Here is a 57,237-nt window from a genome sequence, read left to right on the forward strand (position 1 = left end):
CTTCGCGCCGTGGCGGCAGCCGGTCATGCATTCACCGCAGTGCGTGCAGGTCGAGCGCGACGGGCCGACTCCGCCGAAGTACGGGTCGGCGACCTCCTGGCCCGGCCGGGTATCGCCGTCCGCGAACAACACGCCCACCGGGGTGCGGCGATAGGTGTGGCCGATGCCCATGTCCTCCGCGACCTCGCGCAGGATCCGGTCCGCCGGAGTGGTCGCCGGGTTCTCGGTGACGCCGAGCATTCGTTTCGCCTGGTCGTAGAACGGCGCCAGCTCCGCGCGCCAATCGGTGATGTGCGCCCACTGCTTGTCGCGGTAGAACTTCTCCGGCGGCTCGTAGAGCGTGTTGGCGTAGACCAGCGACCCGCCGCCGACCCCGGTCCCGCTCATGATGAAGGTGTCGTTGAGCAGCGTCAGCCGCTGGATGCCGTAGCAGCCGAGTTTCGGCGCCCACAGGTACTCGCGCAGGTGCCAGGAATTCTTCGCGTACTCGTCGTCGGCGAACCGACGGCCCGCCTCGAGCACGCCGACCCGGTATCCCTTCTCGGTCAACCGCAGCGCGGCAACGCTGCCGCCGAAGCCGGATCCGATGACGAGCACGTCGTAGTGGCTGTCCATGTACTCGAGCGTATGGCGGTAAACGCGCAGGCCGGACGAGAGATAAGGACGTGATATCGAGATTTCCGGCCATCTTCGCCCGCGGTCGCCACCGCGGCGAGCAACCGGCCGGGAAACTCCGGCGGCCACTCGTATGCTCACTGCGTCGCGTCCAGCGAGAGGGAGAACCGGTGACGGATCGCGAAGTACTGACCTGGGAGTCGTTCGGTTCCGCCAGCCGGGAGCTGGCGACGACCATCGCCGCCGACGGTTTCGAACCCGACCTGATCCTGTCCATCGCCCGCGGCGGGCTGTTCGTGGCGGGCGCGCTCGGCTACGCGCTGGAGGTGAAGAACCTGCACGTGATGAACGTGGAGTTCTATACCGGCGTCGACCAGCGCCTGGATCTGCCCGTGATGCTGCCACCGGTGCCGCAGGCGGTGGATCTGGCCGGCGCCACCGTGCTCGTCGCGGACGACGTCGCCGACACCGGCGCCACCCTGAAGCTGGTCCGCGACTTCTGCTCCGGCAAGGTCGCCGAGGTGCGCTGCGCGGTGATCTACCAGAAGCCGTGGTCGGAGGTGGACAGCGAGTACGTCTGGCGGCGCACCGACCGGTGGATCAACTTTCCGTGGTCCACCGAGCCACCGGTGATGCAGCGCCGCCCGCGCGTGCTCGACGCGTAAACCGACGGCACGGCCGCCGGAATCGCTGAGCGGCCGGAGCCGCTCGTAGACAGCGAGGCCGGCGGGCAGTTTGCGCTTCAGCCACTCCGCCGCTCGGACAGCACCGCCTCCAGGCGTTCACCGAGCGCGTTGACCTGGTCGCGCAGCGCAATGACCGCGTCCACGGGACAGCCGACCTCGCCCAGCACCGAAACGATCATCGACCTGGCTTCCCGTTGCAGCGCGTCACCCGCCTCCGTGGATCGCAGCTCGACCGAGCGGCGGTCGTGCGTGCACCGGACGCTCTCGACCAGTCCGCGCGACTGGAGACGCTGGATCAGCGGCGAGACGGTGCCGTAGTCCAGGCGTAGCTGCTCGCCCAGCTCCTTCATGGTCATCCCCGGCCGCTCCCAGAGCGCGAGCAGAGCGATGTACTGCGGGTAGGTGACCTCCATCGCGTCCAGGAACGGCCGATACGCCGCGGTCATCGCGCGCGAGGTGGAGTAAAGAGCGAAGCACAGCTGATCTGCGAGCGCGAGCAGATCGGGCTCTGCCGCTCTCGCGGTGGCGGGCGCCCCGGCCGGGTCGACACGCACCGCTGGAGAAGGATGCGCTACATCGGGCATCAGGACACCTTACTGGAGCGAAACCGCCCCATAAATGTGTTGTTACCGCATCAGCGTGCGGGTCCGGCCTGCGATGCGGAGCTCGACCGCCACCGGGGCGGCAGCGAGGTCGGGCGCCGTACGCAGCTGGGCGACGGCGTATCCGAGGATCCACTGTCGCAGGTCGGTTGAGCACGAGCCTGGCGGCCCAGCCCTGGCCAGAGGCGAGAAAGATCACCCGATGAGTACGAACCGCCCAGCACAGGCTATTGTCGATCAAGTGCGTGACCCGTCACGCCAAGCGTCGTAGATCGCATTCGCTTCGCAACCAGCGCTTGCCGCATCCGCTCTTATTACGGCGATCGATTTTGCCCATCGGCAATCTCGCCATTTCGTGCCCCCGGCGCGGACCCCGAAGGTCCGCAGACGGCCCGGGCACCACCTGATGCCCGAAAGGCACCGAAACACCTATGAGTTCTGCTGACATCTCTTTTGCCGCGCTCGGCGTGAGCGCACCGCTGGTGAAGGCGTTGACTCGCGCCGGGATCACCGAACCTTTTCCGATCCAGACCGACACCCTGCCCGATTCGCTGGCCGGACGCGACGTACTGGGCCGTGGCCGGACCGGCAGCGGCAAGACACTGGCCTTCGCCATTCCGATGGTCAACCGTCTCGGCGGCGGTCTCGCCGGTAGGCGCGCGCCGAGCCGCCCGACCGGCCTGGTGCTGGCGCCGACTCGGGAACTGGCCACCCAGATCGCGGCCGCGCTGGAACCCCTCGCCGCGGCCTATCGCATGACGGTCACCACGATTTTCGGTGGGGTATCGCAGAACCGGCAGGTCCGGGCCCTGCGCGCCGGTGTCGACATTGTCGTCGCCTGCCCCGGCCGGCTCGAGGATCTGATGAACCAACGTCTGATCTCCCTGGATGCCGTACAGGTCACCGTGATCGATGAGGCCGACCACATGGCCGACCTCGGGTTCCTGCCAGGCGTGACCCGCATCCTCGCGGCCACCCCGAACGACGGTCAGCGCCTGCTGTTCTCGGCCACCCTGGACAACGGCGTCAACAAGCTGGTCAGCCGCTTCCTGCCGGATGCCGAGCTGCATTCCGTCGATGAGGCGAACTCTCCGGTCGCCGCCATGACCCATCACGTTTTCGAAACCGCGAGCGTCGAAGCCAAGCGCGAGGTCGTACACCGGCTCGCCTCGGGCTCGGGTCGGCGAATCCTGTTCATGCGCACCAAACATCAGGCTCGCAAACTGGCCAAGCAGCTGACCCTCGCCGGAATCCCGGCCGTCGATCTGCACGGCAACCTCTCGCAGGGTGCCCGCGACCGCAACCTCGCGGTCTTCGCCGCCGGTGATGCCCTGGTGCTGGTGGCCACCGATGTGGCCGCGCGCGGCGTGCACGTCGACGGTGTCGAGCTGGTCGTGCACGTCGATCCGCCCGCCGAGCACAAGGCCTACCTGCACCGTTCCGGCCGTACCGCGCGGGCCGGCAACTCCGGTGAAGTGATCACCCTGGTGCTGCCCGGCGAACGACGCGACCTGGCCGACCTCATGCGCAAGGCCAAGATCACTGTGACCCCGCAACGGGTCACCGCCGATTCGCCCGTGGTGGCCGAGTTGGTCGGCACGATCGCCCCATTCGTCGCGCCCTCCTACAGCGAGCGTGCGGCACGTGAAGACGACCGCCGCAGCAGCGGCGGACCGTACCGTAGCAGCGGCGGACCGCGCCAAGGCAATGGCGGATCGCGCAGTGGCGGACCGCGCAGCAGCGGATCGCGCGGTAGCGGATCGCGCGGTAGCGGATCGCGCCAAGGCAACGGCCATCGCAACGGCAATGCGGCGCAAGGGCAGTCGCGTGCCAAGCCGCGCGCTCACTCCGCGCGCGGAACGGCCGCATAGGGCCCGTTTCGGTCGCCCCAGACAGGCTATGCCGAGATCGCCGAGGCGCTGAGCATCCCCGGCGAACGTCAGGACACCTTGCTGGGGCGAACCAGTTGCCGGGCTTGCCGAACAAGCGGTTCCGCAGCTGATGCCGGCCGCGAAGCGGGCGCCGGGATTCAGGCGCCGTTGATCACGGGGCGGGTGGTTGTTCGTAGCTGTAGGTCCAGGTGTTCTGGCCGCCGGGTGTGATGACGGTGCAAGGGATTGCCGCGCTGGCGGGATGCGGTGGGGCGGTGGTGGTGATCGCGGTGTCGGAGATGACAGCGAAGCTTGCCGGGATGCCGTCGAAGGTCACGGTGTCGGTGTGGGTGAGGTCGCTGCCGGTGATGGTCACGAGGGTGCCGCCGGTAGTCGATCCGGTGGTGGGGTCGACGTCGGTGATGGTGGGGCTGGGCAGGTAGGTGTAGGTCAGACCACTGGCGGTCCCGCCCGGGGTGGTCACGATGACCGGAAAGGTGCCGGTGCTTTGTCCAAAGAGGGCGCCGACGGTGAGCTGGGTGGCCGTGGCGGGCTGGATGGTGACGGCACCGCACGGGATGTGCCGTGGCACAACGCCGATTCCCGGGACGCGCCCCGGGTCCCCGCATGCGGACTCGACGCGCTGTGCGCCGAACTGGCGGCGGCGTGGCCAGGCTGAGGTGCACCTCAGACCGACACCGAAGGCCAACGTACCCGGCCGTCGGCGTCTGACGGCGAATACATCAGGGGCGGATGTGGTTTGGGCGCGCCGCTACAGTCCCGTCATGACCGGCGCGCCTGATACATCGCGAGTTCCCCCCGTCGGGCAGCCCGCCACCACCGCTGTCCGGAATCGATGCCACGCCGGATCCTGCGCACCGTGGGTACCTGTGTGAGCAGGTGCAGCTGATATCGCCACGGCATTTGCAGCCCGTGCCGAGCCGCCATCGCATAGGCGAACTGCACGGCGCTGCGGTCGAGATACCGATCAGCGTGTTCGAACCAGATCATGCTGCTACGCGCGGCGGCCTGTATCGGACGCAGTGCAGCGCGCCGCTGCGCGTCGTAGTTCTCCAGCGCGTCGGCGACTTCGGCATGCTCGTACAGGTTCTGTGCGAGCACGACGGCGTCGATGATTGCCAACCGGGTGCCCGAACCGATGGTGAAGTGCGTCGTGTGCGCCGCGTCGCCGAGCAGCACCACATTGTCGTGATACCAGGTCTTGTTGGTTACCTCGGGAAAGCGGCTCCACCTTGCGAACTCGCCTCGTGTCTTGCTGATCAACGAGTGACCGTCGAGAAGGCGCGCGAATATGTTCTCCAGAACACGCAAGTTCTCCAGGTTGTCCAGGGAATCGAAGCCCAGCCCGTGCCAAGTCTGCGGTTGGCACTCAACGATGCAGGTGCTGATCTTTTCGGCAACCGACGGGTAGGCATGGAACCAGATCCAACCGGCCGAGGTGTGTTCGAAGGCGAAGGTGAATCTGGTGAAGATCTTGTCCGTACCGAGCCAGAGATATCGATTCTCGCCGAGTGTGACGGACGTGCCGAAACGATGGTCGCCCAGCTGCCGTACCCGGCTGTTCGCGCCGTCGGAGGCGACGATCAGATCGGCGTCGTCGAAGCCGGACAGATCGTGGACCTCTCGCCCGTGCTGGACATCGACGCCCAGGTCGCTCGCCCGTCGGGAAAATACGTCGAGCAATGCCGCGCGCCCCATGCTGAACCCGTAACCCCCGAAATGCGCGGTCTGGTCGTCGCGCACATGGATTGCCTGTTCACGCCAGAGGACCGACCCGGCACGCACCGCCTGGGCGCTGTCGGGGTCGTTCCGATACAGAATGTCGAGCAGGTCGTCCCAATAGACGACGCCCCAGCCATAGGTGGACCCGGGGGGATCGCGGTCGATCACCGTGATGTCATGGGCTGGGTCGCGCCGCTTCATCGAAATAGCGAAGTACAAGCCGGCCGGCCCGCCACCGATACACACGATCTTCATCTGGTCACCAGCTTCAGCCCGGTTGGTCGAACCCGGTCTCACCTGATCGGTACTCGATGCGATCGAGCCCGGCACGCTTGTGCGTGTCGGGCTCGGTCACCGGCGCTAGAAGCTGCCCCAGCCGCCCCAGCCACCCCAACCGGGTGGGTTCCACCAATTCCCCCAGCCGGGATTCCATCCCCAACCGGGGCCATTACCCCAACCGCGGCCATTACCCCAACCGCCGCCGCGACCCCAGCCGTCTCCCCGACCCCAACCGTCACCGCGACCCCAACCGGGGCTGTCGACGAGTTGGGTTGTAGACGTGGGCGTCGTTGCTTGCGCGGCAGGCGCGTGCGCCGCGGCTGCGACGACCGGAATCGCGGCAACAGCGGCTATACCGGCGGCAGCGGCCAACCGGGCGAACTTCGTGTGTGAATTCTTTCTCTCGAACATGATAGGGCTCCAGATCAGTCCCGACCTGCTCGAATCCTACGCGGTTTATCCGAACTGTAAAAGTCGCCGCGTTGAGAAATCGGCGCGGAAACAGGTGGTGGGGCTGCCGACTGGTCTCCGAGGGAGGCGGCCCGATGCCGAATGCTGTCGGGAACGGTGTAGCCGGTGTTTTGTTCCCGGCACTTTCTTCGATGTCGCCTTCACCGACATACGCGCGTTTCTGAACGGATCCGACCGGAATCAACAGCGTGCAGCCGCCACCGGTCGGTCGAATTCCGCGGCGGCGGCGCCACAGCAGGTCAGAGGGTGTCGGCGATCCGCGAGCCGCGGCGTGTCGCCTCGACCACCGGCCACGTCCGGCCGCTCGACGCACCGATCGCGCGCGTGCTGATCGAAACCGCCTGCGGAAGAGCCAGTTTGCGCCTCCGCCACCCGACAGGTCCTGCGGGAGATAGTCCTGCGGAAACCGGATGCCGGGCAGCATCTCTCGTGAATGATACTTTCAGGGACGTAGCCGCCGGTGCATCCGTGTTCAGCAGCCAGCACAGCACCGCTGGGTCGGCGACCCGCCGTGCGCGGAGTCGCGTCCGAATCGGGTGGGGCAGAACGAGGATGACAATGACAGATACGGCGGCATCTGCCCGCACCGCATCCGAGCAGGCTGTCACGGCCGCGGGCCAGGTCGAGCTGCGCCAGCTGCTGGCCGGGTTGACGGCCGTGCGCGACGGTGATTTCGGCACCCGCTTACCGACCGACGCCGACGGGCTGCTCGGCGAGATCGCGACGGTGTTCAACGGCATGGTGGACCAGCTGTCGCTGTTCACCTCCGAGGTCACCCGGGTCGCGCGCGAGGTCGGTACGGACGGGCGGCTCGGCGGTCAAGCCGAGGTGCCCGGCGTGTCCGGTACCTGGAAGGACCTCACCGATTCGGTGAACGCGATGGCGGGCAACCTGACCAGCCAGGTGCGCGATATCGCCCAGGTCGCGACGGCCGTGGCGCGGGGCGACCTGTCCCAGAAGATCGACGTGGACGCCCGCGGCGAGATCTTGGAGTTGAAGAACACCGTCAACACGATGGTCGACCAGCTGTCCGCGTTCGCGGACGAGGTCACCCGGGTGGCGCGCGAAGTGGGTTCGGAAGGCCGGCTGGGCGGTCAGGCGGAGGTGCCCGGCGTCGGCGGCGTATGGCGCGACCTCACCGCCTCGGTGAACTTCATGGCGGGCAACCTGACCGACCAGGTCCGCAACATCGCCCAGGTGACGACCGCGGTGGCGCGGGGCGACCTGAGCCAGAAGATCACGGTGAGCGCCCGCGGCGAGATTCTGGAGTTGAAGAACACCATCAACACGATGGTCGACCAGCTCTCGTCCTTCGCCGACGAGGTCACCCGGGTCTCGCGCGAGGTGGGCACGGAGGGCATCCTCGGTGGCCAGGCGGACGTCAAGGGGGTCTCCGGTACGTGGCGGGACCTCACCGACTCGGTGAACTTCATGGCAGGCAACCTGACCGCGCAGGTGCGGTCGATCGCCCAGGTGGCGACCGCGGTGGCGCAGGGCGATCTGTCCCAGAAGATCCGGGTGGACGCGCGTGGCGAGATTCTGGAGCTGAAGAACACCATCAACACGATGGTCGACCAGCTCTCGGCGTTCGCCGACGAGGTCACCCGCGTCGCCCGCGAAGTGGGCACCGAAGGGAGGCTGGGCGGTCAGGCGGACGTCAAGGGCGTCTCCGGCACCTGGAAGGACCTCACCGAGTCGGTCAACGTCATGGCCGACAACCTCACCGCGCAGGTGCGTTCGATCGCGCAGGTCACCACCGCGGTGGCCCGGGGCGATCTGAGCCAGAAGATCAGGGTGGACGCGCGCGGTGAGATCTTGGAGCTCAAGGAGACCATCAACACGATGGTCGATCAGCTCTCGGCGTTCGCCGACGAGGTCACCCGCGTCGCCAGGGAGGTCGGCACCGAGGGCAACCTCGGCGGCCAGGCGACGGTGCGGGGCGTGTCGGGCACCTGGAAGGACCTGACCGACAACGTCAATGTCATGGCTTCCAACCTGACCGGCCAGGTGCGGTCGATCGCACAGGTCGCCACGGCGGTGGCGCGCGGCGATCTGAGCCAGAAGATCACCGTGGAGGCGAAGGGCGAGGTCGCGGCGCTCGCCGGGGTGATCAACACGATGGTCGACACGCTGTCCGCGTTCGCCGACGAGGTCACCCGCGTCGCCAGGGAGGTCGGCACCGAGGGGATGCTCGGCGGCCAGGCCCGCGTGCCGAATGTGGCGGGCACGTGGAAGGACCTGACCGACAACGTCAACTCCATGGCGAACAACCTGACCAACCAGGTCCGCAACATCGCTCAGGTCACCACCGCGGTGGCACAGGGCGATCTGACCCGCAAGATCGACGTGGACGCCCGCGGCGAGATCCTCGAGTTGAAGACCACGATCAACACGATGGTCGACCAGCTTTCCGCGTTCGCGGCCGAGGTGACCCGGGTCGCCCGCGAGGTGGGGTCGGAGGGCCGGCTGGGCGGGCAGGCCGAGGTCGAGGGCGTCTCGGGCACGTGGAAGCGGCTGACCGAGAACGTCAACGAGCTGGCGGGCAACCTGACCCGCCAGGTTCGCGCGATCGCCGCGGTCACCAGCGCCGTGGCCGAGGGCGATCTGACCCGCTCCATCACCGTGGAGGCCTCCGGCGAGGTCGCGGAGCTGAAGGACAACATCAACGCGATGGTGGAGTCGCTGCGTGAGACCACCATGGCCAACCAGGATCAGGATTGGCTGAAGACCAATCTGGCCCGCATCTCCGGTCTCATGCAGGGGCAGCGAGACCTGCATGTGGTGGCCGGGCTGATCATGGACGAGCTGGCGCCGTTGGTTTCCGCGCAGTTCGGCGCGTTCTATCTCGCCGACGACAGCGACGAGCGGCCGGAGCTGCGGCTGATCAGCTCCTACGGCAGCCCGGAGGAACCCGGCCGCCCGTCGCGGTTCGCCTTCGGCCAGTCCCTGGTGGGCCAGGCCGCGCGCAGCCGTCGCACGATCGCGGTGGACGACGTGCCCGGCGACTACCTCACCATCTCCTCCGGGCTGGGGCAGACCGCGCCGGTCAACCTGCTCATGCTGCCGATCGTGGTGGAGGATCAGGTCCTCGGTGTGATCGAGCTGGCCACGCTGCACCGTTTCACCCGCATCCACCGGGACTTCCTCGACCAGCTGATGGAGACGGTGGGTGTCAACGTCAACACCATCATCGCCAACGCCCGCACCGACGAGCTGCTGGTCGAGTCCCAGCGCCTGACCACCGAACTGCAAGCCCGTTCGGAGGAGTTGCAGGTGCAGCAGGAGGAGCTGCAACGATCCAACGCCGAACTGGAGGACAAGGCGGCGCTGCTGGCCATGCAGAACCGCGACATCGAGGCCAAGAACCTCCAGATCGAGCAGGCCAGGCAGGAACTGGAGACTCGCGCCCAGCAGCTCGCGCTCGCGTCGAAGTACAAGTCGGAATTCCTGGCCAATATGAGCCACGAGCTGCGCACACCGCTGAACAGTCTGCTGATCCTGGCGCAGCTGCTGGCCCAGAACCCGAGCCGCAACCTCACGCCCAAGCAGGTCGAGTACGCGGGCATCATTCACTCGGCGGGCTCGGATTTGCTGCAGCTGATCAACGACATCCTCGACCTGTCCAAAGTGGAGGCGGGCAAGATGGACCTCACGCCCGAGCGTGTGTCGTTGCGTCAGCTGCTGGACTACGTCGAGGCCACCTTCCGGCCGATGACCACCCAGAAGAGCCTTCGCTTCCGCGTCACGACCGCGCCGGGCCTGCCGTTGGACCTGCTCACCGACGACTCGCGGCTGCGGCAGGTGCTGCGGAATCTGCTGTCCAACGCGGTGAAGTTCACCGAGACCGGCTCGGTGCAGCTGCGGATCGAGCCGGCGGAGGCGAGCGAGCTGCCCGCCGCTGTGCGCCAGCACGGCCCGGCCGTCGCGTTCCGGGTGATCGACAGCGGTATCGGCATCGCCGAACACCAGCTCGAGTCGATTTTCGGCGCGTTCCAGCAGGCCGACGGCACGACCAGCCGCAAGTACGGCGGCACCGGCCTCGGCCTGTCGATCAGCCGGGAGATCGCCTACCTGCTCGGCGGCGCCATCACCGCCGAAAGCGCGCTCGGCCGGGGCAGCACGTTCACTCTGTATCTCCCGGTGGCCCGGCCGGACTTCCAGGAGGCGCCGCCCCGCGAGCGGGAGGACGCGCAGCAGGCCGACAGCCGCCCGGAGCACACTCCCGCTCCCACCACGCCACAGCAGCACCGGAGACTGCTCGTCGTGGAGGAACGCCCGCAAGGCCTGTTGTCGCTGGTCGCGCAGAGCGCCGTCGCCGAACTCGCGGACAGCAACGACCCGCGTGGCCCGGTCCAGGTGGTCACCACGGTCGGGGTGGAAGAGGCGGCCGCGGCGATGGCTGCCGAAGCGTTCCACTGCGTGGTGCTCGAGCTGGACATGCCCGACAGCGCCGCGCTGCGCTTCCTGGAGACGATGGACGGGGACGCCGCGTTGCGCAGCGTCCCGGTACTCGTCCACAACCGCCGGCTCGACGCCGAGCAGGAACGCCTACTGCTACAACGCAGCACGCGTCAGCCGCTCGAGTTGCTGTCCAGCCTGGACGATCTGCGGGAACGGATCGCGCTGCACGTCACCGCCGAGGCGCCGGGCGACATGCTGCCCCTGGTACGTCGCGAGGACCCACCCGCCGCCGCACCGCAGCGGCTGGATGGCAAGCTCGCCGGCCGCACCGTGCTCATCATCGACGACGACGCGCGTAACCTCTTCGCGCTCAGCAGCATCCTCGAACTGCACGGCGTGAGCGTGCTGCACGCGGAGGACGGGCGCGAGGGCATCGACAAGCTCCTCGCTCACCCGGAGACGGACCTGGTCCTGATGGACGTGATGATGCCCGAGATGGACGGTTACACCGCGACGGCGACGATCCGCGAGATGCCGCAGTACGAGAGCCTGCCGATCATCGCGGTGACGGCCAAGGCGATGCTGGGCGACCGCGAGAAGAGCCTCGCGGCGGGCGCCAACGACTACGTCACCAAACCGGTCGACGCGGACGCGTTGCTCGCGTGCATCCAGCACTGGCTGGCCGTCTGATGACCGATCTGGACAGCCCCGGCACCGAGACCGGGACGATATCGGACGGTCGCCCGGCCGCGGGGCCGGCCGTCCACCGCCTCGCGGCCACCGTGGAGCGGTTGCGCACGCAGATCCAGCAGGCCCAGGCCACCGCCGACGGGCGCGCGCTGATCGAGATGGCCAAGGGCGTACTGGTCGAACGGCTGCACTGCGGGCCGGCGCAAGCTGCGCGGCAGCTCGGCGCCCTCGCCGAGCAAGCGGGTATCACGCCCTTGGAATTGGCCGCCGAGCTGGTCAACCAAGCGGCCCAGGACGAGGTCAGCGCGGTGGTAGGGGAATTTCTGCAGCGCACCGCCACGCGGGGGGAGCCATCGGCGGCGGTGCGGTTGCGCACCGCCGAAAGCGGGCTGCTCGCAGCCGGCGACACGCAACGCGTGGCCGAGTCGCTCCTGGAACACGCTGTGACGCCGCTGGGCGCCACGGCAGTGGCGATCTGGGCCGCAGGCGCCGACGCGTCGCTGACCCTGGCGGGTTTCGCCGGCATCAGCCCGCCCGAGGCCGAGCGATGGCGGTACGTGCCGCCCGGCGTGGCGACCCCGGCCCGGCAGGCGCTGGTAGAGCGCAACGCGGTGTGGATCGAAGACCTGGGCCGCTCCGGGCTGCCGTCGATCGGTGACCGCGACGGCGGCCGTGCGGCGATTCCGGCGGGCGCCGGGGGCAAGCTGCTCGGTGTGCTGGAAGTGTGCTGGCCGCGGCCGCTCGAGACGCAGCCGTCCCAGGTGCACCGGCAATTCGAGGCGCTGGCCGAGCTGTGCGCGCACACCCTGGAGTCGGACCTGGCCGCGGTGCGGACACCGGACCGGCCCGATATCGCGGATCTCGTGCGGCTCGCGGACGGCCTTTTCGACCCAGCGCTCGTGCTGCTGCCCCAGCTCGACGACGGTGGCGTGCTCGTCGACTTCTGCATCCACCACGTCAACAGTTGCTTCATCGATCCAGCGGGCCGCCCCCGCGGCCTGGTCAACGGTGCGCTGCTGCTCGAGGCGTACCCGCTGGCCGCGGGCGATGGGCAACTGTTCGAGCGGATCGAGCACGTCTACGCCACCGGCGAGACCTACCGCACCGACCGAGTGATGCTGACCGAATTGGTCGATCAGGTGCCGCTGACCGTCTCGACCGCGCTCAGCATCAGCCGCCACGGTGACACCGTCCTGGTGGTATGGCGGGTGGAGGACGAGACGGCCAGGCTGGCGGCGCTGCTGCAACACGCGCAGCGCTTGGGCCGCGTCGGCGGGTTCGAGGAGAACGCGGCCACCGGCGAGATCACCTGGAGCAACCAACTGTTCGCCCTCTACGGGCTGGCGCCGACCGAGGACCCGATTCCGCTCGCGCAGCTGCCCGCGCACGTCCACGACGACGACGCCGACGCGGTGGGGCGGTTCCTGCGGACCCTGGTGCGCTACCGCCGCTCGGCCTCGACGGCCTTCCGCCTGATCCGGCCGGACGGCGTGACCCGGCACATCCGGATCGTCGCCGAACCGGTGCTCGAGGCGGGGCACCTGGCCGCCATCCGCGGCGCCTATCAGGACATCTCCGCACAGCACTGGACCGAGGTCGCGCTGTCGGCCACACGTGACCGGCTCGCGCACACCGAGCAGCACGCTGCCGAACAGAGTCAGCTGGCGCGGCAGCTCCAGCAGGCGATAATGCCGGCCGCGCCGCCGTCCATCGACGCGTTCGGGCTGCGCATCGCGGTGCGATACCGGCCCGCCGAGCAGGACCACACAGTCGGCGGCGACTGGTACGACGCGGTCGTACTGCCGTCCAAGCACATTTTGGTGTCCGTCGGCGACATCACCGGCCACGGCATCAAGGCGGCCACCGGCATGGTCGTGCTCCGCAATGCCCTGCGCGGCCTCGCCGCCACGGGCGCAGGCCCCGGGCAGATGCTTACGTGGCTGAATCTGGTGGCCCACCACCTGACCGAGAACATCTTCGCCACCGCCATCTGCGGGCTCTACGACCCGCAAACCCGGGTGCTGCGCTGGGCCCGCGCGGGCCACTTACCTCCGGTGCTGGTGCGCGCGGGCCGTGCCACCAGCCTGCCCATGCTCCAAGGCATGCTCCTCGGCGCCGTGGCGGAGACGACATTCGAGGAGGCCGAACTCCAACTGGAACCCGACGACACTCTCCTGCTCTACACGGACGGATTGATCGAACGCCGGGATCGGCTGTTGGACGAGTGCATAGAGCGGTTGCTCGTGACCTCGGCGCAACTCACCGGGAGCCTGGACGAACGTCTGGACGACCTGCTCGACGGTAGCGATGCCGACACGGATGACGACACCTGCGTGGTGGGCATCCAGGTGGGACCGGGCCAGAACCCGCTGAGCAATCGCTGACCGCCGCCCACCAGCACCGGCATCGCCCCGGCCGCCAACCATTCGCCGGCCGTGCCGGTTTTCCTCGGCTCCCGTGGCTCCCGACTCGGCTCGATTCAGTGCGCACGATATGGGCCATTCGAGCGATGTCCCGTTTCCGTCTCGTTCGGGTGGGTAGCTCGGAGTGGGAGCACACGAAAGTACGCGCTGGTCGCGGACTTCGGTGAGGAGACGCCGCGGGCGTCGGCTGCGGCTCGGGTCGGGTCGGGTCGCGGCAAACTTGCTCGATCCGGTTGGAGGAACAATGACTCGATCGCTGATGAAGGTTGTCGCCGCGGCGGCGCTGGCGTGCGGCCCGGTCTCGGCCGGCGCCGGTACGGCGGTCGGTGTTCCGCAGTTGCCACCACCGCCGATAGGCGGTGGCTCAGGGATCGTGATCGATGACCACGCCGAGTGCACGCTCACCACCATCGGCTACGACGCAGGCGGCCGGTTGGTGGGTTTGACCGCGGGCCATTGCGGTGAGCCCGGGGCGCGCGTCGCGTCCGTGACGTATCCCAGCTACGGAGTGCTGGGGCGCTTCGTCTACGCCGATCGTGAACTGGACTACGGGATCATCGAATTCGATGCCGCGCGAGTCGATCCCATCCGAGACGTCGGCGGGTTCTTCATCGACGGTCTCGGCGCTCCCGCGCAATTTCCCGACGTCGTGTGCAAGAAGGGCCGCACCACCGGCCGAACCTGCGGTGTCGCCTGGGGCGACATGATGGGCGACAGCCGCGACACCTGGACCCAGATGTGTGTGCTCAAAGGCGATTCCGGCGCACCGGTGGTGATCGGTTCGACCCTGGTCGGCATGGTCAACGCCTACTTGGGCATGGGATGCCTGGGGCCCGAGGTAGGAACCGACATCAACGCCATCCTCACCGACGTCGACTCCCGCGGTGACATAGGCGCCGGATTCCGGCCGATCTGAGATTGCGACAATTCATGGATGGTGGTGCTGTCTCTGCTCGACCGGTTCAACCAGCGACATCCGTGGAGCCACAACGATCACTACGGCCGCTGGGTCGTCGGCCGGGTGGCGTCGTCCGGAGCTCGTCACGTCCTCGATGTCGGTTGCGGCACAGGCAACCTCGTCGCCCGGCTGCGTCGCCACGTCACCACCGTGACGGCGCTCGAACCGGACCCCGCGACGGCCCGGGTGGCGGCGGAGCGCTTCACCGACGATCCCGCGGTGACCATCGTGCACGCCGATTTCGCCGGGCGCGACCCACGGCGGCGCTGGGACGCGATCACCCTCGTCGCCGTCCTGCACCATCTGCCCCTGGCGCCGACCTTGCGCGAGTTGCGCGACTGTCTGGCACCGGGCGGGCGGCTCGTGATCGTCGGCTGCTACCGCCGAGCCGGACCCATCGACTTGCTCGCCGATCTGCCTGCCATAGTCGCCAACCCGGTGATGGGACTGATCGAGCACCCGTCCCGCGCCGCCGCGCTGCCCCCGCACATGACCGCACCGACCGCCGATCCGAAGGAAACCCTCGCGGAGATCCGGGCCGCCGCCGAGCTGGAACTGCCGGGCGCCCGGATCCGTCGTCGTCTGTTCTGGCGATACACCCTGGTCTACGACGCCCCCTCCGACCGTGCCACCGACTCGATGAACCAGGGATGGGTGCCACCAGCGTGACGCGGTTGGATCGTTCCGGCTATTGCTCGGCGGTCCGGGGCGCGTTCGGTCGTGCTTCGGCGCGCAGCCGCCTGCCGGTCGACAACGACACCTGGAACCCCTCGCCACGCCGCTTGTTCGAGACGCGCCTCCGCGGCGACACGCCCGACTCCCGAGCACCGATGGAGCGCCGCTGTGCCGCCGCTGTTCGAGCTACCATCTGACGAGGTCGCTCACCAGCGGTTTCAGCCGGTGATCCGCATCGCCTCACGCTGGTAGGCGGGCCCAGCGCCGGTGAGTTGCCCGCACTCGTGCGAGGGGTCAGGTCAGGGGTTCCCATGTCTGACTATGACGGCGCCCGGGGGCCGCCGCGGCGCGACCTAGGATGGTCTTCCGATCCCGGGCGCGGCGGGCCGCGAGTGCGGAGGAAGCGAGTTGCCCTCAGCGACAGTCTGATTCGGATCCGATAGTTCAGTGAACAGGAAGAGGCCAGGAGGTATGCGGGTGGGCGTGGCAGCGCGATCTGGAAAGCAGCGGGTTGTTCGTGGTCGGCTGAGGAAGACCGGCGCTGCCATGGTGACGGCTGTGCTCCTGTCGTCGCTCGGAGCTGCCGCGGCTACCGCCGCGCCGATCCACGCGCCGATATTGCGCGCACCGGCAGGCGGTCACACGGAGCTTTCCGTGCCGTCCAGCATGGGGCCGATCAAAGTCCAGGTCCAGTGGGCCGCCCGCGGCGGGAGCGCGGCCCTCTATGTGCTCGACGGTCTGCGTGCGCCGGCCGACCACAATCAGTGGACGACCGATACCGACGCCCTGCGCCAGTTCGCCGGAGACAACGTCACATTGGTGTTCCCGGTCGGCGGACATTCGAGCTTCTACACCGACTGGTACCGGCCGAGTAGCACCAACGGTCAGAAGACCACGTACAAGTGGGAGACCTTCCTCACCCGTGAACTGCCTGCCTACCTGCAGCGGTACGGTGTGTCGCGAACCAACAACGCGATCGTCGGGGCCTCCATGGGGGGTAACGCCGCCCTGACGCTGGCCGCCCACCATCGCAACCAGTTCAAGTTCGCCGGCTCCTTCTCCGGATTCCTGCACCCGACGTTTCCGCTCTGGAACGAGGCGATGCGTGCCGCCATGTGGGACGAGGGCAACTTCAATGTGGACGACATGTGGGGTCCGGTCGGCGACCCGGCCTGGAGCCGCAACGACGCCACCGTGCAGGCGGAGTTGCTGCGCGGACTGCCGATCTACGTATCGACCGGCAATGGCCTGCCCGGTCCGCTCGACCTGCCGTACGGAGTCGGGAACACGGTCAACGCGATGGGCCTGGAGTCGATGACGACCACTGCCGCCCAGATGTTCCGTGATCGAATCGCCGCGCTGGGGATCACCGCCCGCGTCGACGTCGTCGACGGAACGCACACCTGGCCCTACTGGCAGCAAGCGCTCGCGACCGCGCGTCCGATGATCCTCGATACGCTCGGAGCGCACTGACCTGCTGCCACCAACGCGGTTTCGTCTTCCCCGCTGAGGCACGCACAGCTGTCGCCGCTGTCGACCGGCACCTGCCGAGGGGCCGAGCAGCCACCGAATCGCATCGACCGTCACCGAGGCGACGGATCGCCGTCCCGCCATGGGCGATCGTCGCTAGGCTGACGCCGTCGAAGGCGCCCGGACGACCGTTCGCGGTGCGGCGAGGTCAGCACCGATGGCCGGTGTGGAACCAGTGAGGTGTGCGCGATGCGGGACAGTCGGTGGCGGCGGGCGGTGGCGGCCGTCGTATGCGGAGTCGGACTGTGTGCGGGGTCGTCGGTGAGCGCGGTGGCCGACCCGGCCGGTGATGCCGGTGTCGTATGGCTGTGCAGGCCGGATCAGGCGAATGATCCCTGCCGTGGCAGCTCGGCGACGACGGTGCGGCAAGCGGGGCAACCCGATGTGCGTGCGGAACCCGCTCCCGCCGGCGATTCCGAGGTGGACTGCTTCTATGTCTATCCCACGGTGTCGGTGCAGCCGACGCCCAATTCCGACACGGCGGTGACGCCGGAGGTACGGGCGGTCGCCGAACAGCAGGCGGCCCGATTCTCCCAGGTCTGTCAAGTGTTCGCGCCGGCGTACCGGCAGCGGACCGTTACCGCGCTGGCGGCGGAGCGGGCCTACTCCCCCGAGCAACGCGCCGAGATGGCGCGGATCGCATACGAGGACGTGCTGCGGGCGTGGCGGCAGTTCGTCGCGGAGCGCGAGAGCGGGAGGCCGGTCGTGCTGATCGGGCATTCGCAGGGTGCGCGCATGCTGCGCCAACTGATCCGAGAGGAGATCGAGCCGCAACAGGCGGTGCGCGACCGCATCCTGTCGGCGATCCTGCTCGGCGGGAATGTGGTGGTGCCGAAGCACAGTGACGTCGGCGGCGACTTCCGCTATCTGCCGCTGTGCCGCAGCGAGCGCCAGACACGATGCGTGCTCGCCTGGCAAACCTTCGGCGCAACCCCGCCGCCGGACAGCCGATTCGGCCGCAACCCGATGACCCCGGAGCCGCTGCCTCGGCCGTACGGCCCCGACTACGAGATCGCCTGCACCAACCCGACCTCGCTGACCGAGAACGAACCGCGCACCGCGGCAACCGTGCTCCGGACGAGCCCGGTGCCCAGCCCGCTCGGCGTCGAAATGGCGCTGCGCCGCGGACCATCCGCCGTCATCGCGCCGACCCCGTGGCTGGTCCCCGCCGAAAAGTACCGGCTGCAGTGCGTGCGCGGCGGCGATGCCACGGCACTGCTGGCGACTCCGGAACCGGGCAGCCCCGAGCTGTACCCCGTCCCCGACGCGACGTGGGGTCTGCACCTCACCGACGTGGAGATCGCCCTCGGTGATCTGGTTCGCATCGTGGCGTCCCAGCACAGCGCCGATCGCGCGGCGCACCGCTGAAACCACCGGCGCCGCCGGGCCGCGCGCACCCGAGCCGCGAAAATCTCGGACCGGTGGCCGTGTCAGCAATTCGCGAGGAAACTTCTGTGGCAGGGTGGTCGGCTGTGCAGACAATCCTGATCACGGGGGCGACCTCGGGTATCGGTCTCGAATCGGCTCAGCAAGTGGCGACGCAGGGGCATCGGCTCGTCTTGGTCGGCCGGAATCCACAGAAGCTCTCCGGCGCGGCGCAGCTGGTCCGCGCGGCAGGGGCGTCGAGCGTCGACACGCTGGAGTGCGATTTCGCCTCGCAGTCGTCGGTCCGGCGGCTGGCGAAGGAGGTGCTGGCCACCTATGACCACTTGGATGTGCTGACCAACAACGCCGGTGGCTATTACCCGGCCCGAATCGAAACCGAGGACGGCGTCGAGTCGACGTTCGCGGTGAACCATCTCGGCGGTTTCCTGCTCACCGAACTGCTCGTCGATCTGATGGTGCACAGCGCACCGTCCCGCATCGTGTTCACCTCGTCGGTCATGCAGTTCGGCGCCACCATGGATTTCGCGGACCTCGGCTTCCGGCGCGGATATTCGGGAGAAAAGGCCTACAGCCGCTCCAAATTGGCGAATGTCCTCTACGCCCGTGCCCTGGCGCGACGCCTCGACGGCACCGGTGTGACGGTCAACGCCTTCCACCCCGGTGCGGTAGCGACCGGAATCTGGGATTCGATGCCCTGGTTCGGGCGACCCTTCGCGGCGCTCGCCAAACGAGTGTTCATGATCTCCGCCGCGGAGGGCGGCCGGGCACTCACGTACTTGGCCACCGATCCCGCCGTCGCCACGGTCAGTGGCTGCTATTTCCAGAAGAACCGCATCAAGACTCCGTCGCGCGCAGCCCAGGACGACGCGGTCGGACAGCGCCTCTGCGATGTCAGTGCGACCTTGGTCGGGCTGACCGAGTAGGCGCAGCGGACCCGTCATCGGCGACCGCGTTGCCGCCGAGCACCACCCGAGTTTTCGTCGCCGACTGGAGCAGAAAGCAGGGGACCATGCTTCGTACGCGTTTCGAGTCGATCGGCTCGTACACACCCACCACCGTCCGCTCCACCGAGGATCTGATCGCCGACCTGGCTGTGCCGAGGTCGCTGGATCTGGAGCGGATCACCGGAATCCGGAATCGGCGTGTCTACGACTCGGATCCGGACCGGTACGAATCGTCCTTCGAGCTGGCGTTGCACGCGATCGAGGACTGTCTGCGGCACTCCGATTACCGGGCCGACGAGTTGGACATCGTGATCTCGGCGTCCATCACACGCACGCGTGGCACGGGGATCTTCTGTTACGCACCGTCTTTCGCGCTGATGCTGGGTAGAGCGATCGGCGCGAAGGCGGCGCGGCACTTCGACGTTTCGAACGCCTGCGCCGGGATGATCACCGGTGTGATGGTGCTCGACCGCATGATCAAGGCCGGTGTCGTGCGCAATGGCCTGGTGGTCAGCGGGGAGCAGATCACGCCGATCGCCGAGACGGCTGTCCGCGAGATCAGCGAGCCCTACGACCCGCAGTTCGCCGCGTTGACCGTCGGGGACGCGGCAGCCGCGGTCGTGCTCGACGGCCGTGGTGACGACGACGACGAGATCCACTACGTCGAGATCATGACCGCGGCCGAGGGCGCCGAGCACTGCATCGGAATGCCCAGTGACCGTACCGGCGGTATCGCGATGTACACCGACAACCGCGCCATGCAGAACGAGGCCCGCTACCAGCAGGCCATCAACCGGATGTCGGACTTCTTCGCCGAGACCGGGCGCAGATGGGAGAGCGAGAAGTACGACTACTGGATTCATCACCAGTTCAGCGCCCCGGCCATCGAATACATCTCGGATCTGACCGAACGTCACTTCGGCACGCCGATGCCGCAGGCTCTCAATGTGTTGCACGACTATGGCAATACCGCCTCTACCTCGCACTTCCTGGTTCTGCACGAGCATCTCGCGCAAGCGCGAATTCCGAAAGGGTCGAAAATTCTCATGATTCCGGCGGCGTCGGGCATCGTCTCCGGATATCTCGCCGCGACCATCTCGCGTCTGGAGGCATGACCATGGGGACGACGATCATCTCGGCCGCCACGAACTCCGACCCGGACACCGGTAGCTACTTCGAACTGGCCGCGCGCGCGGCACTCGCCTGCGTGGAGCGCTCCGGTGTCGGCCTCGACGAGGTCGGCATGCTGGTCAACGCGGGCGTCTTCCGCGACCGCAACATCTCCGAGCCCGCGGTGTCGGCGCTCATCCAGAAGCGGATCGGCCTGGGACTGGTTTACGAGGCAGAGCGTGCTGCTGCCTTCTCCTTCGACCTGATGCACGGCGCCACGGGGCTGCTGCATGCGCTCGTGACCGCCGATTCGTTCCTGGCGACGGGTGCCGTGCGGTACGCATTGCTCGTCGCGGGTGACACTCACCCCTCGACCCGGCGCCACGTCGCCGGTTTCCCGTACAGCGCGAGCGGCGCCGCACTGTTACTCGGGACTTCCCCTACCGCAAGCGGATTCGGTCAGCTCCATTTCCGCGAGACCACCGGCGTTGTCGACCCGACCGCCTGGGTGGCCTTGGACGATGCGGGCGCGGACGGCCGCAGCGCCATGTGCGTTCGCGCCGGTGCGGAGGACCCGGTCGCTCTGGCGACCGCGGCGGTGCATTCCTGCCTGGACGCGGAAGGACTCGACGGCGCTGATTTCGCCGAGGGGAACGCGGTGCTGCTGGCTCCGGTCCGGGATGTCGGATTCCGTACCCGCTTGGCCGACACCCTCGCCATCCCGTCGGCGTCGGTCGCCGGTTTCGACCCCTCGATCGGAGATCCCTACACCGCGGCCCCCGTCCATGCCTATCTCCACGCAGTGGACACGGGTTCGATCGACACCGCGCGCACGGTGATCTTCCTGGCCGCGGACGGCACATCGGCCGCCTGCCTCGCCTACCACCCACGGCTGGCGTCACCGGCGCGACAGAAAACGCTCGCCTAGAACCGGATCGGCCATGACGGGAAGTCACCCCGCCGCGGACGGTGGAGTGGCCCCGTTGATACCGGCAGGGCGGGTGGCCGTGCCGAGGACAACGTTCAGTAATCCGCCTCGCGCGCGATCACCTCGTTGACTCGGTGGGAGAAATCCCTGAGCAGTCCCATGCGCCGGTCGATCTCCCCGTTGGAGTTGGCGGGCGCCCGCGAAACAGAGGCCCATTCGAGTTGGAAGTCGCACAGCATCGCGTTGATCGACTGCGCGTTCCGGAGGTCACGCGTCCACGCCGTCGAGACGCCGAAGAACCGATCGAATGCCGCGCAGGCGGCGGCGCAGGCGAGCAGTGCGTAACCCCAGCTCGGGTTGACGGCATCCACTCCGGCGGTGGTCAACAGGGGCACCAGGATTCCGAGTAGGCCCAGAACGATCACCGCCGCGGTGAGGGCTAGACTCATCCGCCGCTTCATTTGTTTGTCCCGCGCATACCAATCGCGTGCCTCTATGGCATACGACTCGACGCGTTGGAACAGCCGGGCAAGGGTCTCATCGGAACTCGACCAGTCGGCGGAACGGAGGTCCAGCGAAGGCGGCACTCCGAGGTCCTGCGAGCGATCCCCGCCGAAGGGCGATCGGTGCTCTGTCACGGCCGTACTGTAGCGCCCACCACCCGCGAAGTTCATATCTTCAGCTGTTCCGCAGGTCGGCAGGCGGTACCGTGAACGGCTCGGACGCCCGTTCGGTCTCCCGACACGTGTGACGCGCTGCCGCAACAGGTTTCAGGCTCCGCACACGATCACCGAACACGACCATTCGGTCGGGACCGGTTGGCGAGGTGGCGGGGGAACGGATCGCTCACCCCACGTAGTCACCGACCGCATCGACGGCACGGCGGGCTCTCTCCGCCGCGGACTCCATGGTGGACGGTAGTTCGGTCCGGGCCCAGTCGCCGGCGAGGAAGAGCCCGGGGATGGGTGTCGTCTGGTTCAGTCGCAAAGATTCGAATCCCGGCTGGGCGGAGAAGGTGGCCTGCGGCTGATGGATCACCTTGGTCCGCAGGATCTGCGCGGCACGGGCCTCCGGGTAGTGCTGGTAGAGCGATTCCATTGCCCTGCCGATGAACTCGTTGCCGGGGAGATGGACGACATCCCAGGACGCGCTCACCGCGCGCGAGTAGCAGTAGCCCGCGGCGCCGATTCTCAGCCAGGTCCTTACGGCCGCGGGGCGGTCACGCCACGGAATCGGCGGCCAGGCCAGCCAGGCCAGTCCGGCAGTGTTGCGCAAGACAGCGGGCAGCCGGCCCGGCCTCCTCATACTACGCGGCGGTGCGCGCAGTGTAGAGGTACTTCGCGCGACGAGGCGCCACACCCGCCGCGGCTCGGAGTGCCACGGCGTAGAGCCGCAACGCGTGCTGGTCCACCGGCCGCTGCGGCACGCCCAGCAGGTCGCCGGCTCGCGGGTGCTGGATCGCGCGCACAACGCGAATCGGCAGCGCCCGTGGTATCCACGCGTCCGGGCGCAACACCTGCGGCGCCAGTCGCAGCGCGGCTGGACTCACGCGCAGTGCCGTGCCGCACGCCTCCTCGAAATAGTCGTAGAACTCCGGCAGCGTGCGCGGCATATGCCGACCGGAAATGCCGTATCGGCCATACCAGACGAGACTTTCGTCGTAGAGGCGCGCGCTTTCCACGGGCGTCAGCGGACGAATGAATGTATTGATCGCGAAGAACAACGTGTCGACATACGTCGCATGCTGGAAGAAGAACACGTCCGGCCGAAGCGCGTGATAGCGAGCGCCGGAATCGTCGGCGCCGTGCACATGGGCGTGCCCCGCATGGATCAGCGATCGCAGATCACGGCCCGAGTACGCGATCTGGACCATCGCGTTGACGGTGCGCCGCTTGTGCAGCCACAGCCGATAGGTCACGTGCTCGGTGAGCGCCGTCGCGATCGCCGGATGCAGGATCTGCAGCGCCACCGCCCGGGGAAGCGCCAGCGCGAAGCGGCGGTCACCGAGGTATTTGCGCAGCAACGGTCCTGGTGCGTCCGGGCCGCCCGCGCGACGCTCGGCGTGCGCTCCGGCACCGCTGAGTTCGGTCTTCACACCAATGTTTTCCCGAGTTCACGTCGCCTGCGCATGTCACGGAGATAGGTCTCGAACGGATACAAGCGCCAACGCTCCGGCAGCACGCGCATCACCAGCCCGATCGAACGCATCGTCAGCTCGAACACCCGCTGCCGACGAGGGCTCCACGCCAACCCCAGCTGCTCGCGAAAGCGTTGCGGGAGAAAGCCGGTGGTGAAGAATCGGTTCGCTCGGCGAAACACCACCCGCTCGACTCGCCGATAGGGCCCGAGATCGACAACTTGATCGAGCAGATACGCCCGAACTTCCTCGTCCACCGCGAGATCGGACAGCTTGGCGTCCCAATATTCGTCGAATGCCGCACGATCGCGCGGCCACAACTCCGGCCGCATCTGCAATGTCGTTCCGAATCGGCTGGCCTCACGGTACAACTCGTCGGCCAGATCGTCGTCCACGGGGCCGTAGAGGAAGGTGAGCGAATCGAGAGTGCCGCGGTAGAGGCATGCGGCAACCCACAGTTGCAGTTCCGGATCGAAGGCGTTGTACTTCACCGGGCTGTCGGGACCGGATCGCACATGACGATGCGACGTGTCGACCGCCGCCCGATAGGCCGCGCGGTCTTCCTCGGTGCCCAGCATCGCCACTGCCAGATAGGTCAGGGTCGTGCGGCCGCGCTTACGGGGATGCAGGGTGTAGCGACCACTGTCGACCGTGCTCTCGACCACGCCGCGGCCGACCGGAGGCAAGCTGAGCTGCATGATCACATTGGCCGGGCCGCCCAGCAGCGCCGCGGGACCCGCCATGTAGCGGCGTCGTCGGCCCTGCTCCACCTCGGAAGTGACCAGTGGCCGCGCTGCCGGTTCAGGACGAGACATACCGGACTCCATCAGCTCAGATCAGGTTCTTCTGCTTGCGCATCCGCCGCCGCAGGTCGACCATCAGCCCGTGCGATCCCCCATGGCGCACGAAGCGGGGAATGAAGCGGTTGACGAAGGAGACGAACACGAACAGGTTCTCGAAGCGCCGCTGGTCGGCGGCGGTCCACTCGACCCGGAGTTGTTCGCGGAAGATCGGGGCCAGGAACCCGATGGTGAGGAATCTGAGCAGGTTCCGGAAGGGCAGCCGCAGATACCAGTGGATCATGCGCAGGTCGAGCAGGCTTTCCAGGTAGCCGCGTACGTAGTCGTCGAGCACGACTTGTTCGCACGCGGCGTTCCAGTATTCGTCGAACGCGGCCCGGGTCGCGGGCCACATGTCCTCGGTGACCTGCAGGGTGGTGCCGAGCGTGGAGGACGAGACGTAGAACGCTTCGGCCTGCTCGTCGTTCATCCTGCCGTGCAACAGCTGATAGGTGTCTTCGAAGCCGATGTACAGGCAAGCGGCGACCCATAATTGGAGGTTGCGGTCGAACGCGTTGTACTTCACCGGCGCTCCCGGCGCCGAATGCACCTGCCGATGAGCCACATTCACCGCTTCCCGGTACGCCTTGCGCTCTTCGTCGGTACCGAGAATGGCGACCGCGAGATATTGCGTCGTGGTCCGTGCCCTTTTCCACGGGTGCTTCATCAGCGATCCCGACTCCACCTTGCTTTCGGCCACACCGTAACCGACACCCGGCCGGGCCATCTGCATGACGACGTTGGCGGCAGCACCCGCGAAGGACCAGAAGTCCAGCGCGTCGGTGAGCTTGATGGGTCGTTTGGTGAACGGCTGATGCGTCACACTGATGCCGATCCGGGTGCGGTCGTTGGTGAGCGGCACATTCTGGTCGCGATCGGGTTGATGAGCGACTGCGGTCATCGTGATTTCCTTCCATCTGCGTTCACACGTCGCGCGAGCAGACGAATCGGTCGCGTCGACGCCGGCCGGACGCCGCCGAACACCAGCCGGCTGCGGCCGCTCTCACCCCACCTGTTCAGCCGCGGTGGCATCGGACTCTCCTGCGTTCGATGACCGAGGCGGCCACCTGAGACTATGTTACTGAAGATTCTCGATCACGCATAGCGCTTTCGAGGGCCTATTTCGCGCTCTGTAGTGCATATTTACGTTCAGTTCCGGATATATGTGGTTGAAAGTTCCTCTTGTGCACGGGATCCTCACGTCAGCGCGACGGGCGGCTGGGGGGCCGTGTCGAACAAGGTGACCTCCATCAGGCGGATCACGGCATCTCGCGGCAGGTCGCGCCTGCCGTTACCCAGCGCTCTACCGAGGTCCACGACCAAGCCGAACGCGGCGTGCACGAGAATGCGCGCCTGCGCTTCGGAGAGATCGGAGCGCACGGCGACAAGCAGTTTCACCCACTCGGCCACCGAGAGCCGCTGGATATTGCGCAACACCACCCGGTCTTCGGGCGGAATGTGGGAGAACTCCGTGTAGTAGACGAACGTCAGTTCCCGCTCGGCGAAGGACCCGGCCACGTAGAGGGCGATCAATTCGGTCAGCGCCTCGCCCGGGGTGGCCGACGAGGCGATGGCGGGACCGATAGCACCGGCGACCCGGTCGGCGGCACGACGGAAAGCCGCGGTCAACAGATCGCTTTTGCTGCGGTAGTAGCGGTAGACCGCCGACGCGGCGGTCAGATCCGCCGCGGCCGCGATGTCCTCGACGCTGACATTCGGATATCCCCGCTCGTGGAACAGTTCCACGGCTTTCGTCAGCAACAGTTGATGCTTGAAAGGAGTGGGCGTGTCCGTCGCCCGCTCCGCGACGGGAGACTGCTCGACGAAAGCGGGCAGCTGCGCGTGCACCGCCGTCCAGCACGCGGAAGAGAGCAGCGCCGCAAGGGATTTCGTCGGCAATGCGGCGTGGTGGTCGCCGATGCTGCTGACGACGCTGAGCACCGTCACCGCCCGGACGAATCTGTCCTGCTTGCTCCACTGCGGGCGCACGGCACCGATCAGCTGCCCCAGCGCGGCGAGCGACGCCGCGAACTGACCGGTGAGCGTCTTGCCGTCTTCCTCGTCGAGGTAGCGACCCTCCCAGCGCGCCAAGGTGACGGTCGGCCGATTGGCCAGGGCCCGGGCGACGAGCGCATCGATGACGTGCCGCAATCGGGCGGCGGCGCTCCACGTTTCGGCCTGCGCCGGAAGTGTCGCGGCCTCGACGGTGACCTGCCCCAAGCGCAGCAGTTCTTCGCGGAACAACGCGTACTTGCTGGGGTAGTGGCGATACAGCGCCGCGGAGCTGATGCCGACCTTGGTCGCGATCTCCTCCATGCTCACGCCGTGATAGCCGAGTGCACCGAACGCGGCCGCGGACGTCGCCGCGATCTGCGCCTTCCGGTCGCGCGGGCGCCGCCGCACCGCCCGCTGCGAGCCGGGCTCGGCTCCGGCGCTCTTTTGCCGCACCACTCTGCGTACCGCCGACCGTCAGGGTTGCGGCGTCGTCAAGGGCGAATTGACCTTGTTCACCAGCCAGCGGTCCCCGACTTTCTCCAGGCGCATCACCATCGACAGCTGACCCGGCGCGGGCTTGCCCTTGGTGCCGAGACTGGTGATGGTCTGGCCGATGATCACGATCGCTTCGGCGGAGTGTTCGTCACCGGCGCGTATCGCGCACTGCACGTCCCGCGTGGCCGAGGTGACCTCGCCTTGGCCGAGCACTTCACGCAGTTCGGTGCTGGTGGACTCGAACTGTTTCTTCCAGTCCCCGGTGGCGCCGTCGGTGACCCCGGCGAAATAGGCGTCGAGGTTCTTGGAGTCGTAGTTCGCCAGGATGGGCGCATAGCGGCAGGCGGCGGCACGCGCGTCCTCCCGCGCTGCCAGCAGGTCCTTGCTGTTGTCGCTCTGGACGTACCAGTAGCCTGCCGCGGCCACCGAGACGCCCACCAGTATCGCGGCGGCCGATCGCACCGCGATCACGCCGGGACGTCCGATCCGCAGACCGCGCAGTCGGCGCCACCAGGCGGGGGACGCGGCATCGGCGGTCGCGGTGGTGTCCACCTCGCGCTTCACCTCGACCGGCTCAGCGGCGGCGGAGTCGGCTTTCCCCGGCTCGGCCGCCTGCTCGTCCGTGGGTGGCGCGGGCGGCTCGGCTTCGGTGCTCGGATCGACGTCATCACTGTTCATGTGCACTCTCCTAGTTGCCGGGGACCGGGCGCGACAGTTCGTCGCCACCTACGCCCGGTGGCCGGGTGGCTCCGTTGTCCGGCACGTCGGGACGTGGCGCATTCGCCGAACCGCGTACCTGCAGGGCGGGATCGCTGGTGACGCAGTAGTTGTAGAGCCGGATCCGGGTGTCGGTCATCTTGTCCGTGGGGACCACGGGGATGGTCTCGTACTCGCACGTCGGTCGCGGCCAGATGTCGACCAGCGTATGGAAGGCGTTGTCGTGCGCGGGAATGCCCAACGCCTGCGAGCCGACCCGCAACGCCGGGAACAGCGCCGCGATCGCCGGTGCGCGCAGTTTGGCGGCCTTGGTGATCGCGACGAAGTTCGTCACCAGGTTCGTGATGGGATCCTGCGTGCGGGACACGAAGCCGCCGAGCGTGCTGAGCTGGGCGGGCCCTTCGTCCAGGAAGTGCCGTACCTCTTGGTCGGCTGCCGTCAATTGCTCGAACAGCACGCCGCCCGTGCGGGTCAGTGTCGCGAGGTCCGGTTGCGCGTGTGAGGTCGTCTCCGCGATCACTTCGAGGTTCTCGATCAGTTGCCGGGTCTGCGGGAGCAGATCGCTCAACCCGGCCATGGCGCGGCTGATGCCCGACACCATGTTCCGCAGCTGGTCCGGGCCGCCCGCCAGCGCCTTGTCGAGTTCGTCGATGATCACATTCAGCCGGTCCGGGTTCAATCCGCCGATGAAGCCACTGAGATTGGTCAGCACCGACTGCACGCTGACCGGGACGGCGGTCCGGGAGCGTTCCACCACAGCGCCGTCGGTGAGATAGGGGCCGGTATCGGAGTCGGGGCGGAAGTCCAAGTACTGCTCGCCCGCCGCCGACAGCCGGCCGACAGCGACCGTGCCGCCCACCGGGATCTTCGCCCCCGAGTCGATCTCGGCCACGGCCGCGACACCGCTGCCCGCGACTTTCACCTCACGGACCTTGCCGACCCTGGTACCGCGGAAGGTGACGTCGTTGCCCGCCGACAAGCCGCCCGACGACTGGAGTTCCACCGTCACCGAGTAGTTGTCGGACAGTGGATCGATCCGCAGGACTTCGGCGCCGAGATAGGCCGCACCGAGGACGAGTACCACGACCAAGCCGAAGTTCGCCACCGCGACGCGGCGGCGCACCAGCCACTGCCACAAGGGGGAATTCACCGGCCGCCTCCTTGCTGCTGTGGTTGCTGTGGCGGACTCGTGACCCGACCGATCACCTTCTCGATGACCTGCGCCAAGCTGCCGATGAACGCGGGCACGTCGCCGACTTCGGGCAGCCTGCTGCCGCTGGGGTCGGTCAGGGCTCCGACACTGAGGTAGGACACCGTCGCCGCGACGGCCAGGGCCGGGCCGTCCAAACTCGCCATCAGCGAGGGGTACAGGGTGTGCAGACCGTCCAGCGTTCCGGCCAGGTCGTCGCCCATCTGGGTGAAGCCCGCCATCAACCGCTGGATGCTGTCGAACAGGCCGACCGCCTGCGGTCCAGTGGTTTCGGTGAAGTCACCCAGCGCGGTCATCGTGACCGAGACCTTGTCCAGCAGGTCCACGATGGACTGATTGTTCTCGGCGAGCAGCGCCAACAGGCCCGGGAAGGTATCGGCGGCGTCGCCCAGTTCCGCTTTCCGTTCGGCCAATTCCCCGGTCAGCACATTCAGGCCGGCCAGAACGTTGTCGATGTCGCCGGTTCGCTGATTCAGTGCGGCGATGACGCTGGTCAACTCGCTGAGCAGGTGCGCGAGCTGCGGGGCGCGGCCGGCGAACATCGAATCCATCTCGGAGGTGATCTTCGCGGCCTGGTTGATGCCGCCGCCGTTGATCAGCATCGAGACCGACATCATCAACTGCTCGACGGAGGCGGCAGCCGAGGTGTGCTCGGTGCCGATGACGTCACCGGCGCGCAGGTTCGCACCGTCCGGTGCCGCCCGCGGCAGCGTCATCGCCACGAAGATGTCGCCCAGCGGCGTCGCCTGCCGCAATTCGGCGGTGGTGCCCCGTGGCAGCTGGATGTCCTCCCTGATCAGCATTTCCACCTCGGCGATGAAGTTGGTCGTGCTGATCGCGGTGACGACCCCGATGTCGGTGCCGCCGATCTTCACGTGCGCGTGATCGGGCAGATTGAGCGCGTCGCGGAAAGCCGCGCGAATCGGATAGCCGGGCGCCCCGATGCCTGGTTTGGGCATCGGCAGATTCGCCACCGTCATGGTGCAGCCTGTCGCGGTGCTCAGCGCCGCGACCAGCACGGACGCCACCGCGGTGCGCCGGAGCGCGTTCGTACCGATCATTTCGAGATCCCCAGAAGCGCCGCGGTGAGGCCGAAGTCGGGCCCGAAGTCCTGCATCTTTCCGGTCCGGCAGCCGTCGAGTCGCATCTGGATCCGCTCGCAGAACTGCGACAGGACCTCGTTGTCGAGCAGGACCTTGTCGGTCAGCGCGTGCAGGCGCAGCGCTTGATGTTCCCGGCTGACGGCGTTGGACAGGTTCTCGAACAACAGCGGCCCGACGTCGACGATCTCGGTGAGTCCGCGGGCGTTGGCGCGCATCTGTTCGGTGATGGTCGTGAAGCGCTCCAGCGCGCCGACGAGCTGATCGGAGTTCTCGCCGACCAGCGTGGAGGTGTTGGTGACGAACTGGTCCAATTGCCGCAGGACCGCTTGCAGACCGGGTGCCTGGTCGCCCAGCAGCTGGACCAATTCGGTGAGGCGGCCGCTGAAGTCGCGGACCGTCCGGTCGTTCTGGGCGATGATCTGGGTGATCTCGTTGAGTTTGATGATCGTGTTCGAGATCTGGTCTTTGTTGGCGAAGGTCACCTCGAAGGCCGAGGACAACGCATCCAGCGTTTCGCGCAGTCGGTCACCGTTGCCGTCCAGGAGCGGGAACAGGACTCGGCTGGCCATCGGACCGCTCTGGTCGTCGCCTTTCAGCGCGGCTCCGAGCTGGTCGAAGTTCTGCAGGATGCGGTCGAGTTCGACCGGTGTCCGCGTCCTGGCCAGCGGGATGTGCGTTCCGTCGGTCAGGATCGGACCGTCGCCGCTGTAGGCGGGGGCGAGCTCGACATGGCGGTTGGTGATCAGCTGCGGCGAGACCAAGGCGGCCACGGCATCGGCCGGGATCTTGGTTCCCTTGTCCAGGCTCATGGTGACCTGCACGTAGCTGCCCTTGGCTTGCACCGTGTCGACGCGGCCGACCGGAACGCCGAGCACCGCTACCTCGTTGCCCGCGTAGAGTCCCGCCACGTTCTCGAAGTCGGCGCTGATGCGCACGTGTTCGCCGAGGTACTGCCTCGGCAGCGCGGTCAGGCTGTCGGGTACGAGCCCGCAGCTCGCGGTGACCAGCGCGGTCACGATCAGCACGCCGAACTGGGCGAGTCGTCGTGTTCTCATCAGTTGCACCCCTGTACGGCTCGAGCGAAACACAGCCAGTTGTCCGGGAAGAACCACGGCGCCCACACATCGCCGTAGGGCCCGTTCCCGACGGCGTTGTTGAACTGCCGCAGAGCGATGGGCATGTTCTCGTAGAGTCGGTCCAGGTTGTCGCGGTTCTTCGCCAACCCCTCCGACATGGTGTTCAGATCGTGGATCAGGGGCGCGAGCTGGCCGTTGTTCTCCAGACCCATCTCCTGCAGCAATCTCGACAGGGCCGCGACGTTGTCGAGCAACTGCTGCAACAGGTCCTGCCGCTTCTGGACGGCGGTGCCGATCGCTTCGCCGCGAGTCAGCAACAGCAGCACGCTGTTCTGATTGTCCGAGACGAGCTGCGACACCTGGTCCATGCTTTTGAGCAGCGAGTCCACTTCGTCGCGGCGATCGGTGACGACCTTCGCGAGCGCACCGATACTGTCGAGCGCCTGGATCGCCAGCTGCGGGGAATCGCCCATCTGCTGGTCGACCAGGTCCAGCGCCTGGCGGAGCTTCTGCGGATCGAGACGTTCGATGCGTTCGAAGGAGTTCTTGTACTTCGGGTCCTGGATCACTTTGCTCAGGTTGTACGGCACCGAGGTGTTCTCGATGCGGATGCGGTTGCCCGGCAATCCCTTTCCGTCGCCCGGCACCAGGTCCACGTGCAGGCGGCCGAGGATCGTCGACATCTTGATGGCCGCGCGCGCATCCGGGCCGAGGCGAAGATCGCGACGCACCTTCAGCTCCACCGCGACCTTGGTGCCGTCGAGCCGAACCGCGTGCACCGCACCCACTTCGATCCCCGATACGTCCACCGTCGCGCCGGGACGCAGGCCGGCAGCCTGAGCGAATTCGGCGTGAATCGTCTTGTCTCCCAGACGCGCCTGGGTCAGGACACTGGATCCGATCAGGAGAGCCGCCACCGTGGCCGCCGCGATCAAGCCGAGCCGCAGATATCTGTTCCGCAGAAATCCCGGCAATCCGACACCGTTGCTCATCGGCACACCTCCGAATGTGAGTTGCCGCCTACCTGGGAGAACAGCCCCGGAGGCAGCAGCACGCCCCACAGCGACACGTCGAGGCTGCACAGATACGCGTTGCCGTAGGCGCCGTTGCTGGTGAAGCGTGCGACGCCGTTGAGGACGGCGGGCAGTTCGACCGCGGCCCGGTCCAGGGAGGCGCCGTTGAGCAGCAGCAACGCGACACCTGTGGTGGCGTCGTTCTGCGCCTTCGACAACCCCGGCTTGACCTGCATGATCAGTCGGGTCAGCGAGTCGGTCGTCGCGGCCACCCGGTCGACCGAATGCTTGAGACTCTCTCCTTGCGAGTAGAGCGCCTCGACGAGCGCCCTGGCCTGGGTGAGCAGTGTCTCCAGCTCGCCGCTGCGGTTGGCCAGGCCGCTGATCACCGCGCTGAGATTGCCCAGGACCTCCCCCAGGATCTCGTCGCGCTGCCCGAAGGTGCCCGCCAACTCGGCGGCTTGGGTGATCAGGCTGCTGAGGGACACCTGATTGCCCTGAAGCGCCTGGATCAACGTCTCGGACAGGGAATTGACCTGGTCGGGCTGTAGCACGCTGAACAACGGCTCGAACCCGGACAGCAGCGCGGACACGTCGAACGAGGGCTCGGTTCGCTCCAGTGGAATCTGGGCCCCCGCCGCGATGGCGGTGCCCGCGTCCTTGCCCGGCGCGAGGGCGATATACCGCTGCCCGATCAGGTTCTGGTAGCGCACCAGCGCCTTCGTCGTGGTGGTGAGCCGCTGGCGTTCATCGATCCGGAAATCGACCCTGGCGCGGTAGCCGTCGGTGAAGTCGATCTTGTCCACGCGCCCGACCCGCACGCCCGCCATGCGCACGTCGTCCCCGACGCGCAGTCCCAGGACATCGGAGAAGACCGCCGAATAGCGATGGGTGTCGCCATCGACCGACCGCTGCAAGGTGGACCAGATGGTGAAGGTGAGGGCGACGGCCACCACCGCGAAAAGGCTGAAGCCCAGCAGCGCCTTGGCTGATTTCATCGGCCCGCCCCCTCGTTGTCGGCGGCGGTCACGGTGACCGATCCACCGGCCAGCACCGGACTCAGCAACAAGTACTGCGCCACGGTCGGCCGCGTTCCGACGATCGCCGCCACGGCGTCGGACCCGCGCAGCGCGATCGGCTGCACCGGAGCACCGGGGCTCTGCGCGTCGGGTGCTACCGGTGCGACGGGACTCGGCGCAGGCGAAAGACCGGGTATGGACGGCAGGCCCGGGAGGAAGGGAAGACCGGGCATCGCGGGCAGTTCAGGAAGCACCAGCCCCAAGGCCCCCAGGGGCGCAGCCGGTACCGGTGCGGGCCCTGCCGCGTCGAGCCATTTCGGCATCAGCTGTGGCGGGTAGTTCTGCTCGGGCGCCACCTCTGGCACAGTGGCGCCGCCACAACGGGGGCCGTACTGGTCGCCGTAGTGGGGGCAGTCCTGCGCCGTGTACTGCTGGAAGGGTGTGAACGACACGTCCATCTTCCACACCATCTGTTTGGCCGGCCCGAAGTGGAACGTGGTGGCCAGCCGTTGCAGCGCCACGTTCAGGTTCGCGGCCGTGTAGGGAATGGCTTCCGGGTCCTTGGCCAGGCTGCCGAACAGGTCGTCCAGCCCGGAGACGAGGAACTTGCCTGCGTCGGGGTTGCGGGCGAAGAGCGCGTTGACCGAATCCACCGTCGCGTTCCCGGTGGCGAGCAGGTCGATGAGTTTCGTGCGCCGTTCGGCCAGTGTTCGTGCGGTGGTCACCGATTCCGAGAGCACTCCGACCAGTTCGGGAGCCGACTGGCTCAACGCGATCGACGCTCGCCCGAGATCCCCGAGCAGTGCGTCGATCCCCGGAGTCGCCCTGATCTCGGTCAGCCAGTTGTCCAGGCGCTCCACCGTCGAGCCGGGCACGCGCGCCGCGGGGTCCAGCGCCGCCGACAGGGTGGCCAGCACTCGGCCCAATTTCTCGGGCTGGATGTTCTGCAGCACGTTGCGCAGGACATTCAACGTCGTCTGCAAGGCTACTGTCTCGCTGCCGGTGTCCTCCGGAATGGTCGCGCCCGCGCGCAGCGTTCTCGTTTCCGGGCCGTTGTCCAGGAGTTCGATCGCGGTGACGCCGAACAGGTTGTTCGGAATCACCCTGGCGGTCACGTTCACCGGAATAGTCGACGCCAGACCGGGTTTCAGATCGACGCCGGCCCGCTGCTCGGCGCCTCGGGCCACCACGTCGACCCCGGCCACCCGGCCCACGACCATCCCGCGGAATTTGACATCCGCCCGTCCGGGCAAGCCGTCGCCGGTGCTGGTCAACACGATGGTCACAGGGACCTTGTCCTCGAAGTATCCGGTGTAGCGCAGCGCCAGCAGGTACAGCAGAACCGCGATCGTCGTCAGCACCGCCAGTCCCGCTAGGGTCAATTGCCTGGCCGTCGGTCCGCGGCCGCTGGGGTCCAGAATCATCCTCGGCTCACCCCGAAATCCGGAATCCGGGATCGATGCCCCAGATAGTCAATGTCAGAAAGAGATTCGCGAACACCATCACGACGATCACCATCTTGATCGCACGCCCGGCCGCGACCCCGACGCCTTCCGGGCCACCTGTGGCGACGTAGCCGTAGTAGCACTGGATGAACGTCGACAGCATCACGAACACCACTACCTTGAGCAGCGAGAAGAAGACGTCCGTGCCGATCAGGAACTGAAAGAAGTAGTGATCGTAGGTGCCGGCCGCGGTTCCGCCCAGGAACAGCACCGTGACCTTGGTGGTCAGGTAGGCGGTCGCGAGACCGATGCTGTACAGCGGGATGATGGTCAGCGTCGAGGCGATCATGCGCGTGCTGATCAGATACGGCAGCGGGCGGATGGCAATGGACTCCAGCGCATCGATTTCCTCGGAGATGCGCATCGAGCCGAGTTGGGCGGTGAACCGGCATCCCGCCTGGATCGCGAAAGCCAAGGTCGCGAGAATCGGCGCGAGTTCACGGGTGGTCGCGAAACCGGAGATCGCGCCGGTGAGCGGGGACATCGTGAGCAGGTTCAGAGCCGTGAACGACTCCATCCCGACGATGATGCCGCCGAACGCGCACAGGATGACCACGACGCCGATCGTGCCGCCACCCACGATGAGCGATCCGTTGCCCCAGCCGATATCGGCGGTCAACCGCGCCACTTCACGGCGATAGTGCTTCAGGACGAACGGAATGGCGATCAGAGCCTGGAAGAACGTGATGGCCTGATGCCCCACGCGTTGATTGGCGCGCACGGGCCCGAGTGCGGCTTGCCCGACGGCGTGCAAGGGTTTCAGCGCCGGGGGCGTGTAACTGCTCGCCATCCTCACACTACTTTCGCGGGGAACAGCGTGTTGTACAGCTGGGTCAGGATGATGTTGGTGGCGAACAACATCAGCGCGGAGCTGACCACCGCCGAGTTCACCGCGTTCGCGACACCGCCTGGGCCGCCGTGCGCGTGCAAGCCGATGTCACAGGCGATCACCGCGGTCAGCACCCCGAAGATCGCGGCCTTGACCAAGGCGATGATCAAATCGTTCGCCACCGCGAAGGACGCGAACGAGCTGATGAACGAGCCGGGTGTCCCGGACTGGGCGTACACGTTGAACATGTACGCGGTCGCGAAGCCGACGAAAACGACGAATCCGCAGAGCAATACGCTCACCAGCACCGCGGCCGCGAGACGGGGCGCGACCAGGCGGCGGACCGGGTCGACGCCCATCACCATCATCGCGTCGATCTCTTCCCGGATGGTTCGCGACCCCAGATCGGCGCAGATCGCCGAACCGACCGCACCGGCGACCATCAACGCCGACACCAGCGGCGCGCCTTGCCGGATGATGCCCAATCCCGCGACCGCGCCGATGAACGTCGTCGCACCGACCTGGTTCACCAGAGCGCCGACCTGAATGGACACCACGACGGCGATCGGAATGGCCACGAACACCGTGGGCGCCGCCGACACGTTGGCCATGAACGCGCACTGCTTGATGAACTCCTGGTAGGGAAACCTTCCCCGGACCAGCGAGACGAACAGTTGCACAATCGCTTCGCGGCCCAGAGTGACTTGCCGGCCCAGCGTTTCCAGCGAGCGCTGCGGGTGGCGCCGCCACAATCCCGAGGCGCTGTCGATGATCTTCTCGAGCTCGCCCGGTTCTCGTGGCGGTCGCTCGTCGGCTGGTGTTCGCAGCGAGGCAGTCACCGGTGGCCGTTCCTTTCCGATTTCCCGTCCGCCGCCGGCGGCCGAGCAACTAGGTATTCTTCGTCTCGATCGAGGGCGACGAGTCGCCGGAGCGGCTAGGCGATGCCTTCCAGCCAGCGTTGCAGCAGCACCACGAGGGCAACGAGCACCACGCAACCGGCCGCCAGAAGACTGAGCACAGCCACCCAGAGCCCGAAGCGGAGAACGGGATTGACCTTCATCTGCCCACCGAGGATCTTGACCACGATCACCAGGACGTCGATGAGCCACACCAGAGCCATCATCAGGTCATGCACACATTCGAGAAGGTGAGCACCGGCCAGCACACGATCGAGCCCAGGAACGATACGACCAGGTCGAGGCCGTGCATGCCGCGCAGGTGACCGGTGTGGGTGAGGGTCCAGATCACCCCGATCAGCCCATACGGAACGCCGATGATGATGAGGGTGCCGAGGAACTCGGAAACCTTCATCTCGTAACCGAGTATTCGGTCGAGTTTCTTGAGCATGCGTCGATGCATCCTTTCGCTCCGATCCCGCGCCGCCGCGGGCTGGGACACCTGCCGTACCGCAGGTGTCCGCCCGCACCGCCTACCCAAGGGGACCGAGCCGCTATGTTAGTCGCAATTCTTCCAAATATGGAACCCCTGCGAGCGAATCAGTTCTGACTTGTCTGATGTGAGCAGCGCATAGAAAGCTGCGAGATCGCGTCCGATCTCACCATGTTGGTCGGTATTCTCTAGCGATCCAGAGCCTGGGCTAGGGGTTCATCTCGAACGTGCCGGCGTAGCTCAGCACCTCGTCGTGCAGCCGCGCGGTTCGCTGCTGGTCGACGAGCGGTTTGCGCAGCGCATTCCGGGCCCAGTTCTGCTGAGCAGGGGTGGAGGAAGCCTTCGAGAACACCGCCAGCGCGTACGCGGAGAAGTCCCGGACGAACACCTCGAAGATCGAATCCACGAGGTCGTCGGACGTCCCGGTGATCTCGGCTTGCTCCAGGATGAGCTGCCCATAGGGCAGCAGCGTGAACAACTCCCCTACCGCCAGTTGATAGTCCAGATCCTCCAACTGCGCCGCGGTCGGCGGCGCCTGCACCGGGAACTGGGTGAACTGCTCGGCCTGCTCGACGAACAGCGCCACGTTCGGCAGGTGCCGGTAGGGCGCGTACGCGGGCCGCCAGTCGGCGAAGCGAACCTTGCTCAGTCCGGCCGCGCCCGGCTGCCGGAACAGCGACTCGTCGTCGCCCGGATCCCGTCGCACCGGAACCGCGGGCAGTTCTGCCGGATGGAAGAGAAAGTTCGGCATGAATTTCAGCGTGAGCGCCATATTCACGTGGGCGGTGCCCTCCAGCCGGGGCATGGAGTCGATGGTGCCGCGCGCCATCGCGAAGTAGGTGTCCTTCTCGAACCCCTTGGCGGAGATGACATCCGAGAGCTCACGGAACACCCGCTCGGCCTCGCGGGTGACCTTCATCTTGCCGATGGAGTTGAACATCACGAAGCGGCGATCCTCCGGCGTCGAGCAGCGCATGTAATCGATCGCCCGTTCGTGGTAGAGGCGCATGGCGTTCATGCGCACATAGCTGTCGGACAGAATCTGCCGCACCTGTGCGAAGTCGGTGACCGGATGCCCGAACAGGATCTTGGCGGAGGCGTGGTTGATCGTCTCGTAGAAACAGTGCTCGGTGATGCCCAGCGCGACCATGCCGATGTTGAACTTGCCGCAGTTGACCGCGGCGAGCGCGGCGTCGAAAGCCTTGCGGCCCACGTGCAGCACGTCGTCGGCCGATACGGGATAGTCCACCAGGTCATAGGCACTGACGAAGTTCTGGCCGTGGATGACGTTCTTCACCAGCCGGTAGTTCGGGTGCTCGCTGTCGGCGACGAACCAGACGTACGCGTCGGGACCTTCGAGGTCGGTGCGCCTGCCGATGGTCGGCACGATCCGGGCCACGTTGCCGTTGCCGATGTAGTACTTGCTTCCGGTAGCGGTGAACCCACCCGCCCCGTCGGGGGTGAGCAGCATATCGGTGGCGTAGATGTCGGCGCCGTGATCCTTCTCCGACAGCCCGAAACCGATGATTCCCCCGCGGTCGAGCTCCTCGGCGGCGCGCAGGTGCGCCTTGCCGTTGGCGCTCTGCCAGATGGTGGCGAGACCGAGCGTGGAAACGCCCCAGGCGTACCAGTACTGCGGTCCGTAGAAGCCGGTGATCTCGTTGAACCGGGAAATGAACGCGGTGTCCCAGCGCTTGTCCGGGTCTTCGCCCGCGCTCGACCGCGGTGTCGCCATGTAGGCGAGGATGCGGCTCTCGGCGAGGAACTCCATCCAGTCCTCGTACCACTCGGCGCGCTGCGCGTCGCCGGTGAGCGCCCGCTTGCCCTTCTTCTCGAAGAAGTCGACCACCGAACGCAACCGAGCCCGCGTGGCGGGATCGAACTCCTCGAACGTTTCGGTCTTCGGGTTGAACAGGACCATGGCGAACGCCGCCTTCCGAAGTGATGGCAAGTGCCATCACATTAAGACTGATGACATCTGCCGTCAATCCGTTGGCGCTGCTCACATCCTCAATCCCACAGGTCGCCGCAAGGCAGCGCGGGCAACCCGACGTCGACGTTGTCATCGATCGTGACGATGAGCTCCGGATGACTGCCCGCCAAGACCTCGGCCACACTCGCGGCCTGTTCGGCACACGCCCGGTAGTCCAAGACGAGTGCACCGGATTCGATATGGATATGTCGAACGTTGTGCGGGATCACCATCTCGACTCACTGCGCTGTGCATACAAAGGACGGGAACGTCGTCCGCCACGACATCCCTCGCCGACTGCGCCCGAATTGCGCGGGCCGACGAACGACCCGACACCCGCCCCTGTCGTTCAGACCGGCAGCGGCACTGCCGACCAGCAGCCGGGGGGCTACGTCTTATGTTAATGACTATTCACACTATCAGACGGCTGCGCCGATGGAGTGAGTTGCAGCCTCCGCGGGATATGATCCCGGTACTTCATCGCACCCACCCGCGACGACCAGCGACAGCTCAGCAGCCGCGTTTGCGTATTCTTCCGAATAAGTTACCCTACATTCGATAGCGAATGCGCACGCCTATCGCTTACTCTGCGGGAAGGCAACGAAGTGACCACATCGCTGGAGCGCGTCGACGCAGGCGGACGCAGTGCGGCATCAACGGCGCGGCGGCTGGCCGCGCTGCTGTTCGGCGTGGGGATTTTGCACTTCCTCGCACCACGACCGTTCGACTCGGTGATCCCCGCACAGCTGCCCGGCCGGCCTCGGCTGTACACGCACGGCTCCGGCGTGGCCGAACTCGTCGTGGCCGCCGCGCTGGTGACACCGAGAACGCGGCGATGGGGCGGGCGCTCGGCCGCTTGGTTGTTCCTGGCGGTATTCCCGGCCAACATCCAGATGGCGGTCGACTGGCTGCGCGACGACCGGATTCCGGCCCCCCTGAAAGCAGTCGCCCTACTGCGGCTTCCGCTGCAGATCCCGCTGATCCTCGCCGCACGGAAGGTGCATCGGGCCGACGACGGTCAGCGCTGACGGCGTCCGTCGCGTGGGGTCTCGTCAGGCCCGCGCCGCGGGCACCAAGCGGGCCCGCGACGTCATTGCGCGCATGCCGGTCTTCACGACATTCGCGTAAGCGGCCGTCGCCGCCCGGTCCGCGGGCTGCAAAGGGATCCGCAGAAGCTCCCGAGTTCGCTCGTGCAGCAACGTCCGCACCGCGAAGTCGGGTAGCGCCCGGGGGACCCAGGCGTCGGGTCGCAACAGCTCCGGCGCTAGTTTGCCGCTGTCGGGGGTGACGGCGAGGTCGGTGGCGCACACCGCCTTCAGGTAATCGTTGAAGTCCGCCCATGTCCGCGGCATATGCCGCGCCGAGATTCCGTACCGCCGATACCACTCACAGCATTCGGCGTACAGCGTCTTCTTCTCGTCGAGACTCAAGGGGCGATCGAAGGTTTCGATGGCCGCGTACAGGGTGTCGACGTAGGTCGCGTGCTGGAAGAAGAACAGCTCGGGCGTCAGGCCGCTGTAGCGTTTGCCCCGGCTGTCGACGCCGTGCACGAGCCCGTGCCCGTACAGGATCGCCGGATGCGGATCGCACAGCGTGTACGCGAGGTAGATCATCCGCGACACCGTCCGCTTCTTGTGCGCCCACAAGCTGCTGGGCGCATGCGCGACGATGGCCGCCGCGACGGACGGGTGCAGGATCTGCAACCCGACCGCGCGGGGCAAGGTCAAGGCGAAACGCCGGTCGCCGAGATAGCGGCCGAGCAGGGAATCGCGTTCCACCGGAGCGCTCTTCATTCGCGCAGCCTCGCCCGGGCAACGACCGGGGCCAGCCACCGCGGGGTCCACCAGTTGGCGATCCCCGCTATCCGCATGGCGGCGGGAACGAGGATGGTGCGGACCAGGACGGCATCGAGGACCACGGCCAGTGCCAGGCCGACGCCCAGGGCGCGCATGATCGAGACTTCGCTGGTGGCGATGCCGACGAAGACCACGGCCATGAGCAGGGCGGCGGCGGTGACGACGCGACCGGAGCGGGCCGAGCCCACGGCTACGGCGGTGTCGACGTCGCCGCGGGCACGCGGGGAGCGTTCCCATTCCTCGGTGAAGCGCGACAGCAGGAACACCTCGTAGTCCATGGACAAGCCGAAGGCGACGCAGAACAGCAGCACGGGGACGGTGGCGACGGTGTAGCCGGTAGCCGTCGTGCCCAGACCCGCGAGATGACCCTCCTGGAAGACCCACACCAGCGCCCCGAACGTGGCGGACAGCGAAAGGGTGTTCAGGACAAGCGCTTTCATCGGCAACAGGATGCCGCCGGTGAGCAGGAACAGCAGGATGACCGTGGTCACCACGATCCACAGCAACGCGATCACGAAGCCGCGGGAGATACCGGCCGAGGTGTCGGCCGTCCGCTGCGCCAGTCCGCCGACGAGGACGTCGGCGGGCGCCTCCACGGCGCGCAGCGCGTCGAGTTGGGCACGGCCCACGTCGGAATACGGGTTCAGTGCCGTCGCGATGGTCAGGTGCGCGGAGCCGTCGGACCCGAAGGCTCCGGTGGCCGGGCCTGCCGACGATCCCGCCGCGTAGACCCCCGCGGTGGCGGTGACGGCGGTGACGTCGGGAACCCGCGACAAGCGCGCGGCGTAGTCGGCGAGCAGCTCGGCCGGCGCGCCGGTGACGACGATGTGCACGGTGCCGGTGATGTTCTGGTCGAACGCGTCTCGGATACGGTCGCCGACCGCCCGGGACTGAGCATCGGTGGACAGCACCCGGTCGTCGGGCAGACCGACCCGCAGATCGAGGACTGGGGAGCCGGCCAGCAGCAGCACCGCCAGGACCGGCAGCGCGGCCAGCAGCGGACGCCGCTGCACCGCGCGCGCGAGGTGGTAGAGCCGAGTGGTCTCGGCGGGGGCGGCCTCGCGTTGCGGTTTGCGGTTCATGCGCGGTCCGAACAGGGCCAGCAGGGCGGGCACACAGGTGATCGCCAGCACGATGGACAGCACAACGACCGCGACACCCGCGTAGCCGATCGACCGCAGGAAGGCCATCGGGAACACCCACAGTCCGATCAACGCGGTACCGACGATGACACCGGAGAACACGACCGCGCGGCCGCCGTGCCGCATGGCCGAGGAGAGGGCCTGCTCGTGCGGCAGGCCACGACTGATCTCCTCCCGGTAGCGGCCGATCAGCAACAGCGAGTAGTCGATCGCCAGCGCCAGACCGAGCGCGGTGGTGATGTTCAGCGCGAAGACCGACAACTCGGTCAGGAACGTGAGCAGGTACAGCACGCCGGTCGTGCCGACGATCGCGAGCACGCCGACCACCACCGGCACGGCGGCGGCGATGACGCTGCGCAAGAACAACACCAGCAGCAGGAAGGTCAACGGCACCGCGATCCCCTCGGCGAGCACGAGGTCGCGGGAGGCGGCGGCGTTGATCTCCTCGAACGCCATCGCCTGACCGCCCGCGCGCACGGAGACGCCGTCGCGGTCGCCGGTGTGGCGTTCGGACAGATCCCTGCCGACGAGCAGCACGTCGGGGGTGATCTGCTCGACCTCGCCGCGCCACCAGGTGCCGGTCCGGCCGAGTCCGGTCATGATCTCGTCGAGGACCAGCATCGCACCCCCGTCGCGGCACAGCCGCTGCGCCTGCGCCAGGTATCCGGCGGGTGGCACGATCACCCCGCCTTCGCCCTGGATCGGTTCGAGCACCACGCAGGCGTCCGAACCGTCGGAGCCCAGCGCTGCGTCCAGTGCGGCCGCGTCGCCGTAGGGCACCCGGGACGCTCCGTGCAGCAGGGCGCGGAACGGTCCCTGGTAGGTGTCGTTGGCGGTCAGCGACAGCGACCCGAGGGTCTTGCCGTGGTAGCCGCCCGCCGCCCCGATCAGCCGGGTCCGTCCCTGGATCGCGGCCATCTTCAGCGCCGCCTCGGTGGCCTCGGTGCCCGCGCCCGCGAAGTACACCTTGGTCAGTCCGGCCGGGGCGACCTCGGCCAATGCCGCCGCCGCGCCCGCCGCCGCGGATTCGAGCAGGCCGCGGGTACCGACCGGATGACGGCCCAGCTGCTCGGTCACCGCGTCGACTACCCGCGGGTGGCGGGCTCCCAGCAGGAAGACGCCGTAACCACCGCAGTTCAGGAATTCGCGTCCGTCGGTGGTCCACAGGCGCGCTCCCTCGGAGCGATGCTCCACCAACCCACCGAGCAGGCTGCCCAGCTGCGCCCGCGCTCTGCCGAGGTACCGCCGGGTTTGCTCGAGAACCACGAATTCCGTTGTCATACAACACTTTCCGGGTCATAATGTGGGCACCCTCCAGCGCCCCCTGAGGACATGAGAGACCTTAAGTTTCAGTCTCTCAAAGCGTCAACTCGAGTGCGGTCGCCCAGGACATGAACGGCCGACCATAAAGCCCTGGAGCTGCCCGGTTCTCGCCAGTTGTGGCATGGCCCATAACCGCAGGTCACAGCAAAGTTCCCTCGCGCGCAACGGGACCGCGACCGAGGTACGTCGATCGCTCGACAGCCCGGCAGTGATTGGCCCAGACGGGCTTCGAAGGCTATCCGGCCGCCGCGGTACAGCGAGCGGACGCGTTCGATGGGCTCGCCGTGCGCGTGGGCACCCGTCCCGGGCTCAGCGCCGCTCCGGTATACGAGCGCGACGACAGCGGCTGGACCATCTGCGGCCGGGACACCACCGTGCCCCGGCCTTGTCGCCGGATCCGCCCGTCCACCAGGAGGTTAACCTTCCGTTTGCACGAGAACCATTGATCGGTCCGGACCATTGTTCATCCTTGAACCATGCGATTGGTGATCATCGGCGGCGGCATCCTCGGCACCGCCCACGCCTTGGCCGCGATCCGCCGCGGACACGAAGTCGTGCAGCTGGAACGGGAACCGGAAGCCCGCGGGGCGACCGTGCGCAATTTCGGCCTGATCCGGGTGTCCGGGCGGTCGGCCGCGGAACTCGACCTCGCCCTGCGTTCGCGGTTGCTGTGGGAGGAGATCGGCGGGAAGGTGCCCGGCGTCGGATTCCGGCCGGCGGGCTCGCTCACCCTGGTGCGCACCCCGGAGGAACTCGCGGTGGCCGAGGCCGCGGCGGCGAGTCCCGAGGCCGCGGCGCGCGGGTTCGAACTGCTCGACCCCGAGCGCGTTCGCGCCGTCAATCCCGCGCTGCGCGGCAAATTCCTTGCCGGACTGCATTGTTCGACCGACGCCGTGGTCGAGTCACGGCAGGCGCCGCCCGCACTGCGCGCCTACCTCACCGCGAGCGACCGCTACACCTTCCATTCCGGCACCGAGGCCAGGGCGGTCACCGACACCGGTTCCGGCGCGCAGGTGCGCGACGACCGGAACCGCGTCTTCGACGCCGATCTCGTGCTCGTCTGCCCCGGCGCGGCGCACACCGGCCTGGCCAGGGAACTGGCCGGAACGCTCCCGGTGCGGCGGGTCCGGCTGCAGATGATGCAGACCGCCCCGCTCGGTGAACCGCTCACCACGGCCGTCGCCGATGGCGACAGTTTCCGCTACTATCCCGGCTTCGCGGGGCCCGAGGTGGACCTGCTGAACCGGGAACAGTCGCAGGCAGCGACGGCCGCCGTGCACAAGATGCAACTGCTGTGCGTGCAGCGCCTGCACGGCGGTGTGACCATCGGCGACACCCACGAGTACACCGAGCCGTTCGCATTCGACGTCGACGAGGCCCCGTACGAACATCTCACCGCCGTCGCCGAGGAGTTGCTGGGCCGCGAACTGCCGCCGATCACACGGCGCTGGGCGGGCGTGTACAGCCAGAGCGTCGACCGCGATGTCCCGGTCACCCGCACCCGGGCCGACCGCCACGTCTGGGTGATCACCGGCCCCGGCGGCCGCGGCATGACCTTCGGCCCCGTCCTCGGTGAGGAAACCGCCGACCTGCTCGGACTCTGAGGATCGACCACGCCGGACGACGATCGACCTCGCCGTCCTCGACATGGCCGGGACCACGGTCGCCGACGGCAGGCTCGTGCTGTGCGCTTTCGAAATCGCGCGTGCCCAGCGAGTTTCGAGTGGGTCCGACTCCAATGCATCGGGCGGCGGGCGGAATCCGCCGGACAGGCCGAAGGACGCCGCCCCATCCGCAGCGCGATTTCCCCGCACCGATCCTCCGATCAGATCCTCGATCTCGGGCATCGACATCCGGGCTTCCTGCCGCCGTCCGGTCGCGACATTATGCGTTACCAGACGTATCCCAAACTCCGAGAGCCGCTGCGCTGGCACACCACAGAATCCGCGTGTCGATTCGCGCTGGTAGCCCCGCGTGTAAAGAATGCTCGCAAGCACGAAAGTAATTGTCCGCCAGAGAATAAAGTGCAATATGGAGCGGACGGGAATGACTGGAGAAGTAGCCGTGGTACTGCTGTGGGTGGCAATTGTTGCCATCATCCTGGTTCTGCTCGGCGGTGCGGCCGCGGCCATGGTGTGGGATCCGAATTCCCGCCGTACGGCCGCCCGGGCGGCCGACGAGGGGGCCGCACTGCCGCTGGCGAGCACGGGGTCTGCGCAGGAGAGTTGGCCACGCCGACACTGAGGCCTCACACGCCGGGCGTGGGACCATCCGCGCGCCGGTCCATCGACCTCCTCGGGATTCCCGCCGGTGAATTTGCCAGCAGATTGCTATTTACCGTGCATTAGGGCTTCCGAGCATCTGTTCACCGGGTAGTTTGAGCGTGCAGGAACGCTGCGCTGCGACTCGCCGGGCGCCTGCGCGGCGTCGCACCGAGAATTCCCGGCAAGAACGGAGGTGCAGCAATGACAGGCCCCGATGCCGCCCCCGAACCGTGGCCCGCCTTGCGCGTCGATAGCTGGACTCCTACGCGCGAGACGCTGCACATGTGGACACAGATCGTCGGCAAGATCAGACTCTCCCGCGCTCCGCTGGTCAACCACTGGTGGCAGGTGACGTTCTACGTCAGCCCGAGGGGACTGACCACCTCCGCCATTCCGCACGAGACGGGGTGCTTCGATATCGAGTTCGACTTCCTCGACCACCGGCTGCACATCCGCTCCAGCGATGGCCGCACTCGTCAGGTCGCGCTCGAACCCAAGCCGGTGGCGGCTTTCTACGGCGAAACCGTCGACGCGCTCGGCGAACTCGGCATTCCGGTGCACATCCAGGGCAGACCCAATGAGGTCGAGCCCTCCGTACCGTTCGCCGAGGACTACGAGCACCGCTCCTATGACGCCGCGGCCGCCACCTTGTTCTGGCGGCAACTGATCGCCGCCGATCGCGTGATGCACCGGTTCCGATCGGGTTTCCTCGGCAAAGTGAGCCCGGTGCACTTCTTCTGGGGCGCGATGGATCTGGCGTGCACCAGATTCTCCGGGCGGGCCGCTCCGCGGCACCCGGGCGGCGCCCCCAACTGTGGCGACTGGGTCATGGTCGAGGGCTACTCGCACGAACTGAGCAGCTGCGGTTTCTGGCCGGGCGGCGGCGCGGAAGGCGCCTTCTATGCCTACGCGTATCCGGAGCCGGACGGCTTCCCCGAGTACCACGTCGGTCCGCGAGAAGCCTTCTACAGCACGGAATTGCGGCAGTTCCTCCTGCCGTACGAGGCAGTTCGCACCGCCGGAGCGCCCGAATCGGCACTACTCGAGTTCCTCGAGACGACGTACGCGGCCGCCGCGACACTCGGCCACTGGGACCGCTCGGCCTTGGAAGCGGACCCGGGCCGCTGGAACCACAAGCGCCGAGTCCGCGACTTGGGCGTGGCGCAGCCGTGATCGGCTCCGACGGCGAGTAGTGCGCCAGGTGGCGGCCGCGCGCCACGGTCGCGACGCGCCGACCACGGGCTCTCGCCCGCCCACAAGCGTTGCGACAGCACCTCGTGACCTGGCGAACGGCACGTTGAACAGGGTGCGAATCTCCCGCACCGTCCGACGCAACCCGAGCCTTCGGCCACGTGATCAGGCCCTCTATCGACCATCGCCCCCAACACTGGGAACAAACAAGTGCGTTGGGTCACCGATCAATGTATCGTTATATGACGGCACGTTAATCGACGGGATGAATCTCATGGAGAACACAAGGAAGCGCGTAACGGTGCGTCGAGTGGTGGCTTCGGCGCTGATCGGTGGGGCGGTCGTGACGGCAGCGTCCGTCGCCGCGCCGGAATCGTTCGTGACCACGACAGCGGACCGGTACTCGCACAACCCGGCCGACAAGCGTGGTTCCGGCGTGGGAGAGCGCAGTCGCAGCAGCAATCACGGCGGATACCGTGGACGCAACGAGCGCCCCTGCCAGTACACCCCCGAGGGTTACTGCACCGGAGGGCGCTGACGGCTTCGCTGCCCGCGCGGCGGCACCACCGGATCGCGAAGGGCGGCCCGAAACGGGCCGCCCTTCCGCGCGTCATCAGGCCTTGGCCGGGCCGTAGTCGAGGTGGACGACGCCGTTGGCATAGACCTCGTGCTCTTTGAGCGCCAGCTTGGTCGCGTCGACGCCGTCGCTCCACAGGCGCTTGCCCTTGCCGAGCGCGATCGGGTAGACGAACAGGTGCAGGTCGTCGACCAGGCCGTCGGCCAGCAGCGCCCGCACCAGCGTGCCGCTGCCGCTGATGTAGATGGTGCCGTCGATCTCGTCCTTGAGCTTGCGGATCACGTCCGGGTCGTAGGGGCCGACGCGGGTGCTGTTGGCCCATTCCACCTGTGGCTCCCGTGCGCCGACGACGTACTTCGTCGTTTCGTTGAAGAACGGCGCGCCCGGGTCGTCCGCCACGGTGCGGGTCGACCATGCCGGGGCGAACATCTCGAACGTGATGCGGCCGAGCAGGATCGCCTTCGACGCCGCCGTGATCGCCCCGAGGGTCTCCCCCATTTTCGGGTCGAATCCGTACTCGAAGGTCCAGGACGGATCCTCGTACACTCCGTCGAGGGCGATGAACTCGTGAACTGCGATGGTGCCCATGGTGTTTCCTCTCGTCGAGTCCGGCGGTTGCCGGCCGGTGTCGCTGCCGAGAACGACTCTGCTGGTACCGCCTTACGGTTTGTTTACGGTTGCTCCGTCCCTTCGGGACGGACACCGTCCGAGCATGCTTTCTACCGCACGAACGGGGTCTTCGCCCGTGCCTCGCGCAGGGCGCCCGCCCACCACAGCAACTGGTCGAGTACACCGTCCACAGCCTCGTCCAGTTCCGGGTCGCGGCGCGGCCAGCTGCCGTCGCTCGCGTAGCGCTGCCACGCCTTGGTGATGGTGAGGGTGCGACGGATGGGCACCGCGTTCAGCTCGCCGAAGACCGGGCGCAACTGGGCGGCGGCGTGGCCGCCGTCGGCGTCGCCGCCGTATCCCACCACCGTGACGGGCTTGGCGGCCCATTCCGCGTCGAACCAGTCGACGGCGTTCTTCACCGCCGCCGGGAAGCTGCGGTTGTACTCCGGAGTGACCACGACGAACGCGTCCGCGGCCGCCAGCCGTTCGCCGAGGTCGCGGACCGCGGGGGGCACCGGCTCGTCGTGGTCGGTCAAACGGTCGGGCAACGCGGCCGTCGCGAGATCGATCCGGTCCAGGTCCACCTCGCGGCGGCGGCCCATCCGCCCGGCGAACCAGTCCGCCACCGTGGGACCGAAACGGCCGGTGCGCGTGCTGCCCACGATCAACGCCACCCGTACCGGATTCGGGCCGGTCATCGCACGTCCCGCACCGGTGCGTCGCCCAGGACACCGCCGGCGCGGACGCCGGGAGCGGCCGAGGTCTTCTCCTCCGGCCCTGTCCTGGGACAGGTGAGCAGGACCGTCGCGGCCATACTGGCGGTGGTGGGTTTCATGTCTCGACTCTTTCCGGGAGTTCGGGTTCGGCGTTCGCACTGTGCGCCCTCCACCTTCCGATTTGTTTGCGGTCGCCTGTCGTACCGCTCGCCTAGGCTGCTGCCATGCGTTTCGGGGTGCTGGGTCCGTTGACGGTCTGGACGGACGCGGGTGCCGTGGTGCCGATTCCGGGCGCCAAGGTCCGAGCGCTGCTCGCCGACCTGCTGGTCACGCCCGGCCAGCCGGTGTCCGGCGACCGGCTGGTCGACGACATCTGGGCCGACGACCCGCCCGGCAATCCGGCGGGCACGCTGGCCGCGAAAGCCTCGCAACTGCGCAGGGCGCTCGAAGACGCCGAACCCGGCGGGCGCGACCTGGTGATCTCCCCGCCGCCGGGATATCGGCTGGCCACCTCCGACATCGACGCGCAGGAGTTTCGCGCACTGATGGCGTCCGCGCGCGCCGCGACCGAGCCGGCCGAGCGGGTCCGGGCTCTCACGGCGGCGGTCGCTGTGTGGCGTGGCCCCGCGTTCGCCGATTTCCGCGATGCCCCCTTCGCGCAACCCGCCATCGCACAGCTCGAGGAGCAGCGTCTGGTGGCGGTGGAGGAGCTGGCCGAGGCTCGGTTGTCACTGGGCGAATACCGGGAGGTCGCGGGAGAACTCGCCGCGTTCGTGGCGGCCCATCCGCTGCGCGAGCGGCTGCGCGCGGCCCACCTGCGCGCGCTGTACGGCGCGGGAAGGCAGGCCGAGGCGCTGGACGGCTTCGAGGATCTGCGCAGGCGCCTCGATGACGAACTCGGCATCGACCCGGGCCCGCAGCTGGCCGCGGTGCACCGCGCGATCCTCGAGCAGGATCTGCCGCTGGCGGCGCCGCCACCGGAAACCGTGGTCACCCGGCGGCGCACCTCGAACGTCCCGGTGCAGCGCACCGAGCTGATCGGTCGCGATGCCGACCTCGCGCAGTTGTGCGACGCCGTCGCCACCGCCCGGCTGGTCACGCTGACCGGACCGGGTGGGGTGGGCAAGACACGTTTGTCGCTCGCCGCCGCGGCGGCGCTGACCGAGCGGTTCGCCCACGGTAGCTGGCTGGTGGAGCTGGGCGCGCTGCAACCGACTTCGGCCGACGGCACGTCCTTCCTCGCCGATGCCGTGGCCGGTGCGCTCGGCATCAGCGCCGCCGACTGCGCCGACATCACCGGGCTGCTGAGCGACGCATTGTCCGACCGGGAACTGCTATTGGTGCTGGACAACTGCGAGCACGTGGTGGATCGAGCCGCCGAGCTGGCCGAATCGCTGCTCGGCGCGGCACCGGGGCTGCACATCCTGGCCACCAGCCGCGAACCGCTCCGGCTGCCCGGTGAGGACATCGTCGCGCTGGAACCGCTCGAGGTGCCCGCCCGGGACGCGGGGCTCGACGAGATCGCCCGCACGGGCGCGGTGCGCCTGTTCGTGACGCGAGCACGGGCGGGCGCCCGCGATTTCGTGCTCGACGCCGACACCGCGGCGCCGGTCGCCACCCTGTGCCGCAGGCTCGACGGCATCCCGCTCGCGCTGGAACTGGCCGCCACCCGTGTGCGCGCGCTGGGCGTGCACGAGATCGTCGCCCGGCTCGACAACCGGTTCAAGCTGCTGGCCACCGGGCACCGCGGAGTGCCGCCGCGGCAGCAGACGCTGGCGGCGATGATCGACTGGAGCTGGGGCCTGCTCGACGCGACCGAGCAGGCGGTGTTGCGCAGGCTCGCGATGCATACGGGCGGATGCACCCTCGCGGCCGCGGAGGTGGTGTGCTCCGGCGAAGGCGCGGCGACGGTGGACGAATCGGTCGTCGCCGACGTCATCGCAAGGCTGGTCGACCGCTCGCTGGTGCACACGGCCGGGCGACGCTACCGCTTGCTGGAATCGGTGGCCGCGTTCGGTCTCGACCGGCTGGCCGACGCGGGCGAGTTCGACGCGACGCATTCGGCCCACCACCGGTATCACCTGCGGCTGGCCGAGCGCGCCGAACCCGAGCTGTACGGCGCCGACCAACGGCGCTGGTTGCGGTGGCTCGACGAGGACACGGCCAATCTGCGCGCGGCGCTGGACGGTTTCGTCCGCGCGGGTGCGGCCGACCGAGCGCTGCGGTTGGTGAACGCGCTCGCCTGGTACTGGCAGTTGCGCGGCCGGCTGAGCGAGGCCCGCCGCTGGCTGGACGCGGCGCTGGCGCTCGGCGGTTCGCCGCCGCACCGCGCCCGCGCCCTGGCGTGGAGCGTCGGATTCGCGTTCCAGCAGGGCGAGTTCGGTGCCGGGGCGGCCGAGCGGGCCGCGGTGTTCGCGCTGTACGACACGGTCGACGATCCGGCGGGGCGGGCCCGCGCGGAGCTCTTCCTCGGATCGTCCGCGCTGGAGTCCGGTGATGTCACCGAGTCGGAGTCCTTGCTACGCAAGACACTTCCGGTCTTCGAAGAACTCGGCGACCGCTGGGGTGTCGCCGCGGGACACGTGGCGCTGGCCAAGGCCGCGCACAATCGCGTCGACCTGGCAGCGCTGGAGCGGCACGCGCGCACGGCCGCACGGCTGTTCGCCGAACTCGACGACCGCTGGGGCAGGCTCCAGGCCGCGGAAAGGCTGGGCGGGCTGGCCGAACTCACCGGTGATCTGGTCGCCGCCGCCGACATACACGCCGAGGCACTCGGCCTGGCGCAGGAGCTCGAGCTATGGGGGCAGGCGTGCACCCATCTGTCCTGGATGGGCTGGATCGCCATGCAGAACACCGACTTCGATCGGGCCCGCGCGCTCGGTGAACAGGCGCAGCGGATCGCGGCCGAGCACGGATACGAACCGGGCCGGTTGTTCGCCGCGGTTGTGCTCGCGTTCACCGCGCGGCGCGACGGCCGGTCCGAGATCGCCGAGCGGATCCTGCGCGAACTGCTCGCACTCCCCCTCGCCGAGGGTGCGGAGACTCCGCTGTTCCTGCCGATGCTCCAAGTCGAGCTGGGCTACATCCATGAACGACGCGACGATTTCGCCGCCGCGTTCGCCCTGTACCTGAACGCGTTCGACGGCGCCCAGCGCATCGGCGCGCCACGCGACACCGCCTTCGCCCTGGCCGCACTCGCCTCGGCGCTGGCCGGAATGGGCGAGCCGGACACCGCCGCCCGCCTGCTGGGCGCCGCGGCCGCCGTGCGCGAGATCAACGGCATCGCGCTGCTCCCCGCCGAACGTCCCGATATCGACCGTCCGGCGAACCTAGCCAGGACAGCGCTCGGCGACCGCTTTTTCACCGAAAGCCACACCGCGGGAACTCGATTGACGCCACTCGAGGCCCGCGACCTGGCCGCCTGCGCCGTGCTCGAAGTGCCCGGCCTCCCACCGGCGGGCAGTCACACCGCCCCGGAGACCACGCCAGCCGCACGGCGGTGAAGTCGTGACCGCCTATGGAATCCGAGAACCGGCCCGACGGACAACCGTCGGGCCGGTGCGGCACGAGTGCGGGCCGCGCGTCAGCCGATGATCGCGTTCATGATGGTGCCCGCGCTCGTCGCCACCGCGCCGCCCGCCATCGCACTGGCGACCATCTTCGGCGACTGCAGTGTGCCGCCGTTCCATTTCTCCCACGCGAACCTGCCACCGCCGTAGGTGATCGCCGTGATCCCGGACAGCTGGACCAGCCAGGTGAAGTAGCGGCCCATCTGCATCAGTTTGTCCGCGAGCGGCGGCTCTTCCGCGGTCGGATTTTCGAACTGCTGCGCGATCACGGTGTCGTGCAGCGCGGCGAGAATCATGCTCACGTTCGGGCTCCTTTTCGCATGCCGAGATGACGGTGGAGACAGATTCGAGAGAAAGAACTGCGCTACCGAGGACTTCGGCGCGCCACGGGCACTGCGACGCGCACGGCCGCCGATCCGGCGGTCCCGTGGCGTATTGCCGGAAAACGCGTGACAAGATCAATTAGACCGCACGGCGCGGGTGTATTCCCGGCGACACACCGGGGCGCGCATGATTCAACTCACAGCGCGCAACCGTGCCAGGTGAGACCGCGACCTCTACGATTTCACTTAGTGCAGGGACTGACATGACGTCGGTGCAGTGCGGCGCCGAACCTTCCGCTGAGATCACCGTGACCGGGAGGGCACAATGCACACCGCTTTCTTGATTCCACTGCTCATCACCCTATTGATCGTCACAGCGACGGCCGTCGTGGCCGGTTACGCCACCGTTGTCGCAGCGTATTGGTTCGAGCTGCGCTCCACCGAAAAACACGGCGGCCGGGCGGACATTTCGCCGCGCTGACCTTTCGCGGTATACGCGCGACGGGCCGGGGCGTCGCTGCGACACCCCGGCCCGTCGTTGTTTTCCGATCAGACCGCTACGCCCGATCCAGCGGTCACCGTCTCGCCGATCCACGGCAGGACCGCGTCCCGGACGCGGACCGTTCTCGGCAACAAGCCGTTAGCGGCCAGCAGGTCCGCCGCGTGCTGTTGTTCGTCCAGGAAATCCTCGGAAACGGGTTCGACTCCGAAGGGCCTGCCGCGCAGGGCGGCTTCCCACGCGTCCAGGCTCGCGGTGCCGCCGCGGGCGACCACGTCGGCGGCGCGGGTCGCGGCGGCGACGAAAGCGGTGACGGACTCCGGCAACCGGGTCTCGGTGGTGGTCATGGTCTCTCCTGAATCATCGAGCGGGGGTGAGGGATGTCGTGGCGGCGGAGGCGGTGAGCCGGGATCGGCCGAGCAGGGGAAGCACCTCTTCGCCGACGCGGTAGGCCTCCTCCAGATGCGGATTGCCCGCGAGGATGAACGCGTCGACGCCGAGGTCGATCAGTTCGCCGAGCCGCTGCGCGACCTGCTCGTAGCTGCCGACCAGTCCGAAGGCCGGGCCGCCGCGGATCAGGCTGAAGCCGCACCAGACGTTGGGCTGTACTTCCAGGTCGCGATATCCGGTGATGGTCTCGGGCACCCAGCCCTGGATACGGGCGGCGCCGACCGAATCGCCCTTGGCGGCGCGCTCGGCCGCGCCGCGGTCGGCGAAGGCCCAGCCCTTCTCGATCTCCGCCCAGGCCGCCTCCTCGGTGTGCCTGGCCAGCACGTCGATGCGGACGGCGAATTTCGTTGTGCGACCGATGGTTTCGGCGTGTGCGCGCACACCGTCGAACTTGGCGCGCAGGTCGCCGAAGGGCTCCAGCCAGGACAGGTAGTAGTCGGCGTGCCTGCCCGCGGCCTGCACGGCGGCGGCCGAGGACCCCGAGAAGTACACCTCGGGGAACGGCTGCCCGGCGATGCCCGGTGCGAGCGCGGCGCCCTCGGTCCGGAAGAACCGGCCGTCGTGGTCGTAGGGTCCGCCGTCCCACACGCCGCGCAGCACGTCGAGGAATTCGCTGGTGCGCGCGTAACGATCGTCGTGCGAGACCTTGTCACCCCACCACAACTGGGCGGCTCCGCCGCCGCCGCTGATGATGTTGTAGACCAGCCGGCCGCCGGTCGCGCGCTGCAAGCTCGCCGACATGCGCGCCGCCTGCACCGGGTGCAGGAAGCCGGGCTGGAAGGCGACCATGAACCGGTAGGTGGTGGTCTCCCTGGCCAGCGCCGCGGCGACCGCCCACGGGTCGTCGGTCACCGGGAACGACGGCAGCAGGCCGCCGAGGAAACCGGCCGATTCGGAGGCCTTCGCCACCGCCGCCATGTGGTCGATGTAGCCGTAGCCGTCGAGTGCACCGGCCCGGATGGCGGGCGCGATATTGCCCGGTCCGTAGCCGTTGGCGTGGCCGCGGTTGTATCGGCGCGGCGTGCGCAGCGACGCGTGGTCGCCCTCCATGCCGATGCGCCAGTAGATGTCGATGGTCATGCGGTTGCCTCCTGAGCGGTCAGGGTGCGGCCGATCGGGTCGGCGAGGAACAACAGATGCTCGCCCGCGCGGTGCAGTTCCTCGATGTGCGGGTGCCCCGAGAGCACCACGCTATCGACACCTGCCTCGACATATTCCGAAAGATGTTGCGCCACTTGGTTATAACTGCCGACGAGTCCGATGTTCGCGTCATATCCGAGATCGCCGAACCCCGCCCAGCGGCCGTCGCCCAGATCGTGCTCCCGTGCGCCGGGGCCGTCCGGACGCACCTCGCGCCACTGGCGTTCGGCGCGCGCCCACGCCTCGGCTTCGGTCTCCCGCGCGATGACCGGCAGCTCCAGTCCGGCGCGCACCGTCCGGCCCGCCGCCGTCGCGCGCTCGCGCAAGGCGGCGATCGCGGTGCCGACGCCCGCGGCGGTCTCGGTGAAGACGTGCACGTCCCCGTGCTCGGCCGACAGCTCGAGCGCCGCGGCGCAAGCACCGGTCAGGTAGACCGTGGGGAACGGCAGCCCGGACAGGATGCCGCGGAAGCCGCCGTCGATCACGTCGTAATGCGTGCCCGTGTAGTGGAACCCGGTGCCCGCGAATCCCGCCGAAGGCACCGGAGCGTCGTTCCATACGCCGCGGGCGACGGTGAGGAACTCCGCGGCCCTGGCATAGCGGTCGTCGCCGGTGACGCGATCACCGCGGGCCCGCGCGTCGGCGGGATCGGTGTCGACGGCCAGCTGCCAGGCGAGGCGGCCGCCGGACAGTCGTTGCAAGGTGGCCGAGATCTTCGCGGCGTAGACCGGAGTGCCGAAAGCGGGCTGGAATTCGACGACGACCCGGGAGTACCGGGTGCCGCGCAGCGCGCCGCCCGCCACGATCCACGATTCCTCGCCCTCCGGATCGTAGGGCGCGAGCACCCCGTCCAGTCCGGCGATCCGACGCGGCTACGGGGCGGTGCGAGTTCAGTGGGCACCAGCCCCGCCGCGGCGATCACCGCCATCTCAGCTGCCCGCCTACACCGATGCCAGCTGCTCGGGCGTCAGCTTGGACTTCAGGTCGTAGAAGATGTCGGCGGCGGTGATCCTGCGGGTGATGACGCCGTTGTCGAAGAAGGTGTTCACCACGTCGGCCAGGGCGGTGGCGTCCGCCTCGTTCGGCAGGTGCGGCACCGTGGCCTCGCCACCGACCCGGTAGGCGTCGGTGAGCCGCGCGCCCGACAGCGCACGCGGCCCGGTCTTCTCGAAGACGTTCTCGAACTCGGCGGGGGTGGCCCGCTGCTTCGCCGTGAGCCCCTGCAGCACTTCGAGATACCGCGCGGCGACGTCCGGGCGCTGATCGAGTACCTCGGTGCGGAACACGACGACGGTGTTGTCGTTGGAGCCGATGCTCTTCTCCGTGGCGATCTCGACGCCGCCGTTGGCCTTGGCTTCCTGGTAGGGCACCAGGAACGACGCCCAGCCGTCCACCTTGCCGGTCGCGAACGCCGAGGCGGCGTCCTTCTGCTGCAGCGGAACCCGGGTCACCTTGTCGGCCGGGACGCCCGCCTGCGCGAGCGCCTTGAGCAGGATGTATTCGCCCTTGGCCGCGGGGTTCACCGCGACGCGCCTGCCGACCAGATCGGCGACCGAGCGCACACCCGATTCCGGGGTCACGATGATCCCGCCCTGATCCTTGCCCGCCGGATCCTGCACCGCGACGATCCGGACACCGACGTCCTTGGACAGCGCGCCGACAACCGGGCTGAACGCCGCGCCGGAGACGTCGAGTTCCTTGGTGTTGAACAACTTCAGGTTGGAGCTGAAGCCGGGGGTGGTGGTGACCCACTCGATCTTCGCGCCGAGCGGCGCCAGCGCCGCGTCGAAGGTTCCGTCGCGCTTGCCGACCGCCAGCGGGCCGGAGTTCCCCGGGTCGGCGACCTCGAGCACGAAGGAGGCGCCTGCGCCGGTGTCGCGGTCGGTGTCCGAACCACACGCGGCGACCAGCGCGACGAGGGGAACGATCGCTAGCGCGATGCGCATGAGGGCTTGCCGCCTGCGGGACATCGTGAAGACTCCTTGTCCGAATTGTCGATCAATGCCCTCGCAGAGTAGGGACGCCAACGCAGGGTCACGAGGTAATGCTTTCCGTAAATCGGAAAGCTTGATATATCGAGTTCGGTGTATCGCCCGAGTTTTAGCCGCCATCAATCACTTAGAGCGGGAACGCTGGGGCGTGAATCACACTGTGCCTCATCTAGAGTTTCCAAATAACGGAAAGCGCAGACTCTTTGGTCGGCAGTTCTGTGTTACGGTCACATCCGTGGAACCCTCCGGCGTGCAGACCGTCACCCGCGCCCTGTCGGTCTTGGACTGCTTCCGCGACGGCCGGGAGCGCGGCGTCTCGGAGGTGGCGCGGCAACAGGGTCTGGCGGTCAGCACCACACACCGGCTGCTGGCCACGCTCGTACAGGCGGGCTTCCTGGAGAAGAGCGCCGAATCCAGCCGGTATCGCATGGGCGGCGCGCTGGCGGAGTGGGGGCAGATCGCCTATCGCCAGCACCGGATCTACCTCGCCGAACCGTATCTGGAACAGCTCGCGGGCACCACCGGAGCCAGTTGCTCGGTCGCCACCCGCCACGGCATCCACGCCGTACTGCTGGGCACCAGCCGGTGGCGGGAGACCGACGGGCACAAGCTGCAGGGCGTGCGACTGCCCCTGCACGCCAGTGCGCTGGGCAAGGCCCTGCTCGCCTGGTCCGAAGCCACCGACGAGCAATTACGCGAGCTCCCCTACGACGAGGGAACCGAGCGCTCGGTGTCCGGGCCCGCCGAGCTGCGCGCCGAACTGGTCACCACGCGGGAGCGCGGATACGCCTACAACGACGAGGAACTCGATCCCGGCTTCCGCACCATCGGCCTGCCCATCCTCGCCCCGGCGGGCCACTGCCGGTTCGCGCTCGGTCTGCGCGGCCCCACGACGCTGATGATCCCCGAGCGCGTGCCGTTCTTCGTCGAGCTCGCGAAGGTCACCGCGCAGGAAATCTCGGCCCGGTTCGCTGCC

The 57,237-nt window shown here is 67.8% G+C and carries 51 protein-coding genes and 3 pseudogenes (2 of these 54 only partly in view); 20 read left to right on the forward strand and 34 right to left on the reverse strand.

Going from position 1 to position 57,237, the window contains the following annotated elements:
• Positions 1 to 615, reverse strand: partial view of an FAD-dependent oxidoreductase gene (locus LTT66_RS36480; RefSeq protein WP_233062992.1) — the 5' portion only. The gene continues 1,083 nt to the left of window position 1, outside the view; only the first 615 of its 1,698 coding nucleotides appear in the window; its start codon is at positions 613 to 615; the stop codon falls past the left edge of the window.
• A gap of 170 nt (positions 616 to 785) precedes the next feature.
• Here LTT66_RS36480 and LTT66_RS36485 point away from each other — a divergent pair, with 170 nt between their 5' ends.
• Entirely contained in the window at positions 786 to 1,280 is a 495-nt protein-coding gene (locus LTT66_RS36485; RefSeq protein WP_195067865.1) for a phosphoribosyltransferase, read from the forward strand.
• A gap of 77 nt (positions 1,281 to 1,357) precedes the next feature.
• Here the strand turns inward: LTT66_RS36485 and LTT66_RS36490 are convergent, their stop codons facing one another.
• Entirely contained in the window at positions 1,358 to 1,885 is a 528-nt protein-coding gene (locus LTT66_RS36490) for a MarR family winged helix-turn-helix transcriptional regulator (RefSeq protein WP_233062994.1), read from the reverse strand.
• 449 nt (positions 1,886 to 2,334) lie between these two features.
• On the opposite strand from LTT66_RS36490, the gene LTT66_RS36495 reads away from it, so the two are divergent.
• Entirely contained in the window at positions 2,335 to 3,774 is a 1,440-nt protein-coding gene (locus LTT66_RS36495) for a DEAD/DEAH box helicase (protein WP_233062996.1), read from the forward strand.
• A gap of 172 nt (positions 3,775 to 3,946) precedes the next feature.
• On the opposite strand, the gene LTT66_RS36500 is transcribed toward LTT66_RS36495, so the two are convergent.
• On the reverse strand, positions 3,947 to 4,258 hold the full coding sequence (locus tag LTT66_RS36500; protein WP_233062998.1) for an IPT/TIG domain-containing protein: 312 nt from the start codon (positions 4,256 to 4,258) through the stop codon (positions 3,947 to 3,949).
• Positions 4,259 to 4,282: 24 nt separating this feature from the next.
• Between LTT66_RS36500 and LTT66_RS36505 the strand changes: the two genes are divergently transcribed.
• Positions 4,283 to 4,453 carry a hypothetical protein gene (locus LTT66_RS36505; protein WP_233063000.1) on the forward strand — a complete coding sequence of 57 codons (171 nt, stop codon included), beginning with the start codon at positions 4,283 to 4,285 and terminating at the stop codon, positions 4,451 to 4,453.
• 104 nt (positions 4,454 to 4,557) lie between these two features.
• Here LTT66_RS36505 and LTT66_RS36510 read toward each other — a convergent pair whose 3' ends face one another.
• On the reverse strand, positions 4,558 to 5,718 hold the full coding sequence (locus LTT66_RS36510) for an FAD-dependent monooxygenase (protein ID WP_233063001.1): 1,161 nt from the start codon (positions 5,716 to 5,718) through the stop codon (positions 4,558 to 4,560).
• Positions 5,719 to 6,825: 1,107 nt separating this feature from the next.
• Between LTT66_RS36510 and LTT66_RS36515 the strand changes: the two genes are divergently transcribed.
• The 9 genes from LTT66_RS36515 (at position 6,826) to LTT66_RS36555 (ending at position 21,312) form a co-directional block, all read left to right on the forward strand.
• The gene (locus LTT66_RS36515; protein WP_233063002.1) at positions 6,826 to 11,358 is read left to right on the forward strand and encodes a HAMP domain-containing protein; all 4,533 of its coding nucleotides are present in this window, start codon (positions 6,826 to 6,828) and stop codon (positions 11,356 to 11,358) included.
• Positions 11,358 to 13,742 (forward strand): SpoIIE family protein phosphatase, encoded by a 2,385-nt coding sequence (locus LTT66_RS36520; protein WP_233063003.1) that lies wholly within the window; start codon positions 11,358 to 11,360, stop codon positions 13,740 to 13,742. The genes LTT66_RS36515 and LTT66_RS36520 overlap by 1 nt, the downstream gene beginning before the upstream one ends.
• Before the next feature lie 283 nt (positions 13,743 to 14,025).
• Entirely contained in the window at positions 14,026 to 14,697 is a 672-nt protein-coding gene (locus LTT66_RS36525) for a S1 family peptidase (protein ID WP_233063004.1), read from the forward strand.
• Between the two features lie 18 nt (positions 14,698 to 14,715).
• Positions 14,716 to 15,408, forward strand: coding sequence for a class I SAM-dependent methyltransferase (locus LTT66_RS36530; RefSeq protein ID WP_233063005.1), 693 nt, complete (start codon positions 14,716 to 14,718; stop codon positions 15,406 to 15,408).
• A 477-nt stretch (positions 15,409 to 15,885) separates the two neighbouring features.
• Entirely contained in the window at positions 15,886 to 16,887 is a 1,002-nt protein-coding gene (locus tag LTT66_RS36535) for an alpha/beta hydrolase (protein ID WP_408638894.1), read from the forward strand.
• A gap of 246 nt (positions 16,888 to 17,133) precedes the next feature.
• Positions 17,134 to 18,312, forward strand: coding sequence for a DUF3089 domain-containing protein (locus LTT66_RS36540; RefSeq protein ID WP_233063007.1), 1,179 nt, complete (start codon positions 17,134 to 17,136; stop codon positions 18,310 to 18,312).
• Between the two features lie 104 nt (positions 18,313 to 18,416).
• A complete protein-coding gene (locus tag LTT66_RS36545; RefSeq protein WP_233063008.1) occupies positions 18,417 to 19,253 on the forward strand; it encodes an SDR family oxidoreductase in 837 nt (278 codons plus the stop codon).
• A gap of 86 nt (positions 19,254 to 19,339) precedes the next feature.
• Positions 19,340 to 20,389, forward strand: coding sequence for a 3-oxoacyl-ACP synthase III family protein (locus tag LTT66_RS36550; RefSeq protein ID WP_233063009.1), 1,050 nt, complete (start codon positions 19,340 to 19,342; stop codon positions 20,387 to 20,389).
• A 2-nt stretch (positions 20,390 to 20,391) separates the two neighbouring features.
• Positions 20,392 to 21,312, forward strand: coding sequence for a beta-ketoacyl-[acyl-carrier-protein] synthase family protein (locus LTT66_RS36555; protein ID WP_233063010.1), 921 nt, complete (start codon positions 20,392 to 20,394; stop codon positions 21,310 to 21,312).
• 95 nt (positions 21,313 to 21,407) lie between these two features.
• Here LTT66_RS36555 and LTT66_RS36560 read toward each other — a convergent pair whose 3' ends face one another.
• The 19 genes from LTT66_RS36560 to LTT66_RS36650 form a co-directional block, all read right to left on the reverse strand.
• Positions 21,408 to 21,986 (reverse strand): SLATT domain-containing protein, encoded by a 579-nt coding sequence (locus tag LTT66_RS36560; RefSeq protein WP_233063011.1) that lies wholly within the window; start codon positions 21,984 to 21,986, stop codon positions 21,408 to 21,410.
• A 172-nt stretch (positions 21,987 to 22,158) separates the two neighbouring features.
• Positions 22,159 to 22,617, reverse strand: coding sequence for an FAD-dependent oxidoreductase (locus LTT66_RS36565; protein WP_233063012.1), 459 nt, complete (start codon positions 22,615 to 22,617; stop codon positions 22,159 to 22,161).
• A 1-nt stretch (position 22,618) separates the two neighbouring features.
• The gene (locus tag LTT66_RS36570; protein ID WP_233063013.1) at positions 22,619 to 23,407 is read right to left on the reverse strand and encodes an oxygenase MpaB family protein; all 789 of its coding nucleotides are present in this window, start codon (positions 23,405 to 23,407) and stop codon (positions 22,619 to 22,621) included.
• A complete protein-coding gene (locus LTT66_RS36575; RefSeq protein ID WP_233063014.1) occupies positions 23,404 to 24,264 on the reverse strand; it encodes an oxygenase MpaB family protein in 861 nt (286 codons plus the stop codon). The genes LTT66_RS36570 and LTT66_RS36575 overlap by 4 nt, the downstream gene beginning before the upstream one ends.
• A 16-nt stretch (positions 24,265 to 24,280) precedes the next feature.
• Positions 24,281 to 25,189, reverse strand: coding sequence for an oxygenase MpaB family protein (locus LTT66_RS36580; protein WP_233063015.1), 909 nt, complete (start codon positions 25,187 to 25,189; stop codon positions 24,281 to 24,283).
• A gap of 296 nt (positions 25,190 to 25,485) precedes the next feature.
• On the reverse strand, positions 25,486 to 26,736 hold the full coding sequence (locus LTT66_RS36585; RefSeq protein WP_233063016.1) for a TetR/AcrR family transcriptional regulator: 1,251 nt from the start codon (positions 26,734 to 26,736) through the stop codon (positions 25,486 to 25,488).
• 21 nt (positions 26,737 to 26,757) lie between these two features.
• Positions 26,758 to 27,456, reverse strand: a complete 699-nt coding sequence (locus LTT66_RS36590; RefSeq protein ID WP_233063017.1) for a hypothetical protein — start codon at positions 27,454 to 27,456, stop codon at positions 26,758 to 26,760.
• 10 nt (positions 27,457 to 27,466) lie between these two features.
• A complete protein-coding gene (locus tag LTT66_RS36595; protein ID WP_233063018.1) occupies positions 27,467 to 28,645 on the reverse strand; it encodes an MCE family protein in 1,179 nt (392 codons plus the stop codon).
• Complete coding sequence (locus LTT66_RS36600) at positions 28,642 to 29,766, reverse strand: MCE family protein (protein WP_181721590.1); 1,125 nt, start codon at positions 29,764 to 29,766, stop codon at positions 28,642 to 28,644. Before LTT66_RS36600 ends, LTT66_RS36595 begins: the two co-directional genes overlap by 4 nt.
• On the reverse strand, positions 29,763 to 30,863 hold the full coding sequence (locus LTT66_RS36605; RefSeq protein WP_233063019.1) for an MCE family protein: 1,101 nt from the start codon (positions 30,861 to 30,863) through the stop codon (positions 29,763 to 29,765). The genes LTT66_RS36600 and LTT66_RS36605 overlap by 4 nt, the downstream gene beginning before the upstream one ends.
• A complete protein-coding gene (locus LTT66_RS36610) occupies positions 30,863 to 31,876 on the reverse strand; it encodes an MlaD family protein (protein ID WP_233063020.1) in 1,014 nt (337 codons plus the stop codon). The genes LTT66_RS36605 and LTT66_RS36610 overlap by 1 nt, the downstream gene beginning before the upstream one ends.
• Complete coding sequence (locus LTT66_RS36615) at positions 31,873 to 32,895, reverse strand: MlaD family protein (protein WP_233063021.1); 1,023 nt, start codon at positions 32,893 to 32,895, stop codon at positions 31,873 to 31,875. The genes LTT66_RS36610 and LTT66_RS36615 overlap by 4 nt, the downstream gene beginning before the upstream one ends.
• Positions 32,892 to 34,340 carry an MlaD family protein gene (locus LTT66_RS36620; RefSeq protein ID WP_233063022.1) on the reverse strand — a complete coding sequence of 483 codons (1,449 nt, stop codon included), beginning with the start codon at positions 34,338 to 34,340 and terminating at the stop codon, positions 32,892 to 32,894. The genes LTT66_RS36615 and LTT66_RS36620 overlap by 4 nt, the downstream gene beginning before the upstream one ends.
• A 7-nt stretch (positions 34,341 to 34,347) precedes the next feature.
• A complete protein-coding gene (locus LTT66_RS36625) occupies positions 34,348 to 35,211 on the reverse strand; it encodes an ABC transporter permease (protein WP_181721595.1) in 864 nt (287 codons plus the stop codon).
• A gap of 2 nt (positions 35,212 to 35,213) precedes the next feature.
• The gene (locus LTT66_RS36630; protein WP_372478696.1) at positions 35,214 to 36,089 is read right to left on the reverse strand and encodes an MlaE family ABC transporter permease; all 876 of its coding nucleotides are present in this window, start codon (positions 36,087 to 36,089) and stop codon (positions 35,214 to 35,216) included.
• 95 nt (positions 36,090 to 36,184) lie between these two features.
• Entirely contained in the window at positions 36,185 to 36,373 is a 189-nt protein-coding gene (locus LTT66_RS36635; RefSeq protein ID WP_233063023.1) for a hypothetical protein, read from the reverse strand.
• A complete protein-coding gene (locus tag LTT66_RS36640; protein ID WP_233063024.1) occupies positions 36,373 to 36,597 on the reverse strand; it encodes a hypothetical protein in 225 nt (74 codons plus the stop codon). The genes LTT66_RS36635 and LTT66_RS36640 overlap by 1 nt, the downstream gene beginning before the upstream one ends.
• A gap of 250 nt (positions 36,598 to 36,847) precedes the next feature.
• A complete protein-coding gene (locus LTT66_RS36645; protein WP_233069520.1) occupies positions 36,848 to 38,560 on the reverse strand; it encodes an acyl-CoA dehydrogenase family protein in 1,713 nt (570 codons plus the stop codon).
• 89 nt (positions 38,561 to 38,649) lie between these two features.
• Positions 38,650 to 38,844, reverse strand: a complete 195-nt coding sequence (locus LTT66_RS36650) for a hypothetical protein (RefSeq protein ID WP_233063025.1) — start codon at positions 38,842 to 38,844, stop codon at positions 38,650 to 38,652.
• Between the two features lie 372 nt (positions 38,845 to 39,216).
• Here LTT66_RS36650 and LTT66_RS36655 point away from each other — a divergent pair, with 372 nt between their 5' ends.
• Positions 39,217 to 39,639, forward strand: a complete 423-nt coding sequence (locus LTT66_RS36655) for a DoxX family protein (protein WP_233063026.1) — start codon at positions 39,217 to 39,219, stop codon at positions 39,637 to 39,639.
• 24 nt (positions 39,640 to 39,663) lie between these two features.
• On the opposite strand, the gene LTT66_RS36660 is transcribed toward LTT66_RS36655, so the two are convergent.
• The 3 genes and pseudogenes from LTT66_RS36660 to LTT66_RS36670 all read right to left on the reverse strand — a co-directional run.
• Entirely contained in the window at positions 39,664 to 40,404 is a 741-nt protein-coding gene (locus LTT66_RS36660) for an oxygenase MpaB family protein (protein ID WP_233063027.1), read from the reverse strand.
• A complete protein-coding gene (locus LTT66_RS36665) occupies positions 40,401 to 42,890 on the reverse strand; it encodes an aminotransferase class III-fold pyridoxal phosphate-dependent enzyme (protein ID WP_233063028.1) in 2,490 nt (829 codons plus the stop codon). The genes LTT66_RS36660 and LTT66_RS36665 overlap by 4 nt, the downstream gene beginning before the upstream one ends.
• Positions 42,891 to 43,218: 328 nt before the next feature.
• A pseudogene (locus tag LTT66_RS36670) lies at positions 43,219 to 43,347 on the reverse strand (GntR family transcriptional regulator); the annotation flags it as partial.
• A 61-nt stretch (positions 43,348 to 43,408) separates the two neighbouring features.
• On the opposite strand from LTT66_RS36670, the gene LTT66_RS36675 reads away from it, so the two are divergent.
• From LTT66_RS36675 to LTT66_RS36690, 4 genes are all read left to right on the forward strand, one after another.
• On the forward strand, positions 43,409 to 44,536 hold the full coding sequence (locus tag LTT66_RS36675; RefSeq protein WP_233063029.1) for a TIGR03364 family FAD-dependent oxidoreductase: 1,128 nt from the start codon (positions 43,409 to 43,411) through the stop codon (positions 44,534 to 44,536).
• 442 nt (positions 44,537 to 44,978) lie between these two features.
• Positions 44,979 to 45,176 (forward strand): hypothetical protein, encoded by a 198-nt coding sequence (locus LTT66_RS36680; RefSeq protein ID WP_233063030.1) that lies wholly within the window; start codon positions 44,979 to 44,981, stop codon positions 45,174 to 45,176.
• Positions 45,177 to 45,397: 221 nt separating this feature from the next.
• The gene (locus LTT66_RS36685; protein ID WP_233063031.1) at positions 45,398 to 46,369 is read left to right on the forward strand and encodes a DUF5996 family protein; all 972 of its coding nucleotides are present in this window, start codon (positions 45,398 to 45,400) and stop codon (positions 46,367 to 46,369) included.
• Positions 46,370 to 46,688: 319 nt separating this feature from the next.
• A complete protein-coding gene (locus LTT66_RS36690; RefSeq protein WP_195067893.1) occupies positions 46,689 to 46,925 on the forward strand; it encodes a hypothetical protein in 237 nt (78 codons plus the stop codon).
• 75 nt (positions 46,926 to 47,000) lie between these two features.
• Here the strand turns inward: LTT66_RS36690 and LTT66_RS36695 are convergent, their stop codons facing one another.
• The 3 genes from LTT66_RS36695 to LTT66_RS36705 all read right to left on the reverse strand — a co-directional run bounded on the left by LTT66_RS36695 (position 47,001) and on the right by LTT66_RS36705 (position 48,408).
• The gene (locus tag LTT66_RS36695; RefSeq protein WP_233063032.1) at positions 47,001 to 47,552 is read right to left on the reverse strand and encodes a dihydrofolate reductase family protein; all 552 of its coding nucleotides are present in this window, start codon (positions 47,550 to 47,552) and stop codon (positions 47,001 to 47,003) included.
• 131 nt (positions 47,553 to 47,683) lie between these two features.
• Entirely contained in the window at positions 47,684 to 48,271 is a 588-nt protein-coding gene (locus LTT66_RS36700; protein WP_233063033.1) for an NADPH-dependent FMN reductase, read from the reverse strand.
• On the reverse strand, positions 48,268 to 48,408 hold the full coding sequence (locus tag LTT66_RS36705; RefSeq protein ID WP_233063034.1) for a hypothetical protein: 141 nt from the start codon (positions 48,406 to 48,408) through the stop codon (positions 48,268 to 48,270). Before LTT66_RS36705 ends, LTT66_RS36700 begins: the two co-directional genes overlap by 4 nt.
• Positions 48,409 to 48,513: 105 nt before the next feature.
• On the opposite strand from LTT66_RS36705, the gene LTT66_RS36710 reads away from it, so the two are divergent.
• Entirely contained in the window at positions 48,514 to 51,792 is a 3,279-nt protein-coding gene (locus LTT66_RS36710; RefSeq protein ID WP_233063035.1) for a BTAD domain-containing putative transcriptional regulator, read from the forward strand.
• Between the two features lie 80 nt (positions 51,793 to 51,872).
• Here the strand turns inward: LTT66_RS36710 and LTT66_RS36715 are convergent, their stop codons facing one another.
• Positions 51,873 to 52,154, reverse strand: a complete 282-nt coding sequence (locus tag LTT66_RS36715) for a hypothetical protein (protein WP_181721668.1) — start codon at positions 52,152 to 52,154, stop codon at positions 51,873 to 51,875.
• 352 nt (positions 52,155 to 52,506) lie between these two features.
• On the opposite strand from LTT66_RS36715, the gene LTT66_RS36720 reads away from it, so the two are divergent.
• The gene (locus LTT66_RS36720; protein WP_233063036.1) at positions 52,507 to 52,662 is read left to right on the forward strand and encodes a hypothetical protein; all 156 of its coding nucleotides are present in this window, start codon (positions 52,507 to 52,509) and stop codon (positions 52,660 to 52,662) included.
• 68 nt (positions 52,663 to 52,730) lie between these two features.
• On the opposite strand, the pseudogene LTT66_RS36725 reads toward LTT66_RS36720, so the two are convergent.
• From LTT66_RS36725 to LTT66_RS36740, 4 genes and pseudogenes are all read right to left on the reverse strand, one after another.
• A pseudogene (locus LTT66_RS36725) lies at positions 52,731 to 52,979 on the reverse strand (ABC transporter substrate-binding protein); the annotation flags it as partial.
• Between the two features lie 61 nt (positions 52,980 to 53,040).
• Positions 53,041 to 54,210, reverse strand: a complete 1,170-nt coding sequence (locus LTT66_RS36730; protein WP_233063037.1) for an LLM class flavin-dependent oxidoreductase — start codon at positions 54,208 to 54,210, stop codon at positions 53,041 to 53,043.
• Positions 54,207 to 55,133: pseudogene (locus LTT66_RS36735) on the reverse strand (LLM class flavin-dependent oxidoreductase); the annotation flags it as partial. The gene LTT66_RS36730 and the pseudogene LTT66_RS36735, both read right to left, overlap by 4 nt.
• A 78-nt stretch (positions 55,134 to 55,211) precedes the next feature.
• Positions 55,212 to 56,240 carry an NrtA/SsuA/CpmA family ABC transporter substrate-binding protein gene (locus tag LTT66_RS36740; protein WP_233063038.1) on the reverse strand — a complete coding sequence of 343 codons (1,029 nt, stop codon included), beginning with the start codon at positions 56,238 to 56,240 and terminating at the stop codon, positions 55,212 to 55,214.
• 256 nt (positions 56,241 to 56,496) lie between these two features.
• Between LTT66_RS36740 and LTT66_RS36745 the strand changes: the two genes are divergently transcribed.
• On the forward strand, positions 56,497 to 57,237 hold the 5' portion of the coding sequence (locus LTT66_RS36745) for an IclR family transcriptional regulator (RefSeq protein ID WP_043704469.1). The gene runs 9 nt beyond the window's last position; only the first 741 of its 750 coding nucleotides appear in the window; it begins with the start codon at positions 56,497 to 56,499; its stop codon lies beyond the right edge, outside the window.

This window comes from Nocardia gipuzkoensis, assembly GCF_021183645.1.
GTDB classification, from domain to species: Bacteria; Actinomycetota; Actinomycetes; order Mycobacteriales; family Mycobacteriaceae; genus Nocardia; species Nocardia abscessus.

Excerpts from the sequence above, each read along its gene's own strand:
- LTT66_RS36490 (WP_233062994.1), bottom strand. The coding sequence starts at position 1,885 with ATGCCCGATGTAGCGCATCCTTCTCCAGCGGTGCGTGTCGACCCGGCC.
- LTT66_RS36495 (WP_233062996.1), top strand. The coding sequence starts at position 2,335 with ATGAGTTCTGCTGACATCTCTTTTGCCGCGCTCGGCGTGAGCGCACCG.
- LTT66_RS36510 (WP_233063001.1), bottom strand. The coding sequence starts at position 5,718 with ATGAAGCGGCGCGACCCAGCCCATGACATCACGGTGATCGACCGCGAT.
- LTT66_RS36515 (WP_233063002.1), top strand. The coding sequence starts at position 6,826 with ATGACAGATACGGCGGCATCTGCCCGCACCGCATCCGAGCAGGCTGTC.
- LTT66_RS36520 (WP_233063003.1), top strand. The coding sequence starts at position 11,358 with ATGACCGATCTGGACAGCCCCGGCACCGAGACCGGGACGATATCGGAC.
- LTT66_RS36525 (WP_233063004.1), top strand. The coding sequence starts at position 14,026 with ATGACTCGATCGCTGATGAAGGTTGTCGCCGCGGCGGCGCTGGCGTGC.
- LTT66_RS36530 (WP_233063005.1), top strand. The coding sequence starts at position 14,716 with ATGGTGGTGCTGTCTCTGCTCGACCGGTTCAACCAGCGACATCCGTGG.
- LTT66_RS36535 (WP_408638894.1), top strand. The coding sequence starts at position 15,886 with ATGCGGGTGGGCGTGGCAGCGCGATCTGGAAAGCAGCGGGTTGTTCGT.
- LTT66_RS36540 (WP_233063007.1), top strand. The coding sequence starts at position 17,134 with ATGCGGGACAGTCGGTGGCGGCGGGCGGTGGCGGCCGTCGTATGCGGA.
- LTT66_RS36550 (WP_233063009.1), top strand. The coding sequence starts at position 19,340 with ATGCTTCGTACGCGTTTCGAGTCGATCGGCTCGTACACACCCACCACC.
- LTT66_RS36555 (WP_233063010.1), top strand. The coding sequence starts at position 20,392 with ATGGGGACGACGATCATCTCGGCCGCCACGAACTCCGACCCGGACACC.
- LTT66_RS36560 (WP_233063011.1), bottom strand. The coding sequence starts at position 21,986 with ATGAACTTCGCGGGTGGTGGGCGCTACAGTACGGCCGTGACAGAGCAC.
- LTT66_RS36565 (WP_233063012.1), bottom strand. The coding sequence starts at position 22,617 with ATGAGGAGGCCGGGCCGGCTGCCCGCTGTCTTGCGCAACACTGCCGGA.
- LTT66_RS36575 (WP_233063014.1), bottom strand. The coding sequence starts at position 24,264 with ATGTCTCGTCCTGAACCGGCAGCGCGGCCACTGGTCACTTCCGAGGTG.
- LTT66_RS36580 (WP_233063015.1), bottom strand. The coding sequence starts at position 25,189 with ATGACCGCAGTCGCTCATCAACCCGATCGCGACCAGAATGTGCCGCTC.
- LTT66_RS36590 (WP_233063017.1), bottom strand. The coding sequence starts at position 27,456 with ATGAACAGTGATGACGTCGATCCGAGCACCGAAGCCGAGCCGCCCGCG.
- LTT66_RS36600 (WP_181721590.1), bottom strand. The coding sequence starts at position 29,766 with ATGATCGGTACGAACGCGCTCCGGCGCACCGCGGTGGCGTCCGTGCTG.
- LTT66_RS36605 (WP_233063019.1), bottom strand. The coding sequence starts at position 30,863 with ATGAGAACACGACGACTCGCCCAGTTCGGCGTGCTGATCGTGACCGCG.
- LTT66_RS36610 (WP_233063020.1), bottom strand. The coding sequence starts at position 31,876 with ATGAGCAACGGTGTCGGATTGCCGGGATTTCTGCGGAACAGATATCTG.
- LTT66_RS36615 (WP_233063021.1), bottom strand. The coding sequence starts at position 32,895 with ATGAAATCAGCCAAGGCGCTGCTGGGCTTCAGCCTTTTCGCGGTGGTG.
- LTT66_RS36620 (WP_233063022.1), bottom strand. The coding sequence starts at position 34,340 with ATGATTCTGGACCCCAGCGGCCGCGGACCGACGGCCAGGCAATTGACC.
- LTT66_RS36625 (WP_181721595.1), bottom strand. The coding sequence starts at position 35,211 with ATGGCGAGCAGTTACACGCCCCCGGCGCTGAAACCCTTGCACGCCGTC.
- LTT66_RS36635 (WP_233063023.1), bottom strand. The coding sequence starts at position 36,373 with ATGATGGCTCTGGTGTGGCTCATCGACGTCCTGGTGATCGTGGTCAAG.
- LTT66_RS36640 (WP_233063024.1), bottom strand. The coding sequence starts at position 36,597 with ATGCTCAAGAAACTCGACCGAATACTCGGTTACGAGATGAAGGTTTCC.
- LTT66_RS36645 (WP_233069520.1), bottom strand. The coding sequence starts at position 38,560 with ATGGTCCTGTTCAACCCGAAGACCGAAACGTTCGAGGAGTTCGATCCC.
- LTT66_RS36650 (WP_233063025.1), bottom strand. The coding sequence starts at position 38,844 with ATGGTGATCCCGCACAACGTTCGACATATCCATATCGAATCCGGTGCA.
- LTT66_RS36660 (WP_233063027.1), bottom strand. The coding sequence starts at position 40,404 with ATGAAGAGCGCTCCGGTGGAACGCGATTCCCTGCTCGGCCGCTATCTC.
- LTT66_RS36665 (WP_233063028.1), bottom strand. The coding sequence starts at position 42,890 with ATGACAACGGAATTCGTGGTTCTCGAGCAAACCCGGCGGTACCTCGGC.
- LTT66_RS36675 (WP_233063029.1), top strand. The coding sequence starts at position 43,409 with ATGCGATTGGTGATCATCGGCGGCGGCATCCTCGGCACCGCCCACGCC.
- LTT66_RS36680 (WP_233063030.1), top strand. The coding sequence starts at position 44,979 with ATGACTGGAGAAGTAGCCGTGGTACTGCTGTGGGTGGCAATTGTTGCC.
- LTT66_RS36685 (WP_233063031.1), top strand. The coding sequence starts at position 45,398 with ATGACAGGCCCCGATGCCGCCCCCGAACCGTGGCCCGCCTTGCGCGTC.
- LTT66_RS36695 (WP_233063032.1), bottom strand. The coding sequence starts at position 47,552 with ATGGGCACCATCGCAGTTCACGAGTTCATCGCCCTCGACGGAGTGTAC.
- LTT66_RS36700 (WP_233063033.1), bottom strand. The coding sequence starts at position 48,271 with ATGACCGGCCCGAATCCGGTACGGGTGGCGTTGATCGTGGGCAGCACG.
- LTT66_RS36705 (WP_233063034.1), bottom strand. The coding sequence starts at position 48,408 with ATGAAACCCACCACCGCCAGTATGGCCGCGACGGTCCTGCTCACCTGT.
- LTT66_RS36710 (WP_233063035.1), top strand. The coding sequence starts at position 48,514 with ATGCGTTTCGGGGTGCTGGGTCCGTTGACGGTCTGGACGGACGCGGGT.
- LTT66_RS36715 (WP_181721668.1), bottom strand. The coding sequence starts at position 52,154 with ATGATTCTCGCCGCGCTGCACGACACCGTGATCGCGCAGCAGTTCGAA.
- LTT66_RS36720 (WP_233063036.1), top strand. The coding sequence starts at position 52,507 with ATGCACACCGCTTTCTTGATTCCACTGCTCATCACCCTATTGATCGTC.
- LTT66_RS36730 (WP_233063037.1), bottom strand. The coding sequence starts at position 54,210 with ATGACCATCGACATCTACTGGCGCATCGGCATGGAGGGCGACCACGCG.
- LTT66_RS36740 (WP_233063038.1), bottom strand. The coding sequence starts at position 56,240 with ATGTCCCGCAGGCGGCAAGCCCTCATGCGCATCGCGCTAGCGATCGTT.